A 56282-nucleotide genomic window follows, 5' to 3' on the forward strand; every position below is an offset into this window, starting at 1 on the left:
GGAGTTGATCACGGTGCCGCCGTCCAGGGTGAGTTGGCCGGCGCCGAAGAACATGTAGCCGAAGTGCCCGGAGTCCACCACCGTGCTGCGCTCGGGGATGGTCCGCAACTCGGCGTCGGACAGGCCGAGTCCGAGCTCGGTGTTGAGCGCGGCGACGGCGTCGTGGGTGCTGTCGCCGTAGTGCACGACGGCGGCCGGCCCGGCGATGATCGTCGCGTAGGAGCCGACGTCGAAGCGGGAGCCGAGGACCCGGACGGTGGCGTCGCCGATGGCGTAGGTGCCGTAGCCGTAGTCGCCGGTGTTGCCGACGTGGCTGTTGATCGCGGTCAGCTTCAGGCCGCTGCCGCCGCCCTCGACCGACAGCGCGCCCCAGGTCTCGGAGAACACGGTCGAGTCGAGGTAGGTGGCGATGCTGTTCCTGCCGATCAGGTTGGTGGCACGGACGTTGCCGTCCAGCCCCAGCATCCAGGGCACCGACTCCATGTACGGGGTCTCGACGGTGGCCTGGTAGTCGGCGGGCAGGACGCCGTTGCGGGCGCGCAGCAAGGAGTCCCTGACGAGGACGTTGGCGCCGCCGTCGGCGATGACGGTGGTGCGGACGACGCCCCTGTTGCTGATCCGGGCGCCGTCCACGACCAGCTTGGTCGCGGAGCCGTCGGAGACCACGGCCGCGCCGTACCCGGCGAAGTCGGAGCGTCCGTTGCCGTCGAGGGTGATGGTGGGGCTCTGGAGGGTGTAGCTGCCGCTGTCGACGTAGACGCCGTTGAAGCACTCGCCGGTGGAGGCGATGGAGATGTTGCGGGCGGCGGTGCCGGTGACCTTGCCGCCGCGGACGGCGGACAGCACGGACTTCGCGGAGTCGACCCCGCCGGAGCCGACGTACAGCGCCTGCCGGAACGGGAAGGTCAGCGTCTCGTAGGTGACGTCGTTGGACTCGGCGACGGTGAGGACGACGTCACCGCGGTAGGTGCCGGCCTGGATGAGGGTCCCGGTGGCGCCGGTCGCGGTGAGCAGCTGGCCGGTCTCCACGCCGTCGACGGTGAGGCTGATGTCGTACCCGTCCGGGGCGACGATCCTGCCGCCGTCGCCGATGGTCAAACGGCTCACCCGGGTGGTCGCGGCGAGTCGGTAGGTCTCCCCCGCGGCGACGGAGATCGTCCTGCCCGCCGCCTTGGGCGCGGCGGTGGCGGTACCGGAGGCGACCGGAACGAGCACGGCCGCTGCCGTGGCGGAACCGGCGATCAGGAACGAGCGTCGGGATGTCAGCGTCATTGCAGGCCTTTCCACGGATGGATTGCGCGGTGCGTCATCGCGCAGAGTCACGAGTCGCCCGTCGAAACCAAGGCGACGAAGGCACCTGAGGTGCGCAGGTGGGAGTGAATCAGCCCTGGGTAACCCGGGACAGACATCGCACAGACGCATCCCGGAACCCGATGCCTTCGATCGGGCGGCCTGCTTCATGGCGATCACACAGAGTCGCCACAGTCCCCGGCAGCGGCCACGCACGACGGCGAGGTGGACGGCCCGTGTGCCGTCCACCTCGCCGTGTCCCTGCAGGTGAGCTACGCCGGGGCGATCATCCCCGCCGACAGGTCGATGTCCGCCCCGCACAGTCCGGGCATCGCCAGCATGGCGACGAGCGCCCGCGCGACCTCGTCCTCCTCGACCAGCCGGCCGAGCGCGGCCCGGGAGACGAAGTCCCGTTCCGCCTCCTCGACGGTTCGGCCGGTGAGTTCGGCGGTGAGCCGGAAGTTGCGGTCCATGCGGGGTCCCCGGACCGGGCCCGGGGAGAGGGAGTTGACCGCGACACCGTGCGGGCCCACCTCGCCCGCCAAGGTGCGGGTGAGGCCGATCAGCGCCATCTTGGAGGCGGTGTACGGCGTCCGGTTGAGCAGCGGGCGTTTGCCGCTGACCGAGGCGACGTTGACGATGTCGCCCCGTCCGGCGGCCAGCATGGGCGGCAGGAAGGCCCGGCACATGAGGTAGACGCCGCGCACGTTGGCGGCGAACACGTCGTCCCACTCGTCGGGTTCGATGTCGACCAGGGGCCGGACCGGCCCCGCTCCGCCGGCGTTGTTGACGAGCAACGAGACGTCCTCGCCGGCGAGCCGGTCGGCCAGTGCGCGCACGGATGCAGGGTCGGAGACGTCGCACACCGCCGTACGGGCCGCTTCGCCGACCTTGGCCGCGGCCTGGGCGAGGGCCTGCTCGTTCCGCCCGACGAGGACCACCCGGGCCCCCGCGTCGGCGAGCGCCAGCGCGAAGGCCCGGCCGAGCGGGCCGCCGCCACCGGTGACCAGGGCCGTACGGCCGACCAGGCTCACGCTTCGTTCCACGGCAGCGCGTCGCCGGCGGCCTTCGCGGCGCGTACGTCACCCGAGCGGGCGTGGCCCTCGAACAGCTCGATGCGGGAGGCGCGCCCGCACAACCGCCCGAGCAGGGCCTGCGAGGCGGGGTCGGTGACCTCCTGGTAGGTGACCGTCTTGAGATACTTCCCCACCCACAGACCGCCGGTGTAGCGGGCGGCACCACGTGTGGGCAGCACATGGTTCGTGCCGATGACCTTGTCGCCGAACGACACACAGGTGCCCTCGCCGAGGAACAGGGCGCCGTACTGGGTCATCTTCTCCAGGGCGAGGCGCGGCTCGGCGGTCAGCACCTCGACGTGTTCGAAGGCGAACGCGTCGGCGAGTTCGTACAGTTCGTCGACCGAGCCGACGACGTGCACCTGTCCGTGGTTGCGCCAGGCGGGCTCCGCGTAGTCGCGGGTGGGCAGGGAGGGCAGGATGCGCTCGACCTCGGCGAGGGTCCGCTCCGCGACCCGGCGGGAGGTGGTGACCAGGACGGCCGGGGAGTCCGGGCCGTGCTCGGCCTGCGAGAGCAGGTCGACCGCGCAGACGAACGGGTCGGCCTCGTCGTCGGCGAGGACCAGGATCTCGGTGGGTCCGGCGAACAGGTCGATGCCGATCTCGCCGAAGAGCTGGCGCTTGGCCTCGGCGACGTAGGCGTTGCCGGGACCTGCGATCAGGTTGACCGGCTCCATCGTGTCGGTGCCCACGGCCATCGCGGCCACCGCCTGAACGCCGCCGAGCAGCCAGATCTCGTCGGCGCCCGCGAGGTGCATGGCCGCGACGGTGGCGGCGGGGATCTCGCCGTGGATGGGAGGGGTGCAGGCGACCACCCGGGGCACACCGGCCACCTTGGCGGTGACGATGGTCATGTGCGCGGAGGCGGTGAGCGGGTAGCGGCCGCCGGGGATGTAGGCGCCGGCCGCCTGCACCGGGATGTGCTTCTGCCCGAGCTTCACGCCGGGCAGCGTCTCCACCTCGAACTCGCCCATGGAGTCGAGCTGGTGGCGGGCGAATCGACGGACCTGCTCCTGCACGAACGTGATGTCGTCGATGACCTGCCGGGGCACCGAGGCGACGATCTTCTCGACCTCCTCCGTGCTCAGCCGGAAGGAGTCGGGGCTCCACTTGTCGAACTTCTCGGAGTAAGCGCGGACGGCCGCGTCACCGCGCTCGCGGATGTCCGCGATGACGCCGGTCACCGTCACGCGCACCTGGTCGAGGGAGGCGGCCACCTCGGCCCGGGGCACGGCGTGCTTCAGGATCTCTGCCACAACTGCGGCCTTTCTGGGAAGGATCGGGGTCAGACCGGGGGCGCTTCGAAGAGCACGTCGGGGTCGTTGAACTGCTCCTTGGCGACCGACTCGCTCATCGGGTCGGCGGTGCCCCACTGGTCCTGGGTGATCGGGTCGTCCACGTCGTGCCGGCCGGGGTGCCACAGGTCCTCTTCGAGGACGGCCAGTTCGGTGGTGTACTCGACGGTGTTGCCGTGCGGGTCGTGGAAGTAGGAGAAGGTGTTGTCGCCCGCCAGGTGCCGTCCCGGCCCCCAGGTGAGCCGGGTGCCGGCGCGCAGGGCACGTCCGGTGCCGCGCATGTACTCCTCCACCCCCCGCATCTCGAACGAGGCGTGGTGCAGCGACACATGGGGTCCGCGCGCGATGGCGAAGGAGTGGTGCAGCGGGCTGCACCGCAGGAAGTACATGAGGTCACCCATGTGCGTGGAGTACAGGGTGTCGGTGAGCCGGAACCCGAGGTGCTGGATGTAGAAGTCCCTAAGCCCCTGCGGGTCCTGGGAGTTGACCACACAGTGCGAGAGCCGCACCGGGACGGCCTCCCGCTCCTCGATCTTGCGGTGGGTGCGGGTCGTGACGTCCGCGGAGACCTCGACGACCCGCCCGTCCGGGTCGAAGAAGCGCAGCCCGTAGCCGCCGCCCGGGGTGTCCAGCGCCCGGGGCTCGTGGACGATCTGCACCCCGGCCCGCCCCAGCCGCACCGCGAGCTCGTCGACGGCCGCCGGTGACACCGCGCCGAAGGCGACGAGGTCCATCCGCTTCCGCTCGTCCTCGCGGATGCGGACGACGTACTGCTCGGGGCTGCCCTCGGCGGCGAAGAACGCGATGCCGCTGTCGTTCGCGACCTCGGTCAGACCCCAGGTGGTGCCGTAGAAGGCGCGCTGGGTGGCGAAGTCCGGTACGGCCAGGTCGACATGGCGCAGGTGGGTGAGGGGCTGGAAGCTCATGCGTGACTCCTGACGGTGTTGCGCTGGTGGCCGAGGCCGGTGATCTCCGCGTCGATCACGTCTCCGGGCGTGAGGAAGACCCCCCAGTGCGCGCCGTTGCCGGCCGGGGAGCCGGTGAGCAGCAGGTCGCCGGGGCGCAGGGTGGTGGTCGTGGAGGCGTAGGCGATCAGCCGGGGAATGTCGAAGATCATGTCCTTGGTGGACTCGTCCTGCCGGACCACCCCGTTGTGCCGCAGCGTGATCCGCAGGTCGGCCGGGTCCCCGACGAAGTCCGCGGGGACCAGGAAGGGCCCGGTCGGCAGGAAGGTGTCGGCGTTCTTGGCGGTGAACCAGTCGGTGCCGATGGCCTTCAGGTCGGGCCGGTACAGCCGGTCCCGGGTGGTGAGGTCGTTGCTGATCGTGTAGCCGGCGACGTACGACATGGCCTCGGCGGCCGGGATGTTCTTTCCCTGCTTGCCGATGACCAGGGCGAGTTCGAGCTCCCAGTCGTGCTGTTCACCGAGCGCGGGCAGCACGACGTCGTCGTACGGCCCGCACAGCGCCCGCGGTGAGCCGAGGAAGAGGTAGGGGACGCCGTCGCGGATCCGCTCGTCCATCATCTTCTCGGCGTCGGCGCGGGCTTCCTCCGGGGTGGCGCCGTGCACGCTCTCCTTCTCGGCGGCGACCAGGTCGACCACGTGCTTGCGGTAGTTGGCGCCGCTCTGCAGGATCTGGCCCGGTTCGAGCGGTGTCCCAACCCGCAGGTCCGCCAGGTCGTGCCAGTCGCCGTCGGTGGCGGCGGCCAGCTCGTGCAGCCGGGGCAGCCAGGTGTCCCAGTCCTCGACCAGCGCGCGTACCGACGCCACCGGGCCGGAGAGGTCGCGGACCCGCGTACCGGCCACCAGGCCGGGGAAGGCGGCTGCGCCGTCGCTGAAGGTGCCGAGCGCGAAGGGGCCGGCGTGGGAGGGGGAAGGTTCGGGCACGGGCGGCTCTCCTCGTACGGGTGGGTGCTCGCCTTCGACGCTAGGCATCGCGTCCGGTCGGCGGAAATGGCCGTTCACGATGGCTGCCATCGCCTGCGCACCCGTCCCCGCGTCCGTCGGTGCACGGCTGCGGCCTGCGTCGATGTGCGGCGGCGCTGCGGGGGAGCGCCATCGCCGTCGGGGATGGATGACGTCCCCCTTGTCGATGCCTCGATCCGTTGACCCTGCACCTACCGCCGATCAGGCTCGATGCCACCCCGAACCGAGGAGCACACCGTGGTAGTCGAGCACGCCGAGCTGACCGTCGAGGAAGGCCGGGAAGCGGAATTCGAGGAGGTCTTCGGCACGGCCCGCGAGGTGCTCGCCGAGGCGGACGGGTTCCGCTGGGCGGAGTTGCTGCGCGGCGAGGAACGGCCGCGGACGTTTCTGCTGCTCGTCGGCTGGGAGTCGGTCGAGGCGCACGCGGCCGGGTTCCGGGAGTCGGAGCGGTTCGCGCGCTGGCGGGCCCTGGTCGGCCCGTTCTTCGCCGCCCCGCCGGCCGTCGAGCACTTCCACGAGCTGGGCCCCCGCTTCACCGGCTGAATGCCGCGGCCCCCACCACCTGTCCTTCTACCTTCGCAAGGATCGCCCATGCCCGTGAACAAGGTGCTCGTCGTCGGTGGCGGCATCACCGGAAGCGTGCTGTCTCTCGCCCTCGCCCAGCGCGGGGTCGAGGTGGAGCTCGTCGAGGTCTCGCCCCAGTGGTTCGGGGTGGGCCATGGCATCACCATCCAGGGCAACGCGCTCAAGGCGCTGCGTTCGGTGGGCGTACTGGACCGGGTGCTGGCCCGGGCGGTGCCGTTCGACCTCATGCGGCTGCGCCGGGCGGACGGCGGTCTGATCACCGAGCTGGAGACCCCGCACACCGGTGGCGCCGACCTGCCGTCCACGGCGGGCGCGCTCCGCTCCGACCTGCAGAACGCGCTGTGCGACGCGGTGTACGCGCACGGCGTCACGGTCCGCCTGGGCCTGAGCGTGCGCGGCCTCGACCAGTCCGCCGGCCCTGTGGACGTGACGTTCACCGACGGCTCCGCCGGCCGCTACGACCTGGTGGTGGGCGCGGACGGCATCAACTCGGCGATGCGGGCGCTCATCGGGATCCCGGCGAGGCCGCGCCCCGTGGGCATGTCGATCTTCCGGGTGGTGGCGCGGCGCCCCGCCGGGATGGACTGTGCCGAGGTGTACTACGGCGGTCCCCGCTACAAGGCGGGTTACAGCCCGATCTCCGACGACCGGTGCTACGCCTACCTCCTCGACGAGAACCTGGACGCCTCCCTGATCGGCCCGCGTGCCTCGCTGGACCTGCTGCGCGAGCGCGGCGACGGGTACGGGGGCACCTGGGGGAGGATCCTCGCCGCGCTGCCGGACGACACGGCGGTGGACTACCGCTGGATCGAGGCGGTGCTGGTCGACGAGGACTGGCACCGGGGCCGGGCCGTGGTGATCGGCGACGCGGCGCACGCCTGCCCGCCGCTGATCGCGCAGGGTGCCGCGATGTGCATGGAGGACGCGGTGCTGCTGGCCGAGCTGGTCACCGCCGACGAGCCGGTGGACAGGGCCCTGGATCGGTTCATGGCCAGGCGGCTGCCCCGGGTCCGCATGGTGCTGGACAACTCCCTCCGGCTCGCCGAGTGGGAGATCCACCCGGACACCCCGGGCGCCGACCCGGCCCGGATCATGTCGGAGACCCTCGCTTCCCTGACGGTGGCCGCATGAGCACGCCCGTCGTCGACTTCCACGGGCATCTCGCGGTCCCCGGGGCCGACGCCCTGGTGACCGGCACCGCAGGCTTCGCGGCCGAGCTGGCCGCCGAGCAGCGCGCCCACTCCCCGGAGTCGCTGACCGCCAACCGGGCCCAACTCCGGCGCCTGGCGGCGAGGCTGACGGACGTGGACGCCCGGCTCGCCGACCTGGACGCGATGGGCGTCGACCTCCAGGTGGTCGGCCCGATGCCCATGCACCACTACTGGGCCGGTCCCGGCCTCGCGGTGCGGCTGGCCCGTACCGTCAACGAGGCGGTGGCCGCGCACTGCGCCGCCGCGCCCGGCCGGCTGTACGGCCTCGGCACGGTACCGCTCCAGCACCCGGACCTCGCGGTCGCCCTGCTCGACAAGGCGGTCAACGAGCTGGGCCTGTACGGCATCAGCGTCTCCACCGGCGTCGAGGGCGGCGAACTGGCCGACCCCGCGCACGACGACGTCTGGCTGAAGGCCGAAGAGCTGGGCGCGGTCGTCTTCGTCCATCCCTGGGGCTGCTCGCTCGGCGAGCGGCTCGCCTCGAACTACCTCGGCAACACGGTCGGCCAGCCCGCCGAGACCACGGTCGCGCTCTCCCACCTGATCTTCACCGGGGTCCTGGACCGCTTCCCGCGCCTGAAGCTGGTGGCCGCGCACGGCGGCGGCTACCTGCCGACGTACATCGGCCGCTCCGACCACGCCTGGCGGGTGCGGCCGGACGCGCGCGGCTGCGCCGAGCCGCCCAGCGCCTATCTGCGCCGGATGTGGTTCGACGCCCTGGTCTACACGCCCCGCGCCCTGCGCCATCTGGTCGAGGAGGTGGGCGCGGACCGGGTGGTGCTCGGCACCGACCACCCCTTCGACATGGGCGTGACCGACCCGGTGGCCCGCCTGGACGCGGCCGGCCTCGACCGGGCCGCGCGGGACGCGATCGCCGGGGGCAACGCGCTTGATCTGCTGCTGAAAGGAGACACCCGATGACCCTGGGGCCCGTCGAGGAAGAGCTGGCCAAGGCCCGCGCCGCCTACCGCAACCGGGGCCGCTGGGGCGAGGACGACGCGCTGGGCACGCTCAACTTCGCCGACGACGCGATCCGCGCGCACGCCGCGAGTCTGGTCCGGCGCGGCCGCTCGTTCTCGCTGGCCCGAGGACTCGACGAGTCCGGCCCCCAGGCCGGAACACGATGGCACGGGCTGACCGGCGCCGGCCACCTGCGCGGTGCCTGCACCGGCCGCGGGGTGCTGCTCGACGTCGGCCGGGCGGTCGGCGACGGGCGGGGTGAGCTCCCCGACGGTTTCCCGATCCTGGAGGAGCACCTGCGGGACACCGTCGAGGCGCAGGGTGCCACCTCCAGTGTCCGCCGGGGTGACATCGTCCTCGTCCGCACCGGGCAGCTGGGCCGGGTACGGCGGCTCGGCACCTGGGGCGCGTACGGCGCCGGGGACGCGCCCGGGCTGTCCTTCACCACCCTCGGCTGGCTGCACCGCACGGAGATCGCGGCCGTCGCCACCGACACATGGGGCGTCGAAGTACGGCCGTACGAATTCGCCGAGCCCGTGCCGTCGCCGCCCCTGCACCGGATCGCGGTCTCCCACATGGGCCTGCCGCTGGGCGAGACGTGGGACCTGGAGGCCCTCGCGGCCGACTGCGCCGCCGACGGTGTCTTCGAGTTCCTGCTGGTCGCGGCACCCTTGCCGGTGACCGGCGCGGCCGGTGCCCCCGTCAACCCCATCGCCGTCAAGTGAGCCGCCCCATGCCTGCAGTCGATCGGGGGACGACCCCCGAACCCCCGTACCAGAACCGCTTCTCCGGCACCCTCCACCTCCCCGGCGACGAGGACTTCGAGGAGGCCGTGTACGGCAGGGTCTTCAACGCCCGCCGTCCCGCCGACCGCACTCCCGCCGCCGTCCTCAGGGCGGTCACCGAACAGGATGTCGTCGAAGGCGTACGGCTCGCCCTGGAGCGGGGCTGGCAGGTCGCGGTCCGCTCCGGTGGGCACAGCTGGGCCGCCTGGTCGGTGCGCCGGGACGCGCTGCTGATCGACCTCGGCGGCTGTCGCGAGATGGCGTACGACGAGACGACCGGGATCGTGACGGCCACCCCCAGCGTCAAGGGCGGCGACGAACTCAACCCGTATCTGGCCGGGTTCGGGCGCTTCTTCAACGGCGGGCACTGTCCGTCCGTCGGCATCGGCGGCTTCCTGCTCCAGGGCGGCCAGGGCTGGAACGCGCGCGGCTGGGGCTGGGCGGCCGAGAACATCGTGGCGATCGACGTCGTCACGGCCGACGGCGAGCTGGTCCGGGCCGAAGAGAGCGAGAACAGCGACCTGTTCTGGGCGGCGCGCGGCGCGGGCCCCGGCTTCTTCGGCGTCGTCACCCGCTTCCACCTGCGCACCCGCCCGCTGCCCGGGCATCTCGCGCACACCGTGCACGCCTATCCGCTCGACCTCTTCGACGAGGTCATGACCTGGCTGCACGACATCCACCACACGGTCTCCGACCTCGTCGAGATCGTGGCCCTCACCCAGACCCCGCCCGACCTCGACGGACCGGTGCTGCTGGTCACGGGTGTCTCGATGACGGACAGCCCGGCGGAGGCGGCCGAGGCGCTCGCGCCGCTGCACGCCAATCCGTACGCGGACCGGGCGCTGTTCCGCATCGAGGCGCAACTCACCACCATCACCGAGCAGTTGACCGGCCAACGGACCGCCAACCCCGAGGGCCACCGCTATCTCGTGGACAACGCGTGGCTGACCGGCAGCGCCGAGGACGTCGTCCCGGCGATCCGCAAGGCGTTCACCGAGCACCCGACCCGGCAGACCTTCACCATCTGGCTCTCCATGGCACCGCTGCGCCGCCTCCCGGACATGGCCTTCTCGTTGCAGTCGGAGATCTACTGCGCGAGCTATGTCGTGTACGACGACCCCGGCCGGGACGCGGAGCTGCGCGGCTGGCTGGACGGGGCGATGGCGGCGATGCAGCCGGTGACCGCGGGCCAGTACCTCGGCGACTCCGACTTCACCGTGCGGCAGCTGAGGTTCATGGGTGACGAGCAGTGGCGGCGGCTGAACGCGATCCGGGCCGTCCGTGACCCCGAGGGCGTGTTCGCCGGCCATCTGAGCGCCGGGACCGTCACCAACACCAACCACTGGGAGAGTTGAGCAGCGATGCGTTTCGCGACATACGAGCACGAGGGCGAGGAGCGCGCCGGTGTGGTGCGGGACGGAGTGATCCACCCGCTGCCCGACGGGGTGAGCGTCCTGACCCTGGTCGAGGCGGGCGTGCTGTCCGCGGCCGGCGCCGAAGCCCTGGACGCACCGGGTGGGCCGACGGTGGACCAGGTGCGGTTGCTGTCGCCGCTGAAGCCGCCGTCCATCCGCGACTTCGTCGGGTTCGAGGCGCACATCGAGGGCGTGTCGAAGTCGCTGGACGGCCTGGAGCACGTCCCGGAGGAGTGGTACCGGGCGCCGAACTTCTACTTCACCAACCCGCACGCCGCCTACGGTGCCCGCGACGACGTGCCGGTCCCGGCAGGCTGCTCGGTGCTGGACTTCGAACTGGAGGTCGGGGCGGTGATCGGCAGCAGCGGCCGGGACCTCACCCCCGAGCAGGCGAAGGACCACATCGTCGGCTACCTGGTCTTCAACGACTGGTCGGCCCGCGATCTGCAGAAACCGGAGAAGAGCCTCGGCCTGGGCTTCTCCAAGGGCAAGGACTTCGCCAACACGCTCGGCCCCTGCCTGGTCACCGCCGACGAGGTGGAGGACCGGCGCGACGCGGACGGGTTCCTGGACCTGGAGATGACGATCACCCTGAACGGGGAGCTGATCGGCCGGGACACCCTCGCCAACGCCTCCTGGACCTTCGAGGAGATGATCGCCTACGCCAGCCGGGACGCCTGGGTGCGCCCCGGTGACATCCTCGGCTCGGGCACCTGCGGCTGGGGCTCGCTGGCGGAGTTCTGGGGCCGGGCCGGGCACCGCACGCCGCCCCCGTTGCGCCCCGGCGACGAGGTGACGCTGACCGTCGAGGGCCTGGGCACGGTGTCCAACCGGATCGTGCCCGGGCGGGCGGACGCGTACCTTCCGCGGGCCCGCAAGAGGGGCCGCACTCCGCGCCCGTAGCACCCGGAGCTGTGCGGGGCCTGTGGTGCGCGCACGCCCCCCACCTGGGGGTATCCGGGGCCGGGATGGCTGGCATCGCATCTTCCTGAGAGTCGCCCCGGCCCCCTTCCTCGACGGCCGTCCGCTGGTTAACCTCGCGTTTCACCGAAGCTTCAAGGACGTGGCCGGCCGGAAGGGGACACTCGTGGGTCTCGGAGCGATCGATCTCAATCTTCTGGTGGCACTGGAAGCGCTCCTGGAGGAGAAGAACGTCACCCACGCCGGGGTACGGCTGTCCACCAGCCAGTCCGCGATGAGCGGCTCGCTGGCCCGGCTGCGCCGGCACTTCAACGACGAGCTGCTGATCCGGGTGGGCCGCGAGTACGAGCTGACGCCACTCGCGGAGCGGCTGCTGCCGGTCGTCCAGGGCTCGCTGCAGAAGGCCGAGGAGGCGCTGTCGCTGACCCGGCACTTCGATCCGGCCCGCAGCCGCCAGCGATTCTCCGTGGTCATGTCGGACTACGTGATGACGGTGTTCGTGGAGCCGCTGCTGCGGGTCATCGCCGCCGAGGCGCCGGGCGTGCGGATCGACTTCCACCCGATCGTGGACGGGCAGCTGGAGACGGAGACGCACCTTCGCTGCCACGACCTGATGATCGTGCCGCTCGGCTACCAGCTTCCCGGGGTCAGCGAGGCCGTGATGCACGACCGGTTCGTGTGCATCGTCGACCCGGGCAACCCGCGCCTGGTGGACGGCCGGCTCACCCTCCGCGACCTCGCCGAGATGCCGCACGCGGCCTGCGCCATCGGCAAGAGCCACACACCCGCCGAGCGCCAGCTGGAGACCCTCGGGATCATCCCGAAGGTGCAGGTCAGCACGCCCGGCTTCAGTGTGCTGCCGTTCCTGGTGAGCGGTACGGACCTGGTGGCCATGGTCCCGGAGCGGCTGGCCCGCCGCTACGAGGGCTTCGCGCGCTGTGCGGTCGTACCGGCGCCGTTCCCGGACGTGCCGCTGGTGGAGGCCATGTACTGGCACCACAACCGGCACGCGGACCCGGCGCACCGGTGGCTGCGGGAGACGGTCCGCAGGGTCGGGACGGCGCTGGGCGAGGAGGCGCCGCCGGAGATCGCCGAGGCGGATGCCACCCATCCCGAGAGCGCGTTTCCGGAGCTGTCCGCGGCTTCCTAGCGTGGACGGGAGGACATCTCCGCACGCCCCTGGGAGGAAACACCGTGGAAGCCGTGAGCCGCACGCGCCTGGCGGGCCGTACCGTCGTCGTCACCGGAGCCGCACAGGGCCAGGGGGCCGCGGAGGCGGCCGCGGCCGCCCGGGAGGGCGCGACGGTGATCGTGAGCGACGTGCTGGACGAGGTCGGCGAGAAGCTCGCCGTGTCGCTGCGCGCCGACGGCCTCGACGTCCGGTACGTCCACCTGGACGTGACCTCGCCGGACGACTGGGCGGCCCTGGCGGCCTCCCTGGACGTGGTGCACGGCCTGGTGAACAACGCGGGCATCCCGATGCGGGCCCGGCTCGGCCAGGTGGAGCTCGCCGACTGGAACCGGGCGTTCGCCGTGAACACCACCGGCGCCCTGCTCGGCATCCAGGCCCTGGCCCCGCTGATGCCGGCCGGTTCCTCGATCGTGAACGTCGGTTCGGTCGCGGGGCTCACCGCGCACCACGCGGTGGCGTACACGGCGAGCAAGTGGGCGCTGCGGGGCCTTTCCAAGGTGGCGGCCCTGGAGCTGGCCCCGCGCGGCATCCGGACGAACATCGTCCACCCCGGGTACATCGAGACCCCGCTGATGGCCACCGCCAACCCGGTGTTCGTCGCCGCCCACCTCGCCATGACGCCCCAGGGCCGTCCGGGCACGGTCGACGAGGTGGCGCCGCTGGTCGTCTATCTCCTCTCCGACGAGGCCTCGTACGTCAACGGCGCGGAGATCACCGTCGACGGCGGTTACGCGGCGCACGGCCCGGTGAAGGCGATCACCGACGCCCTCGACCAGGACCGGGCCGTCAGTCCTTGAGCTGCTCCAGCGTGGACTTGGTGTCGGTCTTCAGCCAGCCGGTCACGTCGTCGAGGGACGGCGGGTCGGTGTCGCTGTCGTACGAGGAGAAGTACGCGCTGTAGTACATGGTGAACGTCATCCAGCCGTCCCGCACCGCCAGCGTGGCGTACCGCGAGCCGCTGGTGGTCGAGCCGTTGCTGGTGTCCTGGGTGACCAGGTAGGCCTCCTCGCCGATGCCCTGGACCGGCGTCACGTCGTAGTCGCTGTGGCTGTCGCCGTAGTTCTTCCAGGTGGCCGTGAACTCCGGTGCCGGGTCGGTCTTCTTGTGCAGGTCGACCTCCAGGGAGAGGTAGGCGTCCCCATAGCTCGAACTGGTCTTCTTGAGACTGAGACTGCAGTAGCTCTGGTCCAGCGCGGGGTCCTTCATCACGTTCTTCGTCGGGGCCGAGTCGTCCACGGGGTACTCGTCCTTGAACGACGAGTAGTCCGCGCTGGAGCAGAGGTTCGCGGGTGCCCGGTAGCCGCGCAGGTCCGCACTGCTCCCGAAGCCTCCGGTCAGGAAGAGACCGCCCGCCCAGGCCGCAGAGGCGACCACCGCGCCCACGACGGCCCACAGCACGGCTCTCCCGGCCGCGTTACCGCCGCTCGCGGGCGGCGCGGCCGGCGGCGGGTAGCCGTAACCGGGTTGTGTGGCATAGGGGTTGGCCTGCTGCGGCGCGGGCTGGCCGACGACGGCGGGCTGGGCGTAGGGGTTCTGCGCAGGCGGCGACTGCGGGTTCGGGTACGGGTACGCGGTCGGCTGGGGCTGTGGGGGCCCCGGCGGTGCCGCCGGGGGCTGGTCCGGCTGCGGCGGGGGCGGCGAGGACTGCTGCGGGGCCGACGACGACGGCGGCTGCGAGGAGGACGGCGGCTCCTGCGGTGGCGTGGACATGTCGTGAAGATACGGCATAACCGGACGTCAAGTACCCGTCAGCACCGGGATCGTTATGGTCCGGGCCCAACCGTTACCGGCCAAGCCCCGCTTCTTACCGGCCAGTTGGGCAAGGACGCCGAGAAGGCCGGGGCGATCGCCCTGGCCTTCTCGTCACGTCGGCGGTCAGGCGGACGCCGGCTGCACCGGCGCCTGGGCCACCGCTCGGGCGGTGTTCTTGCGGACCAGCAGCAAGGTGACCAGCGCGCCGAGCAGCGACGCGCAACCGCAGATCACCACGCCGAGGGCCATGCCGTGCGCGAGGGCGTCCTGCGCGGCGGCCCTGGCGCCGCCGCTGCCGGCGTTGACCACCGCGAGCGGACCGGCCGCGGCCTCCATGCCGGCGTCGGCGCCGCTCAGCTTGCCGACCAGCGCGGAGGAGGCCGCGCTCATCGCGATGGTGCTGATCACGGCGGGGCCGAGGCCCTGGCCGAACTCGCGGACCAGGCTGGTCGCGCCGCTCGCCATGCCCGTCATCTCGATCGGCACGGCGTTGACGGCGGCCGAGGTCAGCGAGGAGACCACGCAGATGAAGCCGATGCCGAGCAGCAGTACCGGGCCGATGAAGGCCGCGAGCGAGGTGGTGGTGATGGGCAGCGCGGCGATCCAGAACTGGCCGGCGGCCATCGGCAGCAGACCGCCCATCAGCAGCCGGCGCGGCTCGACGCGGGTGAGCATCTTGCTGAGCACCGGCGCGAGGAGCAGCGGGATCAGCTGGAGGATGACGAACGGCATGCCGGCGCGCAGGGCGCTGAGGTGCATCACCGCGCCGAGCCGGATGGAGACGCAGTAGGCGGTGCCGATGAAGCCGAACATGCCGGTCAGCGCGACCACCGCGGCCGCCGCGAACGACGGGATCCTCAGCAGCTCCAGGTTGAACATCGGGGAGGCGGCGCGCCGCTCCGCCATCACGAAACCGACCAGGGCCACGGCGGCGAGGACGAGCGCGAAGACGATGGCGGGACTGCTCCAGCCGCGGTCGCCGCCCTCGATGATGCCCCACAGCAGGGCGGTGAGGCCGACGGCGATGCTGATCTGGCCGGGCCAGTCCAGGGCGCGGCCCTCGGGCGCCCTGGAGTCGGTGACCAGGGCCCAGCAGGAGATGCCGACCGCGACGCCGAGGACGACCGGCGGCACGAACGCCCAGCGGAAGTCGGCGACCGTGGCCAGGACGCCGGAGGAGAGGGGGCCCACGGCGGAGGCGAGGGAGATGCTCAGCGCCCAGGTCGAGACCGCCTTGGCGCGGTCCTTCTCCTCGGGGGTCGCGGCCGCGATGACGGCGAGGGAGCTGGGGAAGAGGGCGGCGGCGCCGACACCGGCGAGGGCCTGGCCGATCCAGAGCATGGTGATGTTCTGGGAGGTGGCGTTGAGGAGTTCACCGATCGCCAGCACGAATCCGCCGATGACCAGCAGCCGCTTACGGCCGAACAGGTCGCCCACCACGCCGAAATTCAGTTCCAGGATCGCGGTGGGCAGAATGAATGCCGAGGTGACCCAGGCGACCTGCGATCCCGAGGCTCCGAATGCGCTCTGGATTTCCCCGTTGATGGGCGAGGGGACGGTAATGCACAGCTGCGCGGCGGCAACTGCCAGACAACAGGCTACGAGTGTGCCCACGTCCAGTCTTTTCACAGCGTTGGTCATTCCCTGCTCCATCTCACGGGTTAACGGTGGTGCCGCGTTCTATGAGTTCGATGAGATTTCCCTCGGGGTCCTTGACCCAGGCCATCCGAATCCCGGGTTCGGGGGACGGTCCGGGTTTCAGTACCTCGCCGGCTCCGTGGGCCACCAATGCGGCATACACGGGGTCGAGTTCGGGGGTGGTGACCGCGAAGTGCCCGTACCCCTCGGTGAGGACGGCGGTCATCGGGTCCGGTGCCCTCAGGCCGGGCGCGGACCCGGGCCTGGCGAGCAGTTCGAGCCGCCAGCCGTGCGGGTGTTCCAGGACGACTCCGGTCAGTCCGGGGCCGTCGAGACGGAACTCGAAGACGGTCTCCAGGCCGAAGGCCGTCCTGTACCAGCCGAGTTGGGCGGGCAGGTCGCGTACGTTGACGCCGACGTGGTCGAGACGTGCGTGCATCCGTGCTCAGCCCGCCATCGCGCTGTCGCCGCCGTCGACCATGAGGTTGGCGCCGTTGACGAAGGCCGCCTCGTCGGAGCAGAGGAAGGCCGCCGCACGGGCGATGTCCTCGGGCTGCCCGACCCGGCCGGCCGGGATCCGCGCCTCCAGCTGGGCCTTCGGGCCGTTCGGGTCGTCGAGGAAGGGCGCCGTGGCCGAGGTGCGGGTCATGCCGGGGGCGATGGTGTTGACGCGGATGCGGTGCGGCGCGCCGGCCGCGCACAGGTGCTTGCTCATCGCGAGGACGCCGCCCTTGGCGGCGCCGTGCGGCACCATCGGCATGAACGGCGCGCCGCGCACGGCGGCGACGGAGGCGACGTTCAGGACGGCCCCGCCGCCGCGTGCGACCAGGTGCGGCCAGGCCGCCCGGGTGCAGAAGTACGGGATGTCCAGCTCGTTCCTGATGGTGAAGTACCAGTCTTCGGCGGGCATCGTCTCGAAGGGGCCGTTGCGCAGGGCGGAGGCGTTGTTGTAGAGGATGTCGATCGCGCCGAATTCCGCGATGCCGGTCTCGATCCACTCCCGCGCCCCGGCCTCGGTGGAAAGGTCGACCGGCGCCAGGGAACGCATGACACCGCCGGCCTTCCCGACGAGTTCCACGGTTTCCGCGGCGCTCTTCCCGTCGATGTCGCAGCCGAATACGGTGGCGCCCTCCGCCGCGAACACCTGTGCCGCGGCCCGGCCGATTCCGGCCCCCGTTCCACTGATGAAAGCGATTTTTCCGGCCAGTCGCCCCATGATTGCCAAGTCCCTTGTCCATGCCGCCGAAGTGCGGTGGTGGCAGCGTAGGTAGGGCCTATGGCCAGAACAAGAAATGCGTCAGCGAAACGTCATCGGGGGTTCGTATGGCTGGTATGCGCCTCAGCCGCGGGGCCGGGGGCCCGGCCGAACCGGGAGGGCGCGCACGCTGTTGCCGACGAAGCTGGACTGCCGGACCAGGCCGTCCTCGGGGACGGCGAGGTCCAGAGCCGGGAAGCGGCCGAAGAGCCGTTCCAGGGCGACCGTGGCCTCCAGGCGGGCCAGCGGGGCGCCCAGGCAGTAGTGGGCGCCGTGGCCGAGGGAGAGGTGGCGGACGGCGTCGGGGCGGCCGGGCCGGGTGACGTCGAACCGGTCGGCGTCCGGGCCGTGCGCGGCGGGGTCGCGACCGGCGGCCGAGTAGCCGGCCAGCACGGGGGTGCCCGCGGGGATCACCGTCCCGTCGACGGTGAGGTCCCGCACCGGGTAGCGGAAGGGGAAGTAGCTGACCGGCGCGTCCCAGCGCAGCGTCTCCTCCACCACGTCCGCCCAGCTCGCACGGCCCTTGCGGACGAGTTCGAGCTGGTCGCGGTGGCCGCACAGGGCACGCACCGCGTTGGTGATCAGGTTGAGGGTGGTCTCGTGCCCGGCGATGATCATCAGCACCAGGGTGCCGATCAGCTCCTCCTGACCGAGCCGGTCGCCGTCCTCGTCGCGGGCAGCGATCAGGGCGCTGGTGAGATCGTCGCCGGGGTGTTCGGCACGGGCGGCAGCGACGGCGGCGAGGACGGCGACCAGCTCCCGGTTGGCGGCGACCGCCTCGGCGGGTCCGATGTCGGTGGCCACGACCTGGTTGGTCAGGTGGTGCAGCCGGTCGCGGAACCCGGCCTCCACGCCGAGAAGTTCACCGATCACGCCCATGGGCAGCGGCAGCGCGAAGTGGCGGCGCAGATCGGCGGTGCCACCGCCGTCGGCCGCGGCCTGCTCCAGGTCGTCGAGCAGGGTGCCGGCCAATTCCTCGATCCAGGGGCGGAGTTCCTCGACCCGCCGCGGGGTGAAGGCACGGCTGACCAGTCCGCGCAGTCTGCGGTGGTCGGCGCCGTCGGCGGTGGTCATGCCCCGCACGGTGGCGAAGGTCAGCAGCGGCCAGCCCGCGGGAATGCGGCCGTCCCGCAGCCGGGTGAAGTGCTGGGCGTCCTTGGCGACTTCGGGATGCTGGAGGAACTCCCTGAGCGCCTCGTGCCCGAGCACGGCCATGCCCTCGACGCCGCCGGGCAGCACGACCGGGGCCACGGCACCGCGCGCCAGCAGCCCGGCGTTGTCGGCGTGCGGGCAGCCCCCGGCGGGGTCCAGGCGGTGCGGCACGGGCGGGGTCTCCACCAGCAGCTCCTGACAGCGGTACGACGGGGACACGGCCGATCGTAGGCGCCCGCGGGCCTGCGGGAAGGAGCTTTTCCCAGCCAGTGGGCCCCGGCACGGATCGGTCGGCTGCGGCTGCGGCTGCGGCTGCGGCTGCGGCTGCGGCTGCGGCTGCGGCGGGAATACCGGTGACCGGTGCCATGTTGACGACGCCGGAACCGCGGGTATAGTGCGATCAGCACGTGTGAGCGCCCTTCGATCGGGCGCCGAGTGCCGGTTCCACTCCTCCAGCCGCATCGCCCGTCGCTTCGCGACCGGCCCGCCGGCTTCCCAGCACCACCTCGTGACCAGGGCCTTTCCGCCGTTCCCGAGGTGTCGTTCCCCGCCGCACGGAGGCTTGCGCACCCGCCCTCCCGCTCGCGGCCCACTCCCCCTTCACCCCTGTCTTCCGTCCTCGAAAGGACCACCTCTCATGACCACCACACTCGAACCCCCGGTACAGCAGCAGGACCGGCCGGACACCCGGCCCGTCACCGGCGTCCTCGACATCGACGCGAGCGGGAAGGGGCAGCTGCGGGCCCCGAGCTGCCTGCCCTCCCCCGCCGACCCGCAGGTCTCCCCGGCGCTGATCCGCCGTCACGGCCTGCGCAGGGGCGACCTCGTCGAGGGCGTCCGCGGCGACCGGCGCACGCTGACCGGGATCACGCGCGTCAACGGCCGTACGCCCGAGGAGCTGCGCGGCCGCCGCCACTTCCGCGACCTCACCCCGCTCCACCCGCACGAGCGGATCCGCCTCGAACACCCGGCCGCCGGGCCGGCCGGACGGGTCACCGACCTGTTCGCGCCCGTCGGCAAGGGACAGCGCGGGCTGATCGTGGCCCCGCCGAAGACCGGCAAGACCGTGCTGCTCCAGCAGTTCGCGGCCGCCGTCGCCGGCAACCACCCGGAGTGCCACCTCATGGTGCTGCTGCTCGACGAGCGCCCGGAGGAAGTCACCGACATGCGGCGCTCGGTGCGCGGCGAGGTGTACGCCTCCACCTTCGACCGGCCCGCCAAGGAGCACATCGCCCTCGCCGAACTCGTGGTCGAGCGCGCCAAGCGGCTCGTCGAGGACGGCCGGGACGTCGTCATCCTCCTGGACTCCCTGACCCGGCTGTGCCGGGCCCACAACAACGCGGCCGCCTCCAACGGCCGTACCCTCAGCGGCGGTGTCGACGCCGGCGCGCTGCTCGGACCGAAGCGGTTCTTCGGCGCCGCGCGCAAGGCCGAGGAGGGCGGCTCGCTCACCATCCTGGCCACCGTCCTGGTGGACACCGGCTCCCGGGCCGACGGCTACTTCTTCGAGGAGCTGAAGAGCACCGGCAACATGGAGCTGCGCCTGGACCGCGAGCTGGCCTCCCGGCGGGTCTTCCCGGCCCTGGACATCGCCCCCTCCGGCACCCGCCGGGAGGAACTGCTGCTCACCCCGGCCGAGTTGGCCACCGTACGCGGACTGCGCCGGGCCCTGCACAGCCGGGAGGGCACCCCAGGCGGCCTGGAGACGCTCCTGGAGCGGCTGCGGGAGACCCCGGACAACGCGACCTTCCTGCGCCGTGTGCAGCCGACGCTGCCTGCGGGCTGAACCCCCTCCCGGCAGGCTCACGCGAGGCCGGGCGTGCGGCATCCGGGTTGCTCAGGGCCTCCGACCGGCCCTGGCAGCGCGCTGGAAACCGCCACCGTTCCTACGTTGATCATATGACGATCGGATTCCATGGCCGATTCCCTCGGCGAGCGGCGGTGACGACCTGCTCCGTCTGCCTCGCGGGCCTGCTGGCGCTGACGCCCGGCACGGCCGCCGCCGGCACCCGGGAGCCGGCCCCGCCTCCGAGGGCGGTGGTGCCCGGGCCGTCGCTGCTCTACCACGCCGGCCCGCAGGTGCGGCCGCACCCCGGCGCCCCGGCGCTCCCGGACCTCTCCGCGCTCTCCTGGCTGGTCGCCGACGCGGACACCGGCCAGGTGCTGGCGGCCGACCACGCACACCGCAGACTCCCCCCGGCCAGCACCCTGAAGACCCTGTTCGCCCTCACCGTGCTGCCCGTCCTGCCCGCCGGCCTCGAGCACCGGGTGACGCCCGAGGAACTGGCGGACGTCCCCGAGGACAGCAGCGTCGTCGGCGTCGAGGCGGGCCGCACCTACCAGGTCTCCGACCTGTGGCGCGGGGTCTTCCTCAGCTCCGGCAACGACGCCGTGCACGTGCTCGCCGCGCTCGACGGGGGCTGGGAGCGCACCGCCACCCGGATGCAGGCCAACGCCCGTGCCCTGGGCGCCCTCGACACGCACGTCGAGTCCCCCGACGGCTACGACGCACCGGGGCAGGTCTCCTCTGCGTTCGACCTGGCGGTGTTCGGCCGGGAGGGGCTGCGCAACCCCGACTTCGCGCGGTACTGCTCCACCGCCGAGGCCCGCTTCCCCGACGGCGCCGGCTGGTCGTTCGGCATCGAGAACACCAACCGGCTGCTGACCGGCGCGGACGGTGTGGGACGGTATCCCGGCCTGATCGGGATCAAGAACGGCTACACCAGCAACGCCGGCAACACCCTCGTCGCCGCCGCCCGGCGCGGCGGGCACACCCTCCTCGTGACGGTGATGAACCCACAGGACGGCGGCGTGTACGACGAGGCCCGTCAGCTGCTCGACTGGGGTTTCGAGGCGGCCGGACGGGTCGACCCGGTGGGCTCGCTGGACGGTCTGCGCGCCAAGCCGCGGCCCCGGCCGGGCCCGAGCACCGTACCGATGGCGGCGGCCACGGCACCCGAGGACGGCTCCGACTGGTGGGAGACCGCCGTCGTCGCGGGGTTCGCCGTCCTCGGCGCGGGCGCCGTCACCCTGGCGACGCGGCTCAGGGGCGAGCGCTCCGGGCGGGACTGACCGACCGGCAGGCCCAGCAGCAGGCCCAGCGTGATCCAGGTGTAGAGGTTGCTGCCGAGGAACCCGTCGACACCGGACGCGTCGTCGAACCACAGCCACACCACGCTGGTGCACATCACCGCGTAGAGGGCGCCCGCGGCCCGCGGGTGCCCGGCACGCGCCAGCAGCACGAACGACGGCAGCACCCACACCAGGTGGTGCACCCAGGTGATCGGGCTGACCAGGCAGGCGGCGAGACCGGTGAGCGCGAAGGCGGCCGTCCAGTCGCCGGCCGCCACGGCCTTGCGGGTCCGCCACGCCCACACGGCCAGCGTGAGCAGCACCACGATCGCCCACAGCGGCTTGTCCGGATGGCCGAGCCGGGCCAGCACGCCCTGCAGCGACTGGTTGGAGACGTAGTCGAGCCGTCCGACCCTGCCGGTGTCCCAGAGCGCCTGGGTCCAGTAGAAACGGGACGCCCTCGGGTCGGCCCAGGCCGCGAGCCCGGTCGCGGCGAGCGCCATGGCCGTGGCGACCCCGACCGCCCGCCACTTGCGGCCGATGAGCAGCATGAAGATGAACAGCGCCGGCGTGAGCTTGATCGCGGCGGCGAGCCCGATGCCGGCCCCGGCCCAGCGGCCCCGCCCGCTGCGCAGCAGACAGCAGTCCGCCAGCACCAGGGCCAGCAGCAGGAGGTTCACCTGGCCGAAGCTGAAGGTGTCCCGCAGCGGCTCGAACAGCGCCAGCCCGCACAGGGCCAGCGCCCACCGGTACCAGCCCCAGCGCCGCCAGCCCGGCCCGGCCAGGATGCGCAGCACGAACGCCAGCGCGGCCAGGTTCAGCAGCAGCGAGGCCGCGATGGCCAGGTGCAGCCCCACCAGCGCCATGGGCAGCATGCCGACGGCGGCGAACGGCGGATAGGTGAACCCGTACGTGGTGCCGGGCACCCGGTAGTCGTAGATCCGGCCGCCGTGGTGCACCCACGTGTGCACGGTGCCGTAGTACACGCGCAGGTCGAACCAGTCGCGCAGCAGTGGCACGGTGGCCGTGAAGACGGTCACGGCGGCGACGAGGACCAGGACGAGCAGCATCCTCCCCCGGTCGGTCCGCGGTCGCAGCGGGCCCGTCATGCCGTACGTCCCACGGCCGGGGCCTGCGCGGCCTGGTGGGCCTGCCAGAGGACGACCACGCCGAGCACCCCGCCGGAGACGGCGAGGACCAGCTGGCCGAGGTCGGCGGGGCCGCCGCTGGGCAGCACGGCGAGGGCGAGCACGCCGGTGACCGCCGCCACCCGGTGGCGTACCGAGGTGCTGGGCGCCGCGGCCGCTATGAGGAAGAGCCCCCAGATGGCGTACCAGGGGCGGATCGCAGGACCGAAGGCGGCGACCGCGGCGAGGCTCAGCCCGAGGGCGTAGACCGGGCGCGGCCGCAGCCGGACCCATATCAGCAGCACGGTCACCGCGGTGAGCGCGAGCCCGAGCAGGTGCCAGGCCGGGACGGCGAGCGGCGCCAGATCGCTGCCGAAGTGTTCGAGGACCCGGCCCGTGGCCCGGCCGAGCAGGCTGCTGAGCGCCCAGTTGTGCGGGGAGACGGGCGTGTCGAGCGCCCTTATCCACCCGTACCCGGTCCCGGCGACGGTGGTCGCGACCACCGTCGTCGCCCCGGAGGCGAGCGCCGTCGTCAGGGTGGCCGGCACGGGACCGCGGCCCCTGCGCGCCTGTACGACGATCACCGCGAGCAACCCCAGCGCCGCGGGTGCCTTGACCAGCGCGGCGAGCGTGACGAGCACGGCACCGAGGACCGGCCAGCGGCCGAGGGCCGCGACCAGGCCGAGGCCGAGCAGACCGAGCATGATGGCGTCGTTGTGGGCGCCGGCGACCAGGTGCAGCAGCACCAGCGGGTTGAGGGCGCCGAGCCAGAGCGCGGCGGCCGGGTCGGCGCCGCTGTGCCGGGCGAGCCGGGGCAGCGCGGCCGCCATCAGGCCGACGCCGAGCAGGGCGACCAGCCGCATCCCGAAGAGCCCGGCCGGGAGTTCGCCGCGGGTCAGCCCGGCCAGCAGCGAGGCCACGCCCATGAAGGCGGGGCCGTAGGGGGCGGCGGTGTTCTGCCACACCGGGGCGACCTCGTCGGCGAGCGGGCCGCCGAGCTGGGCGGGTCCCGACGTGTAGACGTCCATGTGCGCGTCGACCATGGCGCCCTGCGCGAGGTAGCTGTACACGTCCCGGCTGAACAGCGGGGGCGCCAGCAGCAGCGGGACCGCCCAGACAGCGAGGACCAGCAACAGCTGGCGCGGGGTGGGCGGTTCGGAGCCGCGCACGAGGCGGCCCAGCAGCAGCCAGGCCGCGATCAGCAGCACCACGCCGAAGTAGACGCCGACCAGGCCGAACGCCGCCTGCACGGAGCTGGGTGCGAGCAGGTCCTCCACGGGGAGGGCACCGGCTGTCTCACCTCCCAGGGCAAGGAAGGCGGTGCCGGCCAGGCCGAGTACCTGGCAGCGGCGTAGATCGACGGGAAAAGCCATGGCCAACACTGGGTCAGCGTGTCAAGGGTGGGTGGCCGGAAGGCGACGGCGTGTTTTCTTGGGGGCGGCCTGGTTGTTACCTGTGAGTGGTGCGTTGTCGGGTGCCGGTCGGTTGTGGCTGGTCGCGCAGTTCCTCCCCCGCCCTTCGGCCGGGGGTGCCCCCAGCGCCCCTTACGGGGCGCCACAGTCCCGGTCTAGAAAACGGATAGGCCCGTCAAAGTGGTAAATCTGTCCAACGCCGCCACTCCCGCCACCGAGTTGCCCCGCTCGTCCAGACCCGGACTCCACACGCACAGCGTGCAGCGCCCCGGTACGACGGCGATGATGCCGCCCCCGACCCCGCTCTTGCCCGGCAGGCCGACCCGGTAGGCGAAGTCGCCCGCCGCGTCGTACGTGCCGCAGGTCAGCATCACCGCGTTGACCTGCTTCGCCTGGCTTCTGGTCAGCAGGCGGGTGCCGTCGGCGCGGATGCCGTGGCGGGCCAGGAAGGTGGTCGCGAGGGCCAGGTCGGCGCAGGATGCGGCGACGGAGCACTGCCGGAAGTACTGGTCGAGGAGGACCGGGATGTCGTTGTCGATGTTGCCGTAGGAGGCCATGAAGTGGGCCAGCGCCGCGTTGCGGTCGCCGTGCTGGGACTCGGAGGCGGCGACCTCCTTGTCGAAGTCCAGGGAGGGGTTGCCGCTCTCGGCCCGCAGGAAGCCCAGGAGTTCCCCGGCCGCGTCACCGGTACGGGTCTGGAGGCGGTCGGTGACGACGAGGGCGCCCGCGTTGATGAAGGGGTTGCGTGGGATGCCGTTCTCGTACTCCAGCTGGACCAGGGAGTTGAAGGGGTTGCCGGAGGGTTCGCGGCCGACGTGTTCCCAGAGTTCGTCGCCCTCGCGGGCCAGGTCGAGGGCGAGGGTGAAGACCTTGGTGATGGACTGCGTGGAGAACGGCTGCCGCCAGTCGCCGACGCCGTAGACCGTGCCGTCCAGCTCGGCCACGGCCATCCCGAAGCTGCGGGGGTCGCAGGCGGCGAGGGCCGGGATGTAGTCGGCGGGGCGGCCGCGGCCCGGTGTGCGGCCTATTTCCTCGGCGATGCGCTCCAGGACCGGCAGGAAGGCTCGGGACGACGTCATTGTCATGATCACCATTGTGCCTCCGGGCCGGTCCTGGCGCGCAGCCGCAGGTCAGGCGAGGGGTGAGCCGCTGCCGGCGACGACCTCGGGACGCAGCAGGGCGGCCAGCCGCTCGGCGGGCAACAGGCCCTTCTCCAGGACGAGTTCGGCCACGCCCCGGCCGGTGACGAGGGCCTCCTTGGCGATGTCGGTGGCCGCCGTGTAGCCGATGTACGGGTTGAGGGCGGTGACCAGGCCGATGGAGTTCTCGACCGTCGCCCGCAGTACCTCGGTGTTGGCGGTGATGCCGTCGACGCACCGTTCGGCGAGCGTGAGGCAGGCGTTGCGCAGGTGCGTGATGCTCTCCGACAGGGAGTGCAGGATGACCGGCTCGAAGGCGTTCAGCTGGAGCTGGCCGGCCTCGGCCGCCATGGTGATGGCGACGTCGTTGCCGATGACCTCGAAGGCGACCTGGTTGACGACCTCGGGGATCACCGGGTTGACCTTCCCCGGCATGATCGAAGAACCGGCCTGCACCGGCGGCAGGTTGATCTCGCCGAGCCCGGCACGGGGCCCGGACGACAGCAGCCGCAGGTCGTTGCAGCTCTTGGAGAGCTTGACCGCGATCCGCTTGAGCACACCGGACATCTGGACGAACGCCCCGCAGTCCTGGGTCGCCTCCACCAGGTTGGCGGCGGTGACCAGGGGCAGCCCGGTGATCTCGGCGAGGTGCCGGCGCGCAGACTCGGCGTACCCGGCGGGCGCGTTGAGCCCGGTCCCGATCGCGGTGGCGCCCAGGTTGATCTCGTGGATCAGCTCGACGGCCTCGGCGAGCCGGCTGCGGTCCTCGTCCAGCATGACGGCGAAGGTGGAGAACTCCTGCCCGAGCGTCATGGGGACCGCGTCCTGCAACTGCGTGCGGCCCATCTTCAGCACGTCCCGGAACTCGACGGCCTTGCGCCCGAAGGAGTCCTGGAGCACGGCCATCGCCTTGAGCAGGCCGCGCACCGCGAAGACCGTCGCGATCTTGACGGCGGTCGGATAGACGTCGTTGGTCGACTGACCGAGGTTGACGTCCTCGTTGGGGTGCAGGTACCGGTACTCCCCCTTGCGGTGCCCCATCAGCTCCAGCGCCCGGTTGGCGACGACCTCGTTGGCGTTCATGTTCGTCGACGTACCGGCACCGCCCTGGATGACGTCGACGACGAACTGGTCGTGCAGCTTGCCGCCCCGTATCTCCCGGCAGGCGGCGACGATCGCGGCGGCCTTCTCCGGCGCCAGCAGCCCGAGCTCCTCGTTGGCGAGGGCAGCGGCCTCCTTGACGGCGGCCAGGGCGTCGATCAGATGCGGGTAGGCGGAGATCGTCATGCCGGTGATCGGAAAGTTCTCGATCGCACGGAGGGTGTGCACACCCCAGTAGGCGTCGACGGGCACATCCCGGTCACCGAGCAGATCGTGTTCGCTACGAGTAGTCATGGGTCCTGTTTCGAAAGAGTGAGGGTGAAGCGCCCCGTCAGGGGCGCTCGGGGCACCCCCGGCCGAAGGCTGGGGGAGGAACTGCGCGACCAGGCACAACCGGCCCGCAGCCGCCGCACGACAAGTCCACGCAGACGGCTAGGCGCACGCCGAAACAGCAACCGGCTCCAGCGAACGGACGGGCCGCACGCGCCCGACCTCCCGCCCACCACCGAGCAGCGCCTGACCCGCGAACTCGGTCAGCAGCCCGGGATCAACCCCGGCCCTGGCCAGCGCGGCCGCAGCGACCGGCACCCGCGCCCGGTCCGCCCCGTCGGAGATCTTCACGGCCACGGCCCGGCCGTCCGGCAGCGCGGCCACCTCGACGCCCTCGAAGCCGTCCTTGGCCAGCAGCCCCGGCACGGCCGCCATCAGCGCGGCCACGTCGCGCCCGGCACCGGACGCCATCTCGGCGTGCGCCAGCATCGCGTCGGCGACCCGGGCCTCGGGCGTACCCGGCGCGGCGGTGACGATCCGCGACACCGCGCGCGCCAGCCCGTGCAGGGAGACGGAGAACAGCGGCGCCCCGCAACCGTCCACGGTCGTCGCCGCCACCCGCTGCCCGGTCAGGTCCTCGACGATCTCGGCGACGGCCTGCTGGAGCGGGTGCGCCGGATCGAGGTAGTCGTCCAGCGACCACCCGTTCAGCTTCGCGGTCCACAGCATCGCCGCATGCTTGCCGGAGCAGTTCTGGGCGAGGCGGGACGGCTGCCGTCCCTCGCGGATCCAGGTGTCGCGCACGGCGGGGCCGTACGGCATGTCCGGCACGTTGCGCAGGTCGGCTTCCGTGAGCCCGGCGAGGTCGAGGATCCGCCGGGTCCCGGCGAGGTGCCGTTCCTCCCCGGAGTGGCTCGCGGCGGCCAGTGAGAGCAGGTCGCCGTCGAGCGGCAGCCCCGCCCGCAGCATGGCGACGGCCTGGACGGGCTTGAGGGCCGAGCGCGGGTAGAACGCGGCCTCGATGTCGCCGAGCTGGAACTGGACCTGCCCGTCGGCGCCGAGGACGACGACGGAGCCGTAGTGGATGCCCTCGACGACCCTGCCGCGGACGAGGTGGGCGACGGGGGCGTGGAGGGGTTCACGGACGACGGGTGCGGCCGCGGGGGAACTGCTGTACATCACTGCCTGGTCTCGGGTGAGGTGGGACGGACCGGTACGCGGGTCACGCGTCGGATCCGGTGGACGGGCGCGCGAGGCGGCCGCGGATGGCGTACCAGCCGGCGACCAGCGCGGCGACGATCAGCGGCAGGCACAGCACGGTGGTGCGTCCGGCGCCGCCGTCGGCGTACATGAGGACCAGGACGGAGGCGAGGAACGCCAGCGTCACGATCTCGGTCCAGGGGGAGCCCGGCAGCCGGTAGCCGGGGCGGGTGAGTTCGCCGTTCTGGGTCTTCCGCCAGAACAGCAGGTGACAGAGCATGATCATGCCCCAGGTGGCGAGGATGCCGATCGCCGCGAAGTTCAGGACGATCTCGAACGCGTCGGCGGGGACCACGAAGTTGAGGCCGACGCCGAGGACACAGATACCGCTGGTGAGCAGGATGCCGCCGTACGGGACCTGGCTGCGGCTCATCTTCGCGGTGAACTTCGGGGCGGAGCCGTTGACGGCCATGGAGCGCAGGATGCGGCCGGTGGAGTACAGGCCGGAGTTGAGCGAGGACATGGCCGCGGTGAGGACGACGAGGTTCATCACGCCGCCGGCCGCCGGGACGCCGATGTGCGAGAGCACGGTGACGAAGGGGCTCTGGCCGGCCGAGTACTTGTTCCAGGGCAGCAGCATCGAGAGGAGGACCACGGAGCCGACGTAGAAGAGGCCCACGCGCCACATGATCGAGTTGATCGCCTTCGGCATGATCTTCTCGGGGTTCTCGGTCTCACCGGCGGCGACACCGACCAGCTCCACCGACGCGTAGGCGAAGACCACGCCCTGGATGATCAGCAGCATCGGCAGCAGGCCGTTCGGGAAGACGCCTCCGTTGTCGGTGATCAGGGACGGGCCGGGGGTCGCGCCGTCCACCGGGTGCTGGGTGACCAGCAGGAAGATGCCGATGACCATGAAGACGACCAGGGCGCTGACCTTGACGATCGCGAACCAGAACTCCAGTTCGCCGAAGACCTTGACCGAGATCAGGTTCACGGTGAGGACGACGGCCAGGGCTATGAGGGCGATCACCCACTGGGGGATGTCGGAGAACATGCCCCAGTAGTGGGTGTAGGTGGCGACCGCGGTGATGTCGGCGATGCCGGTGGTCGCCCAGTTCAGGAAGTACATCCAGCCCGCGGTGTAGGCGCCCTTCTCGCCGAGGAACTCCCGGGCGTAGGAGACGAAGGCACCGGAGGACGGGCGGTACAGGACGAGTTCGCCGAGGGCACGCACGACGAGGAAGGCGAAGACCCCGCAGACCGCGTACGCGACGAAGAGGGAGGGGCCGGCGTCGGCGAGGCGGCCGCCGGCGCCGAGGAAGAGGCCGGTGCCGATGGCGCCGCCGATGGCGATCATGTTGACGTGCCGGTGCTTCAGCGACTTGCTGTAGCCGTGGTCCCCGGCGTCGACGTGACGGGACGAGGGGCGCGTCTCGTCTTTGAGGTGCTGTTCGCTCACGCCTCGGTTCCGCCTTCCTGGTGCTGGTCCGTGCGCGCGGGGCGCACGATGTGGGTGAGGGTGGTCTCGACGCGGTCGAGGTGGTGGCTCATGGCGTCCACGGCGTCGAGCTCGGAACCGTCGATCAGCGCTTCGACGATGGCCCGGTGCTCCCGGTTGGACTGCTCCCGGCGGCCGCCCAGCTCGTTCAGGAAGGCCGACTGACGCGCCAGTGCGTCGCGGATCTCCTCGATGACCCGGCGGAAGACCGGGTTCTGAGCGGCCTCGGCCACGGCGAGATGGAAGAGGGTGTCCATCGCGACCCACGCGGTGGTGTCCGTCTCCCGCTCCATGCGGTCGAGCAGATGGGACAGGTGGTCCAGGTTCTCCGGGGTGCGGCGCAGCGCCGCGTACCCGGCGACCGGGATCTCGATGTGCCGGCGCACCTCGAGCAGGTCGCTGGCCGCGTAGTCGCCGAAGGTGGGGTCCTCGACGGCGTTCGCGACCACGAAGGTGCCCTTGCCGGTCTTGGAGACGGTCAGGCCCATCGTCTGCAGGGCCCGCAGGGCCTCGCGCAGGACGGGTCGGCTGATCTCCAGGGTGCGGCAGAGCTCCGCCTCGGAGGGGAGCTTGTCGCCCACGGCGTACTCGCCGCGCTCGATGGCGCCGCGCAGATGCGCCAGTACCGCCTCCATGGCGCTCACGCGCCGCGGGGGCTGTCCGGCTGTCGGGCTGTCTGACAGGTTCACGGGTGAGATGTTCCGGGTTGCGGGACGAGGCTGTCAAGGTGTCGAGAAAGGAAACATTCACGGGGTGCGACGCCTGAATGCAGGCATCGCACCCCGTGTCGGAGCGTCGACTCGTCGAACAGGGGCCGGTCAGGCGTTGATGGTGCCCGTGGCGAGCAGGCCGAAGACCGCGAGGCCGATCACGATCCGGTAGATCACGAAGGCGTTGAAGGAGTGCTTGGCGACGAACTTCAGCAGCCAGGCGATGGAGGCGTAGGCGACCACGAAGGAGACGATCGTACCGACCGCCAGCGGCGCGGCGCCCACGCCCGCGCCGAGCGCGTCCTTGAGCTCGTAGATGCCGGCGCCGGTCAGGGCCGGGATGCCGAGGAAGAAGGAGAGGCGGGTGGCGGCGACGCGGTCGAGGTCCAGGATGAGCGCGGTGGACATGGTGGCGCCGGAGCGGGAGAAGCCGGGGAAGAGCAGGGCGAGGATCTGCGAGCAGCCGACCAGCATCGCGTCCTTGAAGGAGGTGTCGTCCTCACCGCGCTTGTGGCGGCCCATCTGGTCCGCGCACCACATCACACCGGAGCCCACGATCAGCGAGCCGGCCACCACCCAGAGGGAGGCGAGCGGGCCGTCGATCAGCGGCTTGGCGGCGAGGCCCACCAGGACGATCGGGATGGTCGCGTAGATGACCCACCAGGCGAACTTGTAGTCGTGGTGGTAGCGCTCGTTCTTGTTGGCGAGCCCCCGGCCCCAGGCGGAGACGATCCGCTTGATGTCCTTGAAGAAGTAGACCAGCACGGCGGCGATGGCGCCCACCTGGATGACGGCGGAGAACCCGACGACGGACTGGTCGTCGACGGGGATGTTCATGAGCCCCTCGGTGATCTTGAGGTGACCGGTGGAGGACACGGGAAGGAACTCGGTCACCCCCTCGACTACCCCGAGGACGGCGGCCTGACCGACGGAGATGGCGCTCATGGGATCCAGTTCTGCAGAGTTTGGTCGACAGTGCTGTAGACAGTCTTACAACGGGCGGGCGTGAAGCAAGTCCTAGGCCCACACCGATTGGGCGATCGCCGCCCCGGCGAAGGCCGCCCCGAGCCCCGCCACGAGACTCGCGACGACGTTGGCGGCAGCGTAGAGCCCGGCGCCGGTCTCGGTCAGCCGGAGGGTCTCGTAGGAGAACGTCGAGTACGTCGTCAGTGCCCCGCACAGCCCGGTGCCGAGGAGCAGCTGGAGGTGCGGACCCGCGGCGCCCGCCGAGACGGCGCCGGTCAGGAGGCCCAGAATGAGGCAACCCATGACATTGACCACGAAGGTGCCCCAGGGGAAGACGGAGTCGTGCCTGGCCTGGACGGCGCGGTCGGTGAGGTAGCGGAGCGGAGCACCGACCATGGCACCGAGGACCACCAACAGCCAGTTCACAACGACTTCTTACCCTTCGTGTCCGATGTGCCGGATTCCTCCGCCCGGCCGGCATACCGGATGACCTCACAGTCGTCCAAGGTCACGAGCCCTTCGGTCACCAGTTCGTCGAGCTGCGGCAGGAACGCCCGGATGCGCTCCTCCGTGTCCACGACGACGACCGCCACCGGCAGGTCCTCGCTCAGCGACAGGAGCCTCGAGGTGTGGATGCGGGAGGAGGCGCCGAAGCCCTCGATGCCCCGGAAGACGCTGGCGCCCGCGAGTCCGGCCGCGTGGGCGCGGTGCACGATCTCCGTGTAGAGGGGCTTGTGGTGCCAGACGTCGTCCTCGCCGATGTAGACGGTCAGGCGCAGGGCGCGGCCGGTCAGTCTCGTCATCGCTGCCTCCGGGTGAGGACCCGGCGGGTCGCGGTGGCCGCGCACCACACCGCCGCGAGGGCCGCGCACAGGGTCGCGGCGAGATAGGCGAGCCCGGTGGCGGCCCGGCCGTGGTCGACCAGTTTCTGGATGTCGACGGCGTAGGTGGAGAAGGTGGTGAAGCCGCCGAGGACGCCGGTGCCGAAGAAGGGGCGGACCAGGCGGTGCGCGGGGAGTCCTTCGGTGATCAGGACCAGGAACGCGCCGATCACCGCGCAGCCGATGACGTTCGTCCAGAAGGTCGCCCAGGGGAATCCGCCGGCGGCCGTGGGCAGGGCCAGGGCGAGGGCGTAGCGGGCCACGGCGCCGATCGCGCCGCCGACGGCGACCACCGCGACGACCGGCGCCTGGGCACGCCACTCGGGCCGCCGCCGGGGGCTCGGCTGGACTCGGAGGCTCTCGGCTTCCGGGGCTGTCATGGTCGTACGTCTCCTGTTCGGCACCGCCCCTGACGGGTGCCTCAGGGTACCGCCGGGCGTACCCGGCGGTCACTTCGCGACGGGGGCCGCGCAGATCGCGACGCCGGGTTCCCAGACGCTGCCGAGCACCAGATGGCGGCCGGTCCGGCAGACGCTGGTGACCATGCGGAAGCCTGAGTTCCGGCGGGCCAGGTGGTGGACGACCCGGCCGTGGTCGTCGAGCGCGAGGACGGCGACCGTGCCGACGGGGCGGTAGGGGGCGTGCACGGCGGCCCGGGCGGCCGCCCGGCGGACGGCGAGGGGGCTGTGGTGGAAGACGTCGAGCGGGGGGTTGCGCGGGCCGGCGAGGGCGACCCAGACGAGGTCTCCGTCGCGCCAGATGTTGTCGGGCATGCCGGGGAGTTCGGCGAAGAACTCGGCGCGGCCCGCGCGCGGGCCGGTGAGCCAGTAGCGGGTGAGGCGGTATGCGCCGGTCTCGGCGACGATCAGGAAGGTGCCGTCGCCGCTCACGGTCAGCCCGTTGGCGAACTGGAAGCCGTCCCAGGCCACTTCGGCGGTACGCGCACCCGGTGCGAGGCGCAGCAGGCGGCCGGTGCCGCTGTGCTCGACGATGTCGCCGATCCACTGGTCGAGGGGGAACCGGCGGCTGGAGGCGGTGAAGTACACGGTGCCGTCGGGCAGGGCGACCACGTTGCTCGCGAACCGCAGCGGCTCCCCCTCGACCGTGTCGGCGAGGACGCGGACGGCGCCGTCGTCGAGGCCGACGCGCAGCAGGCCGCGCTCCGCGTCGCAGACCAGCAGGTCGCCATCGGGGAGGAGGTCGAGCCCGAGCGGGCGGCCGCCGGTCCGGGCGAGGGTCCGGACCCGGGCGGTGTCCGGGTCGCCGAGCCCGTCCAGGCGCAGGATACGGCCGTCCTCGACGCCGGTCAGGACCCGGCCGTCCGGATCCGTCACCACGTCCTCCGGGCCCCGGCCGCCGACGGCGACGTAGTGAAGGGGGACGAGGCGCGTGGGTCGGTCCATGAGACCCATGGTGGCAGGGGTAACCGCTCTCACCAGCCCTTCTCGAACATCCGGGCCACTTCGGCCATCCGGATCTCGTCGCGCCGGTAGTAGACCCGGTGCCGGATGCGCTTGGTGCGGAGCAGGCCGAGCCGGGCCAGCAGGTCCAGATGGGCGCCGGCGACCTTGCGGGAGACCCCGAGCTTGGCGGCGACGGCCCGGACGGTGACGCCGTCCTCGGCGAGGTCGGCGTGGCGCTGGGGCGGGAAGTGGGCCGCCGGATCCTTGAGCCAGTCCAGGATCTCCAGGCGGCTTGCGCGCGTGGCGTTCCTCAGCATCCGACCGGCCTCCGTCCCTGCCTCCTCGCAGTGTGTGTTCCCACTGTCCCGCAGCCGAAGCGCCCACGCGCAGGAGTCCGTTGCGATGTCCGAGATCGAACGGCCGTACGGGATCGGCCGGTCGTGGCCTTGCCCGCGCTCCGGATCCCGGGCAGGGCGGAGGGGCCCGGCCGTCCCCTTACGGCCGGGCCCCCGTCAGCGGTGGCTCAGCGGTGGCTGAACCACGCCATGGAGGACAGCGCCTTGTCGTCGTAGCCGAACAGGGCCTGGTTCTCCCAGCCGTTGCCGGACGTGGCGTCGGTCGGGTCCCAGCCGTTGCCGGTGACGGCGGTCCAGGTCGCCTCCCAGTAGAAGACGCCGAGGCCACGGCCGTTCGGGACCGCCTCGACGATGCTCGCGACGGCGTTCATCCAGGCCAGCTGCCCCGCGGCGGTGGCCGGGTAGCCGGTGACCAGCTCGCTGCTGGTGTCGATCTGGTTCTCCAGCGAGTCGTCCTGGGCCAGGGTGAACGGGTAGGCGGTCTCGGCGACGAAGACCGGCTTGGAGTAGCGGGAGGCCACGTCGTCCAGGGTGGTCTGGGCGGCTGCCAGCGAGCCGTGCCAGTAGCCGTAGTACGACAGCCCGATCACGTCGTAGTTGATGCCGTAGGTCCTGGCGTTGTCGAACCACCAGCGGACGGTGGCGTCGTCGCCCGCGTTGGCCAGGTGCAGGGCGACCCTGGTGGCGGAGGAGACGGCCTTGGCGGCGCTGTAGCCGGAGTTGATCAGGCCGGCGAGCTGGGACCAGTTGTCGGTGGAGCCCTCGGACCAGAGCATGCCGCCGTTGATCTCGTTGCCGATCTGGACCATGTCGGCGGTGGTGCCCTGGGACTTCAGGGCGTTGAGGACGTCGTACGTGTGGTTGTACACGTCGGTCTTCAGCTGGCTGTAGGAGTCGCCCGCCCAGGCGGCGGGCTTGGTCTGCTTGCCCGGGTCGGCCCAGGTGTCCGAGTAGTGGAAGTCGACGAGGAGCTTCATGCCGGCCGCCTTGATCCGCTTGGCCATGGCCAGTACGTGCGCCTTGTCGCTGTAGCCGTCGGCCGGGTTGACCCAGACCTTCAGGCGCGCGTAGTTCATGCCGGCGTTCTTCAGGATGGTGACCGCGTCCCCGGTGGCGCCGGAGCTGGCCCGGTAGACCCCGCCCTTGGCCTCGCTCTTGGCCAGTGAGGAGATGTCCGCGCCCTTGACGGACAGGCCCGTCGAACCGGGCGCGAAGGTCAGGTCGTCGACGTTGATCCAGTTGCCCGCGTTGGCGTCCGAGTAGATGCTCACGGTGCACTGGTTGTTGGTGACCGCGACCGACGTGACGATCCGCACCCAGCTGCCGGCGGAGACCGGCAGGTCGGTCCTCTGCTCCGAACTGCCGCAGTTCTTCAGGGATATGTACGCGGAGTTCTGACCGCCGCTGGAGCGGACCCAGGCGGTGAGGGTGTAGTTCCCGTTGGTCAGGCCCGACAGGTACTGGTAGGTCTCCACCTTGTAGGCGGAGGCCGAGTAGTGGCTGAGGCGGTAACTGCCGCTGTGGCCGCCGGACTCGGTGTACGAGGCGCCCGTGTCGCCGTACTCCGACCAGCCGGTGGGCGTGGCCACGCCCGCACCGTCCGACTCGAAGCCGCCGTTGGTGAGGGTGCTCGCCGCCTGGGCGGTCTGCGCCGGGAGGGCGGTGAGGGCGAGCCCGGCCAGGAGCGGCAGCAGCAGGGCCCTGAGGGTGCGTCTGGGATGGAACATCATCGTCCGTCGTCCCTTCGACGTGACTGGGGTGGGGTGTCCTCCGGCGGGGCCGGAGGAGGCCCCCTCCGCCCGCGGCTCTCGTGGCACTCGCGGACGGAGGGGAGTCGGTGCGGGGCCGGGCCGGCGGCGCTGCCCGGCCGGGCGGGCTCAGCCGTCGAGTCGCACGACCCGCACGGTGCCCGCGGGAACCGCGAGGCGGCCCGCGGCGCGCTCGCCCGTCAGCAGCTCGGTGCCGTGCGACTCGAGGGGCACCTTGGCGTCGGTGGCGGTGTGGTTGATCGCGAACAGGAAGGAGCCGGACTCGCCGGCGCGGCGCACCACCTCCACGTCGCGGGGCAGTTCGGCGCGCGGCGCGATCCGGGCGTCCTCGGCGGCCCGGCCGAGCAGGGCGTCCAGGCCGTGCGCGTCCAGGCGCGTCGACACGTACCAGGCGGTGCCCTCCCCCAGCCGGTGCCGGGTGACCGCGGGCCGGCCGGCGGTGAGACCGTCGGCGTAGCTCCAGACGGTCTCGGCGGTGCCCGGGACGACGAACTCGGTCCAGACGTCTCCGATGAGCTCGGGTACGTCGGGGCCGTCGGGGCCGGTGAGCCTGACCCGCTGGTCCTTCAGGAGCGGGGAGAACTCCTCGACCGTGAGGCCCAGGGTCTCGCGGAGGGTGCCCGGGTAGGCGCCCTCGTGCACCGCGTCGTGCTCGTCGACGATCCCCGAGAAGTACGAGACGACCAGCGTGCCGCCGTTCTCGACGTACTCGCGGAGGTTGTTCCCGGCCGCCTCCGTCATCAGGTACAGGGCCGGTACGACGACAAGGGGATAGGCCGACAAGTCGCTTTCCGGGTGGGCGAAGTCGACGGTGAGGTGGCGGTCGTAGAGGGCCTCGTAGAAGGCGTCGGCGCGTTCGCGCGGGTCGTGGTCCTCGCTGGGGCGCCACTGGAGGTTCTGCGCCCACCAGGACTGCCAGTCCCACAGGACGGCGACGTCGGCCCGGGTCCGGGTGCCCCTGATCTGGGTCAGCGAGTCGATGGCGGCGCCGAGTTCCACGACCTCGCGCCACACGCGGGTCTCGGTGCCGCCGTGCGGGAGCATCGCGGAGTGGAACTTCTCGGCGCCGCGCCGGGACTGCCGCCACTGGAAGAACATGGCGCCGTCGGAGCCGCGGGCCACGTGCGCGAGGGAGTTGCGGGCCATCTGGCCGGGGCCCTTCGCGGGGTTGCGGGGCTGCCAGTTGACGCCCGAGGTGGAGTGTTCGAGGAGCAGCCAGGGGGCGCCGCCGGCCACCGAGCGGGTGAGGTCGGCGGCCATGGCGAGGTTGACGTGGGTGCGGCGGCCGTCGGTGATCAGGTAGTGGTCGTTGGTGACCAGGTCGACCTCGCGGCCCCAGGCCCAGTAGTCGATGGAGTCGCACTGGCTGAGGGCGGTCATGAAGTTGGTGGTGACCGGGACGCCGGGCGAGAGGCGGTGCAGGATGTCCCGCTCCATGCGGAAGTTCTCGCGGATGGTGGCGTCGGCGAACCGCTTGTAGTCGAGGGCCTGGCCTGGGTTGACCACGGTCGGGGTGACGCGCGGCGGGTTGATCTGGGCCAGGTCGGTGTAGTGCTGGCCCCAGAAGGCCGTGCCCCAGGCCTCGTTGACGGCGTCGACGGTGCCGTGGGCACCCGCGAGCCAGCGGCGGAAGTGGGCGGCGCAGGAGTCGCAGTAGCAGGCCGAGACCGGGACGCCGTACTCGTTGTGGACATGCCACAGCGCGAGGGCCGGGTGGTGGCCGTAGCGCTCGGCGAGGCGGGTGGTGATGTTCGCGGCGGCGGCACGGTAGTCGGCGTTGGAGTGGCAGATGGCGCCGCGCGAGCCGAACTCGTGGCGCACGCCCTCCGCGGTCACCGGCAGGGCCTCGGGGTGGGCGCGGTAGAACCAGGCGGGCGGTGCCACGGTGGGGGTGCCGAGGTCGACGCGGATGCCGTTCTCGTGGAGCAGGTCGAGGACCCGGTCGAGCCAGCCGAAGTCGTACTCCCCCGGCGCCGGCTCCAGCAGGGCCCAGGAGAAGATCCCGACGCTCACCATCGCGACCCCGGCCTCGCGCATCAGCCGGACGTCCTCGTGCCAGACGCTCTCCGGCCACTGCTCGGGGTTGTAGTCCCCACCGAAGGCGAGCCTGGTCAGGCCCCTGGGGGTGGTGTCCGGCATGGATCTCTCCCGTTTAATCGATCATTTGGGAACGTTCACACACATCGATCGTGGCGTGAGCCCAACATAACCGCACAGCAACAACCATTGACAAGTGTCCGGGATGTTTCTCTACTGTGAACGCTCACAGAGCATGACACGGACTCGCGACGGGCGATGATCCGGGTCTGAGAACGCTCACACACCATCTGCAGGGCAGGTTCCCGCGACGTGCGGGGGCCCAGGTCAGGGGAGAGATCCATGCCGCACACGAAGCGCCGCCGCCTCGTGACAACCGCCGTCGCCGTCTCGCTCGGCGCCACCGCCCTCGCCGCCTGCGGCTCGTCCGACGACAGCAAGGCCGACTCCGGTCCTGTCTCGCTGACGTACTGGGCCTGGGCGCCCGGTATGGACAAGGTCGTGGACCTGTGGAACAAGGGCGAGGGCAAGAAGGAGCAGATCACCGTCACGGTGAAGAAGCAGGCGTCCGGCGACACGCTGGTGACCAAGATCCTCACCGCGCACAAGGCGAAGAACGGCCCCGACCTGGTGCAGGCCGAGTACCAGGCGCTCCCGACTCTGGTCTCCAACGACGCGGTCGCCGACATATCCAAGTCGGTCGGCGACGCGAAGTCGAAGTTCGCCGACGGCGTCTGGCAGCAGGTCACGCTGGGCACGGACGCGGTGTACGCGGTGCCGCAGGACATCGGCCCGATGATGTTCTACTACCGCGCGGACCTCTTGTTCTCCGCCAACGACTCGGGCCTCTTCGCAGGTCTCGCCCAGCAGGCCGGCGCCAAGTGGTGGACCACCTCCGGCGACAAGTGGAAGGTCGCCATCGACGACGCGGCCACCCAGAAGGTCGCCAGGTTCTGGGGCGGTCTGGTCAAGGAGGGCGTCATCGACAACCAGCCGATGTACACCCCGGCCTGGAACAAGGCGCTCGACACCGGCAAGCAGATCGCCTGGGTCTCGGCCGTGTGGGCGCCGGGCACGCTGACCACGGCCGCGCCCGACACCAAGGGCAAGTGGGCGATGGCCCCGCTCCCCCAGTGGTCCGCGTCCGAGAACGTCACCGGCAGCTGGGGCGGCTCCTCGACCGCCGTCACCACCGACTCCAAGCACCATGCGGCCGCCGCCAAGTTCGCGGCCTGGCTGAACACCGACGGCGAGGCGCTCAACGCGCTGGCCAAGGAGGGCGGCATCTACCCGGCCGCGACGAACGCCCAGACCAGCGGCGCCTTCGCCACCTCGCCCGACTACTTCTCGAACCAGTCGGACTTCTACGCCAAGGCCGCCGAGATCGCGAAGACCACGGCGCCCTCCGCCTGGGGCCCGAACGTGAACGTCGCCTACACGTCCTTCAACGACGCGTTCGGCGCCGCCGCGAAGAGCAAGTCGGACTTCACCGCCGCCCTGAAGAAGATGCAGGACGACACGGTCGCCGACATGAAGAAGCAGGGCTTCGAGGTCTCTCAGTGACCAGCCCCACCGTCCGGAAGCCGTACGGGGTCAAGGGGGCCCCGTACCGCCACCCGTCTCCCACCACCACCCTCAGACGAGCGCGGAGCGCCCCCTACTTTTTCCTCGTCCCCGCCGCGGTCCTCTTCGCCCTGTTCTTCGCGCTGCCCATCGGGTACGCGCTCTGGCTCAGCTTCCGCAAGGTGCACGTGTCCGGGCTCGGCCTGGGCGCGGGTGCCCGCACGGAGGTCTGGGCCGGCCTGGAGAACTACCGGGACGCCCTCACCGACAACGAGTTCTACGAGGGTGCGCTGCGCGTTCTCGGCTACGGCTGCATCGTCGTCCCGGTGATGCTGGGCCTCGCCCTCCTGTTCGCCCTGATGCTCGACTCCGAGCGGGTCCGCCTCGCCCCGTTCACCCGGCTCGCGATCTTCCTGCCGTACGCCATCCCCGGTGTGGTGGCCGCGCTGCTGTGGGGCTTCCTGTACCTGCCGGACGTCAGCCCCTTCTACTACGTGCTCGCGAAGCTGCACCTGCCGCAGCCGAACCTGCTGGACGGCGGGCCGCTGTACCTGGCCCTGTCCAACATCGCGGTGTGGGGCGGCACCGGCTTCAACATGATCGTCATCTACACCTCGCTCAGGTCCATCCCGGCCGAGGTCCACGAGGCGGCGAAGCTCGACGGCGCCACCCCGCTGCAGACCGCCCTGCGGATCAAGATCCCGATGGTGGCGCCCTCGCTGGTGCTCACCTTCTTCTTCTCGATCATCGCGACGCTGCAGGTGTTCAACGAGCCGATGACCCTGAAGCCCCTGACCAACTCGGTCAGCACGACCTGGAGCCCGCTGATGAAGGTGTATGTCGACGCCTTCGCCAAGGGGGACATCTACTCGGCGGCGGCCGAGGCGACGCTGATCGCCCTCGCCACGCTCGCGCTGTCCTTCGCGTTCCTGCGGGCCGCGAACCGCCGAAACAAGCGGGACGCCAGTCAAGGAGGTGCACCGTGAGTTCTCTTGCCGTCCGCAAGGCCGCCCCGGCCGCCGGCACGACGCCCGGCACCGCCCAGGGGCCGCCGCTGCGCCGCCGTGTCGCCCTGATCCCGACGGCCGTCCTCGTGCTGGGCGCGGTGTACACGCTGCTGCCGGTCGCCTGGGTGGTGATCGCCTCCACCAAGTCCGGCAGTGAGCTGTTCTCCACGTTCACGTTCCTGCCCGGTACCGGCTTCGCCCAGAACCTCAAGGACCTCAGCGCCTACCGGGACGGCATCTACTGGCAGTGGATGGCCAACTCCGCCCTGTACGCCGGTCTCGGTGCCGTGGTCTCGACGTGCGTGTCGGCGGTCAGCGGCTACGCCCTCGCCGTCTACCGGTTCAGGGGCCGGGAGGCGATCTTCAACGTGCTGCTCGCGGGCGTCCTGATGCCCCCGGTCATCCTCGCCATCCCGCAGTACCTGCTGCTCGCCAAGGCGAACCTCACGGACTCCTACCTGTCCGTGCTGCTCCCCCAGATCCTCACCCCCTACGGTGTCTACCTCTCGCGGATCTACGCGGCCGCGGCCGTCCCCGCCGACGTGGTGGAGGCCGGACGGATGGACGGGGCCGGCGAGTGGCGGATCTTCACCCGGATCGCGCTGCCGATGATGATCCCCGGCATGGTGACGGTGTTCCTGTTCCAGTTCGTGGCCATCTGGAACAACTTCCTGCTGCCGTACATCATGCTGAGCAACGACGAGCGGTTCCCGCTCACCCTCGGTCTGTACACGCTCCTGATGCAGGGCGCCAACACCCCGGCCCTGTACACCCTGGTGATCACCGGCGCGTTCCTGGCCGTACTGCCGCTGATCGCGCTCTTCCTGGTCATTCAGCGCTTCTGGAGCCTTGACCTGCTGTCCGGGGCCGTAAAGTCATGACCATGAGCAGTAGTGCGGGGGGCCGGCGCAAACCGCCGACGATCCACGACGTGGCGCGCGAGGCCGGTGTCTCCCGGGGCACCGTCTCGCGGGTGCTCAACGGCGGGCACTACGTCAGCCCCGCCGCCGCGGAGGCGGTCAACGACGCCATCCGCAGGACGGGGTACGTCGTGAACCGGCACGCCCGCTCGCTGATCACCGGACGCTCGGACTCGGTCGGCTTCCTGCTGACCGAGCCGCAGGAGCGGTTCTTCGAGGACCCGAACTTCAACGTCCTGCTGAGTGGCTGCACGCAGGCGCTGGCGAGCCACGACATCCCGGTGCTGCTGATGCTGGCGGGCACGAAGGACGAACGGCGGCGGATCACCCGGTACATCACCGCGGGGCACGTCGACGGGGTGCTGCTGGTGTCGAGTCACTCCGGTGACCCGGTCGCGGAGGAACTGCGCGAGGCGGGCGTACCGCTGGTGGCCTGCGGCAAGCCGATCGGGCTCGGCTCGAAGGTCAGCTATGTGGCCGCCGACGACCGGGACGGCGCCCGGGACATGGTCCGGCACCTGCTGGACGTGGGGCGCCGCCGGATCGGCATGATCACCGGGCCGCTGGACACCCCGGGCGGTGTGGAGCGGCTCGCCGGGTACAAGGAGGTGCTCACCGAGGCGGGCATCGCGGTCGACGAGGCGCTCGTCGTGCCCGGGGACTACAGCAGGGCGAGCGGCGAGGCGGGGGCGGAGCGGCTGCTCGCGCAGGCCCCTGACCTGGACGCCGTGTTCGTGGCCTCCGACCTGATGGCGCAGGGCGTGCTGGCGGTGTTCCAGCGGGCCGGCCGGCGGGTGCCGGATGACATCGCTGTCGGCGGTTTCGACGACTCCCCGGCGGCCACCGCGGTGACGCCGCGGCTCACCACCATCCGCCAGCCCTGGGACCGGATCAGCAACGAGATGGTCCGGGTGCTGCTCGCCCAGATAGGGGGCGAGGACCCGGCGGCGGTGATCCTTCCGACGGAGCTGGTGCGACGCGACTCTGCGTAGGCCGGGCGCGGTCCGGGGTGCCGGGGCGCGTCGTCGGGCGGGTGCGGTCCGGGCAGGGGCCGGCCGCGCAGTTCCTCCCCCAGCCGAAGGCTGGGGGTACCCCCAGCGCCCCTTCGGGGCGCTTCCGCAAGCGGTCAGGATTGGAGAAGCCGCGGTGGGCGGGCCCGTCCTAGCGTTAGATCACCGGCCGGAAAGCGCCGGTTCCCTTATCGCGAGGAGTGAGAGCGCCATGAGCGAAGGCGTGCAGACGATCATCTACCCCGTCAAGGACGCGGCGCGGGCCAAGGCACTGTTCGGTGCGTTGCTGGGTGTCGAGCCGTATGCCGACGAGCCGTACTACATCGGGTTCAAGGCCGCCGGGCAGGATGTCGGCCTCGACCCGAACGGGCACGCCCAGGGCCTGACCGGGCCGACGCCGTTCTGGCACGTCACCGATCTGCGGGAGCGGCTCGCGGCGCTGCTGGCGGCGGGCGCCGAACTGGTCCAGGACGCGCGGGACGTGGGCAACGGGCGGCTGGTCGCCTCGGTGAAGGACGCCGACGGCAACATGGTGGGGCTGCTCCAGGGCCCGGTGGCCTGAGACTGCTTGCACCCGCACTAGTTGCGCACTCAACAATAGGCTCCATCGGTGTTACGGTGCGGGTATGGCAGTGAAGACGGCCGAGGCCCGGCTCGAGGAACAGTGGCGGGACATCCTGTCGGTGCACGCGCGCACCATGTGCGAGATCGACCGGGTGCTGCATCCGCACGGGCTGGGCGCGAGCGACTTCGAGGTGCTCGACCTGCTCGCCACCGAGACCCCGGCCGAGGGTGACCACTGCCGGGTGCAGAACCTGGTGGGCCGGGTCCACCTGAGCCAGAGCGCCCTCTCCCGGCTGATCGGACGGCTGGAGAAGGACGGCCTGGTGGAGCGTTCGGTCTGTGTCGAGGACCGGCGGGGCGTATGGGTCGCGCTCACCCCGAAGGGCCGCGCCCTGCACGCCGAGGTACGGCCGCTGCAGCGGGCGGTGCTGGGGCGGATGCTCGCAGGCGCGGGCGACTAGAGCGCGAACTCGATCCCGTCGGGGAGGACCTCGACGCCCTCCGCGGCGACCTGGGCGCGGGCCCTGGAGGCCGGGTCCACCAGGGGGTTGGTGTTGTTGAGGTGGGTGTAGATCCGGCGGGTGCGGGGATGGCGCGCGAGGGCGGCGAGGCTGCCGTGCGCGCCGAAAACCGGGAGATGGCCCATCGCCGCCTGCCGGCGGGGACCGGAGCGGACCGTGGTGCCCATCTCGCGGGCGGTGAAGAAGGTGCCGTCCAGCAGGACGCAGTCGGCCTCCGCGCAGAGCTCGTCCAGGACGTCGCTCCAGGAGCCGACGCAGGGCGCGTAGAGCAGCACTCCCCCGGTGGCCAGGTCCTCGATGCGGTACGCCGTGACCCAGCGGCCGTCGGCCTCGGCGAACGCGGCCGGGACGTACGCCGGGACCTTGGCGCCGACCGGGTGGGCGGTGACGACCAGGCCGCCGGCCAGTACGAAGCCCCCGTCGGCCAGGCTGTCGGCCCACTCCCAGGGGGCGTAGCGGTCCAGGGCGCCCCGGGCCGGGGCCAGCACCGTCCGCACCGGCGGGGCCGCGTACACCTTGAGGTCCGGGGCGCCGCGCAGCACGGTCAGGCCGGTGACGTGGTCGGCCTCCGCGTCGGTGAGCAGCACGCCGCGCACCGGGGTGTCCCGGGGGCCCGGCCCCGGCCACAGCGCGGCCGTGGCGGTGAGCTGGCCGCGGATGTCCGGGGAGGCGTTGAGCAGCCACCAGTCCCGGCCGTTGCCGGTCAGCGCGACGCACTCCTGGGTCCGGGAGGGCAGCTTGCCGTCCCGGGCGGCGGCGCACAGCGCGCACGCGCAGTTCCACTGTGGGAACCCGCCCCCGGCGGCGGTACCCAGCAGGACGACCCTCACGACGATCCGCCCCTCTCGCTCTCCCCGGCCCCTGCTGGGATCTTCCCTCAGGATGCGCCGCGCTACCCGCGGACGGGGGGAACTTCCGGCCGTCCTCCGGGCGGCTGCCGGTCCATTGGGCGCAACGGCGGGATGGGCTGCGACGGGAAGTCGCGGGAGCCGGTCCACAGCGCCGGTACGGCGTCGCAGCGGCGGCACAGCTCGTAGGCGACCGCCTCGTAGTTGACGCGCCAGCCGTGGAAGTGCGGCCAGGCCTCCGCGGTGCCGCGTTCGGCCCGGAAACCGGTCTTCTCCAGCATGGTCACGGCCTCCTCGAACTCCGCGTAGGTGAGCTCGATGGGGGCGTCGGGGGCCGGGTCGGTGTCGAAGGTCGCCCGCACGGAGGCGGCGATGTCACGCAGCGCGGTGAACCCGGCGCGCAGCACCAGCCGGGCCTCCGGCGGGGCGGAGCGCGGGGCGAGCGCGAGCTGCATGGCCGCCGCGTCCATGACGGCGATCAGGCCGACCAGCCAGCTGCGGTAGGGGCGCGGCGAGCGGAACGCCAGCAGCACGGGATAGGTGGCGTGGCTCTCCCCCATGTCCGCGGCCAGCCGCTCCCAGGAGCGGTACAGCTCGGGCAGCGCGGTCTCGGTGTCGACGAGCCACTGCCGGGCGAGGATCTCCGGTCCCCAGGCGGGCTCGCCGGCCCGGGACTGCAGGAGGGTGACCTCCAGTTCGCGGCGGTTGTAGGCGGCGTACAGCGTGGGCAGGTAGGCGATCTGGAGCGCGATGACGACCGGCCCGCAGGCGGCGGCGACGAAGTCGAGCGCGGACAGCCGAAGCCGGGCGCCGCTGGCGAAACCCAGGGTGAACAGGCTGGAGCCCGCCTCCCGGAACGCGATGCTCCAGGACAGCGGGGAGAACGCGTACAGCAGCAGCCCGAAGCCGAGGAACGCCCCGCCGAGCCAGGCGGCGAGCATGCCGACCAGCATGAGCGGGGCGAGCCAGGTCTGGGCGCGGTCGATGGCCCGGTAGCCGCCGCGGTGCGCGGTGAAGCAGAGCAGGCGGCGCAGGCCCCACCACAGCCGGTACACCAGCACGGAGTACAGGCCCCGGGGGACCACGAGCGTGCGCAGGATGCTGCGCAGGACCAGGATCAGTACCAGCCCCCCGGCCACCCCGGAGATCCATTCCATGGGGCCATTCTGGCCCGCACGGCGGCCTCCCGGTGACCGGAGCGCCTTGTTCAGCCCGCCGGCCGGGCCAGCAGGGTGCGTACGCCCTCCGAGGTGAGCGTCAGGGCGTGCGCCGAGCTGCCGTCTATGGCGAGCGAGAGGTTGTCCTCGGGCCACTGCGAGGCGAGCGCGCCGAGCGGGACCACGCGGTAGCGCGAGACCGTCGGCAGCAGGCCGGTCAGCTCCCCTTCCGAGGTGAACACGGGGACGACGGGGTCGCCGTCGGGGCGCTCCAGGACGGGCAGGGCGATCATCGCGGGGTCGGCCGCCTCGGCGGCGTCGTCCGGGACCGGGACCAGCACGTCGCTCTGTGCGAGCGTGTCCAGGGCGGTGGTGTCCTCGGCGTTCACGGCCAGCGTGTCGAGCGCCCGCTGGGCCGGCGTCGGGAAGTCGTCGTGTGCGGGTGTCTCCATGGCAGATCCCCAGGTAGCGGTGGTGGTACCGGCCGCGGGTCCGGCGGGCACCGGGCGGCCACGGCACGCGTACCCGGTCGGGGCCGGGGCATGCACCGGTGGCCGCCCGGGCTCTCGCCGCCCTCCGGGAACAGCGCGCCCGGATCCGCAACGGCAACGGCTCGCGCCGGTGACGGTCGGCACCCGGACCGTCACCCGTGCGGCACGGGAGAGGGACAGCGGCGTCACCGGCGTGCTCGCCGGCAGGCCCGGACCCGGCCGCGACCCGGGGCGAGTGCGGGGAGGAAGCCGGGCGCCAGGGCGGCCAGGACACCCAGGTCGGCGTACGCCCAGGCAGCCCTGTCAGGTCGGCCGGCTCCCGGCGGGGTCGGTGACCAGGCCCCAGCCGAGGGCCGTCGCTGCGAGCGCGAGGAGCAGGGGCAGTAGAGGGACGTCGCCGTCACCCGCTGACCTGCGGCTCCGTCAACCGGGCGAGTGCGCAACCCGGTTGGGCCCGCCCGATTTGACACCGGCGACGGCCACCTCCAATCTGTGGTTATGAAATCCATTTTCAAAAGGAGGGCCGACTAGCGATGCGCGTTGCTTTCGTCGGCAAGGGCGGCAGCGGCAAGACGACGCTGTCCGCCCTCTTCACCCGTCACCTGGCACGGTCCGGCGCGCCGGTCGTCGCGATCGACGGTGACATCAACCAGCACCTGGCCCACGCCCTCGGCCTCGACGGGGACGAGCTCTTCGCGGCGCCGCCGCTGAGCGCGCGGACCGGTGAGATCAAGGACTACCTGCGGGGCACCAACCCCCGGATCGCGTCCCGGGAGGCCATGGTCAAGACGACGCCGCCGGGGCACGGCTCACGGCTGCTGCGGCTGCTGGGCGACGACGAGGTGCACTCCCGGCACGTCCAGGAGGTCGACGGGGTGCCGCTGATGGTCACCGGGGCCTTCGCCGGGAGCGACCTCGGGGTGGCCTGCTACCACTCCAAGCTGGGTGCGGTGGAGCTCTACCTCAACCATCTGGTGGACGGCCCCGGCGAGTACGTGGTCGTCGACATGACGGCGGGCGCCGACGCCTTCGCCTCCGGCCTGTTCACCCGCTTCGACATGACCTTCCTGGTGGTCGAGCCGACCCGCAAGAGCCTTTCCGTGTACCGCCAGTACCGGGACCACGCCGCCGGGTTCGGGATCCCGGTCGCCGTGGTCGGCAACAAGGTCACCGGCGCGGACGACCTCGCCTTCCTGCGCGAGGGGGTGGGCGACGACCTGCTGGGCCACTGCGAGCTGTCGCCGTACGTCCGCGCCCGGGAACAGGGGCGTGGCAGCGGTGCGCTGGAGCAGCACAACTCCCGGGCCCTGGAACGGCTGCGGGCCGCGGTGGACGCGCGGGTCAAGGACTGGGAGGCCTTCCAGCGGCATGCCGTGGAGTTCCATCTGCGCAACGCCGCCGCCTGGGCCGACGCGGCGACGGGCCAGGACCTGGCCGCCCAGGTCGATCCGGACTTCCGCCACGGACCGGCGGCGCTGCCCGCCTTCGCCTGACGGCCCCCGATCCCCTGCGGGCCCGGCCCGCCTTCGAACACGCCTTTCTCACCACCACTTCGAAAAGAACAGGACACCGTCACATGTCGCTCGACGTCTCCCCGCAGCTGCTCGCCGAAGCCGAGAACGGCACGGTGCGGGAGGAGGACTTCGTGGAAACCGTCCGTACCTCGCTGCCGTACGCGTACGGCCTCGTCGCCGGGCTGGCCGCCGAACTGCGCGCCGGCACTCTGGAGTTCGCCGACAACCAGACCCCGCCGCCCTCCGAGAAGGAACGCGGGCAGCTGCTGCGGGCGCTGTCCTCCGACGCGATCCGGGGCAGCCTGGAGCGGCACTTCGGGGTCGCCCTCGCCTTCCAGAACTGCCACCGGGTCGCGGTGTTCCCGCCGGAGGCACGGGGATGCGAGACGCACACCCGCTTCACCTCGACGCGCGCCCAGATCCTCAACCAGTCGCCGGAGTTCCGCGACTGCTGAGCTCCCGGTCGCCCGCAGGATCCGGGAGACCGCGTGGCGGCGGTCCGGCGGCCCGCCGGGGACAGGCCCCCGCGGAGGCGGTACTCGATCTCCGGCCCGCCTGGCAGGAACGTGCCGCCCACTGAGCGCCGCTGCGGGCGGCGGCATCCCGTCGGGGTGCCGCCGCTCTCCTCCGGTTCAGCCGGCGACGATCTCGGCGAACCGCTCCGCGCCGACGTTGCCCCCGGACAGGACGACCCCGATCCGGCGCGGCAGCGGCGCCACCCGGTGGGCGAGCAGCGCGGCCAGACCGCTGGCCCCGCTCGGCTCCAGGACGGTCTTCAGCCGCTCGAAGGCGAACCGCATCGCGTCCCGGATCTGGCCGTCGGTGACCAGGGAGATGTCGTCCACCAGGCGCTGGTTGACGGAGAAGGTCAGCTCGCCGGGGATGTCGGCCGCCTGCCCGTCGGCGATGGTCCTCGGCACCGGGATGGACACCCGGTGCCCCGCCGCCAGGGACCGCCTGGTGTCGTCGCCGGCCTCCGGCTCGACCCCGGCGACCCGGATCCCGGGCAGCAGGCCCTTGGCCGCGGTGGCACTGCCCGCGATCAGCCCGCCACCCCCGACGGGCACCACCAGGAGATCCAACTCGCCGACCTCCTCGATGAGTTCGAGGGCGGCCGTGCCCTGCCCGGCGATGACGTGCGGGTGCTCGTACGGCGGGATGAGCGCCAGCCCGCGTTCGGCGGCGAGGGCCTCGCCGATCGCGACCCGGTCGCCGGTGTAGCGGTCGTACGTCACGATCTCCGCGCCGTATCCGGCGGTCGCCTCCAGCTTGGCGCGCGGGGTGTCCTCGGGCATCACGATGACGGCGGTGGTGCCGAGTTCACGGGCGGCGAGGGCGACGGCCTGGGCGTGGTTGCCGGAGGAGTAGGCGGCGATCCCCTTGGCCAGCTGCCCGGCGGAGAGCCGGGAGGCGGCGTTGTAGGCGCCCCGGAACTTGAACGCTCCGATGCGCTGGAGGTTCTCGCACTTCAGGAAGACCTCGGCGCCGACCAGCTCGTCCAGGGTGCGCGAGCGCAGCACGGGGGTGCGGTGGGCAACCCCCTTGATCCGCGCGGCCGCGTCGTGCACGTCCTGGAGGGTCACGGGCGGGGTGTCGGGCATCTTCGTCCTCCGTTCCGGGCGCCGGCGGGCGCCGGATGAGTGTCGACGGTCTGGAATTATTGTCTATCGTCTGGACAGGAAGTCCAGACCCGATCCCGGCGGGGGCACCGATGACAGACGGACCGGCAGCAGCGAGCGGCGCGGACGCGACCCGGACCGAGCAGGACGCGATCATCGCGGCGCTGTCCCCGGTCGCCGACGGGATCGTGGCGACCTTCGGCTCCTTCTGCGAGGTCGTCGTCCACGACTTCCGCCGCCCGGAACGCTCCGTCGTGGCCCTCGCCGGTACGGTCACCGGCCGGGGTGCGGGCGGGGCGATGAGCGAGATCGGCATGAAGCTGCTGGCGGCCGGCGACGACGCGCGCGACGAGCTGAACTACCTGACCCGCACCCGGGACGGGAAGCTGGTCAAGTCGTCCACGATGGTGCTGCGCGACTCGTCGGGCACGGTGTTCGGGGCGCTGTGCGTGAACCTCGACGTCACCGCCGTACACCAGGTGCACGCGCTGGTCGGCGGCCTCGCCGGGGTCACCGCCGCCCCGGAGGCACCGCCGACCACCACGTTCGGCGACGACATCGCCGCCGTACTGGACTCGATCGTCGACGCCCGCCAGCTCCGCCGGCCCAAGCCGTGGCCCCAGCTCGGCCGCGAGGAACGGCTGGAGCTGTTCCGGGACCTCGACCGGCAGGGCGTCTTCGCGGTGCGCGGCGCGGTCCAGCAGGTCGCGGGGCGCCTCGGCATCTCCCGAGCCTCCGCCTACACCTACCTGGCCGCGGCACGGGCCGACTGAGCGGCCGGGCCGTCAACCGATCGGTTGAATGCGGGTTCCACCGCCCGCGCGCGGCCCGATCCGTCCGGCCGACGCGGAGGTCCGGCCGGGGCGAGGAGAGTCGGCAGGGTCACTCACCCCAGGCAGAGAGGTCTCCGCACCGTGTCCAGCCTCAGCAGACGACGTGTCCTCACCACCGGAGCCGGAGCAGGTGCCGCCCTCGCCCTCGGCGGACTCACCACCGACGCCACCGCGGCGACGGCCGCCGGCCCGGGCGCGGGAGCCGAAGAGACCCGGACGCTCGACGAGTTGTACCGGGCCGCGCTCGCCGAGGGCGGCAAGCTCGTCGTCTACGCCGGCGGCGACACCCCGACCCAGCAGGACGCCACCAAGGCGGCGTTCCTGAAGCGCTTCCCGGAGATCGACCTGACGATCGTCGTCGACTACAGCAAGTACCACGACGTCCGCATCGACAACCAGCTCGCCACCGGCACCCTCGTCCCGGACGTCGTACAGCTGCAGACCCTGCAGGACTTCGTCCGCTGGAAGGAACGGGGCGAACTGCTGCCCTACAAGCCTGCCGGTTTCGCCGCTGTCCACGACGGGTTCAAGGATCCGCAGGGCGCCTGGGTCGCGGTCGCGGCCATCGCGTTCGGGTTCATGTACCGCGCGGACGCGGTCGGTCCGGACGCCCCGCGCACCCCGCTGGACCTGCTCGACGCCAGGTGGAAGGGCAGCATCGCGTCGTCGTACCCCCATGACGACGACGCCGTCCTCTACCTCTACGCGTTGTACGCCCAGACGTACGGCTGGGAGTGGGTGGCGCGGCTCGCCGCGCAGGACGTACGGTTCGCCCGCGGCAGCAACTCCCCCGGCGACGCCGTCGGTTCGGGACTGAAGCCGATCGGGGTCGGCGGCGCCGGCGCCCCGCTCGGGACCGGTCCGGTCCGCTGGGTGCTGCCCGAGAAGGCGCCGTTCATGGCCTGGGGCCAGCGCGCCGCGATCCTCCGGCGGGCCGCCCGGCCGGCCGCCGCCAAGCTCTACCTCAACTGGCAGCTCTCCCGGGCCCAGCAGCAGGCCTCCTTCAACGGCTGGTCGGTGCGCACCGACGTCACGCCGCCGGCGGGTCTCAAGCCGATCTGGGAGTACCCCAACGCCCACGTCGACGGCTTCCCCCGCTTCATGGCCGACCGGGCGGCGGTCGAGCGCTGGAAGCAGACCTTCGCCCTGTACTTCGGCGAGGTGACGGGCGCCGCCACGCCCGGGTTCCTGGGGCTGCGTCCGGGCGCCTGACCGCGGCAGCCCTTCACACCGGTCATACAGGCCACGGATAGACTCGATCACCCAGTCCGAGGAGATCCGTGGGGGATCCGCCGTGCCCGACCCACTTCCCTCCGGGCCGCGCGGTTTCCGGCTCCGGCTCGAACACGCCCCGCACCTGATGTTCTTCGTCATCCTCGGCACCGCCGTCGGCCGGCTGCTGGAGCTGCGCAGCGCGCTCTGCGTGGACGTGGTCCTCGTCAGCGCGCTGCTGGCACTGGTGTACTCGGCGGGCCTCGCGGTGTGGCACCGGCTGGGCCGGGCCGGACGGCACGGCTGGGTGGTGGCGCTGCTCGGCCTGTGGGCGGTGCTGGTGCTGCTCACCCCGCAGCCCCTGACCGCGGCGTACGCCTGGTGCGGTGTGCCGCTGGCGCTGGCCGCGCTGCGGGCCCTCGGGCAGCGCTCGGCGGTCGCCGCGGTGGCCGTCATCACCGTCGTGCTGGGCGGGCGGCTCGTCGGGACGGCCCACCGGTTCGACCCGGAGATGGGGCTGATCCCGGTGGCGGCCGTGTGGGGCACGGTGGCCCTCTACCGGACCCAGCAGCGCGACTCGGCCGAACGGCGGCGGCTGATCGAGGAGTTGCGGGGTACGCGGGCGGTGCTGGCCCGGCAGCAGCGGCAGGCCGGGGTGCTGGCGGAGCGCACCCGGATCGCCCGCGACCTGCACGACACACTGGCCCAGGAGCTGGCGGGCGCTCTGATGCTGCTCCAGGCGGCCGAGCGGGACTGGGAGAGCCGGCCGGCCACCGCCCGTACCCGGGTCCGGACGGTGGCCGACGCCCTGGGCGCCCATCTCGCGGAGACGCGCCGCATCATCCACGGCCTCACGCCGAGCTCGGTCGCGGAGAGCGGGCTGGCGGAGTCGCTGCGGCGGCTGTGCGAGCGGGCCGAGGCCGAGGGGACCGCGGCACGGGTGCGGTTCCGGCACACCGGTCGCGGGCCGGTCGACGAGCACACGGCCACCGCGCTGCTGCGGGTCGCGCAGAGCGCGCTGGCGAACGTGCGCGAGCATGCGCACGCGGTGCATGTGCGGGTGGTCCTGCGGCAGCTGGCCGACCGGGTGGAACTCGAAGTCACCGACGACGGCACGGGGTTCGTCGTCGGCACGCCACAGGCGGCGGACCGGCCGACCCGTGGGCTGGGGCTTCCGGCGGCCCGGGCGCGGCTGCGCGAGCACGGCGGCGGACTGTACGTCACCAGCGCACCGGGCGGTGGCACCCGGATACACGCCGTCGTCCCCCTCCGTTCCCTCAGCCCCGCGCCCCCGGCCGGCGTCCGGTGAGCGGGCTGCGTCTGCTGATCGCCGACGACCACGCCGTGGTACGGGCCGGGCTGCGCGCCCTGCTGGAGGGCGAACCGGACCTGGTGGTGGTCGCGGAGGCCGGCAGCGCGGAGGAGGGGATCCGGCTGGCCGTGGAGCTGCGGCCGGACGTCGTTCTGATGGACCTGCGGTTCGCGACGGCCGCCGCGGGCGGGCTGGACGGCATCGAGGCGGCCCGCCGGCTGGGCACGGCGGCACCGGGGGTGCCGGTGCTGATGCTCACCAGCTACTCGGGCCGCGCCGACGTCCTGCGCGCGCTGGCGGCCGGCGCCCGCGGCTACGTCCTCAAGGCCGGTCCGCCCGAGGAACTGTTCCGGGCGGTGCGCGGCGCGGCCCAGGGCACGGTCGCCCTCGCACCCGAGGTGGTCGGCAGCCTCGTGGATCAAGTGGTCAGCCCCGAACCTCAGTTGACGGACCGCGAGGTGGAGGTGGTGACCCTGCTGGCGCGGGGGCTGGGCAACCGGGCCATCGCGCAGTCGCTCTTCCTCGGCGAGGCGACCGTCAAGACGCATCTGGTGCGCATCTACCGGAAGCTGGGGGTCGAGAACCGGGCCGCGGCCGTGTCGGAGGCGGTACGACGCGGGCTGCTCGAAGTCGGCCGCCCGCACTAGCCGATCTCGACCACCCGCGCCCAGGCGGGCGGCGCGTCCGGTACGTAGTCGCAGTCGTCGTCCTGCCAGGACGTGCCGCCGTACTGCCGGGGGAACAGGCCCACCACCGTCCGGCAGGCGGGCTGCGTCTTCGGCCAGGGGGTCTGCCCGTCGGTGAGCGCCACCACGACGTCGGGCGCCGGCCGGGCCCGCAGCGCCTTGGCGAAGCCCGCGCGCAGGTCCGTACCGCCACCGCCGACGAGTGCGATGCCCTCCGCACGGCACAGCGGCTGCACGGTCCGGGCGGCCGCGTCGCAGGACAGCACGGAGACCAGGTCCCGGCGGCCGCCGACGGCGCGGGCGATCGCGGCCACCTCCAGCAGGGCGCTGCCCAGTTCGGCGTCGCTGACCGAGCCGGAGGTGTCGATGACGACCGAGACCCGGGGCGGGCGGCGGCGCAGGCTCGGGAGGACGACGCCGGGCAGGCCGGCCGATCGGCGCGACGGGCGGCCGTAGCTGTAGTCGTCGCCGGCGCCCGCGGCCGAGGCCGCCGAGCGGACCGCCGCACCCAGCAACTCCCGCCAGGGCTGCGGCGGATGGAAGGCGTCCTCGGCCCAGCGCCGCCAGCCGTCCGGGGTGCTGCCCGGGCGGCCGGTGATGGCCTGCGCCACCCGGAACCGGACCCCGTCCCGCTCCTGCTCGCTGAGACCGTGCGCGCCGTCCGGCCCCAGGTCCCACTCCCGGTCCCGGCCGTCGGCCCCGCTGCCGCAGTCCAGCCACGTGAGATCCTGCGTCAGCGGCCCGAGCCGGAACTCGCGCAGGTAGTCCTCCATCAACTGGCCCTCGGTCAGCCTCAGCATGTACGGCCGGACGGCGCCCCGGGGCTGCGCCAGCCCGTCGCCGTACGCGTCGTCGTTGATCTCCAGGTCGGCCGCGATGTTCATCCGCAGCCGCTCACCGGCCCCGCTCAGCCCGCGTTCCCGCGCCACCCGGTCGCTGCGCGCGTGGTGGTCGCGCAGCAGGTGCGACACCTCGTGCACCCACACCCCGGCCAGGTCCTCCTCCGGCATCCGGTCCACGAACGCGGGCGAGACGTAGCACCGCCAGTGCCTGTCGACGGCCATGGTCGGCACCCGCCGGTCCGCCACGACGTGCAGGGCGAACAGCGCCGTGGCGAGATAGGGCCGGGCCCGGGCGGCCTGGAGCCGGGCGGCGTAGAGCTTGTCCAGGTCCAGTGCCCCGGCCGGAACGGCACCCGGTACCGCGTCCGGTCCTGCGGTCGATCCGGTGCTCGCTTCGGCGCCCGGCCCGGCGTCCGGTCCGGTGTTCATCGGCCCGCCTTCGCCGCGACGCGTTCGGCGGCCCGGTCGGCCCGGCGGGAGACGCCCACCACTCCCGCGAGCCGTTCGATCGCCGCCGGGACGTCCCAGTCGTCCCGGCGCAGCGAGGCCAGGGTGGTGGCGGGGACGACGACGAGGTCGGGGGCTCCGGTGTCCAGGGCCCGCACCAGCAGGGCCCAGGCCGCGTCCCAGCGGGCCCGCTCCGGCCGTTCGCGGACCGCGGCGACCACGCCGTCGAGCACGGCCTGGCGCAGGTCACCGCGCTCGGGCAGGTCGGCCGCGGCCGGGTCGGCGAGCAGCGTCTCGGGGTCCGGGAGCTCCATCCGGTCGACGCTCGCGAGCAGTTCGAGTCCCGGGCCGTCCCCGACCGTTCCCCTGACGAGGAGGGAGAGCACGTCCCGGGAGGAGCCGGCGGCGTGCGCGAAGGCGACCAGGCGCAGGGTCATGTCCCAGCTGCGGGGTGACGGCCAGGCGCCGCCCCGGCGGATCTCGCCGTTCGGCAGCCGGTGCACGAGCGTGGGGCGGGTGGCGAGCAGGCCGCAGACCGCGCGGCGCGCGAAGTCCACGGCGGCGGGCAGCCGGTCCGGGTCGAGCCGGGGCAGGGTGGCCCGGGGCCAGGTGCCGCCGAGACCACGGACGACGACCTCGTGGTCGTGGGCCCACTGGAGGTGCACGAACCGGTTGGCCAGCGGCGGGCTCAGCTCCCAGCCGTCGGCGGCCGAGGACCGCGGGTTGGCGGCGGCCACGATCCGTACCCCGGGCGGGAGCCGGAGAGCGCCCACGCGACGCTCCAGGACCAGCCGGAGCAGGGCGGCCTGTACGGCGGGGGGTGCGGTGGACAGTTCGTCGAGGAACAGCAGGCCCCGGCCGGCCTGCACCAGCCGTACCGCCCAGTCCGGTGGGGCCATCGGGACGCCCTGGACGGCCGGGTCGTCACCCACGACGGGCAGACCGGAGAAGTCGGACGGCTCGTGGACGCTGGCGATCACCGTGGTCAGCGGCAGGTCGAGCGCCTCCGCCAGCCGGTTCAGGGCGGCGGTCTTGCCGATGCCGGGCTCGCCCCACAGGAGGACGGGCAGGTCGGCGGCGACGGCGAGGGTGAGCGCCTCCAGCTGCGCGTCGGGCCGGGGTTCGGTGGTGGAGTCGCCGAGCAACGCCGACAGGGCGTCCGCGACGGCGAGCTGGTCGGGGGCATGAGAGGTCATGAGTGATCACCTGGGGATGTGAGAGGGCACGTGGGTGGGTGTCAGCGCCGGTTGGCGAGGCGTGGGCCCAGCCGCGGGTCGCGGACGGACTGGCGGCGCCGCGCCCGGACGGGCCCGGTGCGGGAACCGGCGAGGCCCGCCCGGTAGAGGCCGTAGGCGATCCGGCGTTGCGCGGCCGCCTCCAGCTCGTCCTTCAACGGGCCGTCGCGCAGCACGGCTTCGGGGCCCAGCAGTCCTTCGACGACGGCCAGCGCCCCGGCGGTGTCCCCGTGGTCGAGGCGCTCACGGACGCCGGTGAGGCAGTCGGGGCGGCGGTGCGCCTCGTCGATGACCCGCAGGCAGGGCAGTGGCGGACCGCCGAGCGCCACCAGGAGTTCCTCGCGCCGCAGTTCGTCCGGGGAGTGGTCCAGCGGGGAGAGCACCCCGTCGACCAGGCCGATGCGGTGCCGGGCGCCCCGGCACTCCACGAGGTCCGGGGGCCGGTCCGGGCCGGGGTACGGGTCCCGTCCGGCCGGGGAGTGCCCGGGGGCGAGTGCCGCGGCGACCAGCGGATGCAGTCGGCCGGCGTCGACCAGCCCGGCGCGCAGCAGCTCCAGATCGGGGAGGATCCAGGTCGCCGCGTCGGGCAGGACGGGTCGTGCACCGGTACCGGCGTCCCGGGCGGCGGTGTCCCGGCCGGCGGTCACGGTTCCGTCGGCCGCGAGGTGCAACGCGAGCCGCTGCCGGCCGCCCAGGCGTACGACGACGGTCCCGCTGTCCCGCCCCTCGGCGCCCAGCACGATCCGCGCCTCGTCCGCCCACCGCTCCGTGGCACACAACTCCGCTTCATGGGCGGGAAGTTGCGTTACGAACGAGTGCCGTTCCCCGCCCGCCGACCGGTCGGCGCCCGACCGGGTCCGCAGCTCGTCGGCGGCATCCGCGTCCCACAGGTGCCGGTGCAGGTCGAAGCGGAACCGTCGGCTGGGTCGCGGATGCGGATGCCCCCGGGCCGCGGGCTCGCTCAGCGTGCCGTCCCAGAGCGCGAGGCCGATCCGCTGCCCGGCGTCCGCCCAGGCGGGCGGTGTCCGGACCACGAGGCACAGGGAGGCTTCCCCGGCGTCGTAGCGGGCGAGCGGCATCGTCAGCCCCGGCCGCAGCAAACC

The 56282-nt window shown here is 72.3% G+C and carries 53 protein-coding genes and 2 pseudogenes (2 of these 55 running past the window's edge); 22 read left to right on the forward strand and 33 right to left on the reverse strand.

The annotated features are described in order from the left end of the window. The 5 genes from JF597_RS13235 to JF597_RS13255 form a co-directional block, all read right to left on the reverse strand. Positions 1-1272, reverse strand: partial view of a hypothetical protein gene (locus JF597_RS13235; RefSeq protein ID WP_293993446.1) — the 5' portion only. The gene continues 639 nt to the left of window position 1, outside the view; the window shows 1272 of its 1911 coding nt (coding positions 1-1272); it begins with the start codon at positions 1270-1272; the stop codon falls past the left edge of the window. 290 nt (positions 1273-1562) lie between these two features. Then, the gene (locus JF597_RS13240; protein ID WP_293993448.1) at positions 1563-2324 is read right to left on the reverse strand and encodes an SDR family NAD(P)-dependent oxidoreductase; all 762 of its coding nucleotides are present in this window, start codon (positions 2322-2324) and stop codon (positions 1563-1565) included. Then, positions 2321-3622, reverse strand: coding sequence for a histidinol dehydrogenase (gene hisD, locus JF597_RS13245; RefSeq protein WP_293993450.1), 1302 nt, complete (start codon positions 3620-3622; stop codon positions 2321-2323). The genes JF597_RS13240 and hisD overlap by 4 nt, the downstream gene beginning before the upstream one ends. A 29-nt stretch (positions 3623-3651) precedes the next feature. Next, on the reverse strand, positions 3652-4587 hold the full coding sequence (locus JF597_RS13250; RefSeq protein ID WP_293993452.1) for a VOC family protein: 936 nt from the start codon (positions 4585-4587) through the stop codon (positions 3652-3654). Then, entirely contained in the window at positions 4584-5549 is a 966-nt protein-coding gene (locus JF597_RS13255) for a fumarylacetoacetate hydrolase family protein (RefSeq protein ID WP_293993454.1), read from the reverse strand. Before JF597_RS13255 ends, JF597_RS13250 begins: the two co-directional genes overlap by 4 nt. Before the next feature lie 276 nt (positions 5550-5825). On the opposite strand from JF597_RS13255, the gene JF597_RS13260 reads away from it, so the two are divergent. The 8 genes from JF597_RS13260 to JF597_RS13295 all read left to right on the forward strand — a co-directional run bounded on the left by JF597_RS13260 (position 5826) and on the right by JF597_RS13295 (position 13454). Continuing rightward, on the forward strand, positions 5826-6131 hold the full coding sequence (locus JF597_RS13260) for an antibiotic biosynthesis monooxygenase (RefSeq protein WP_293993456.1): 306 nt from the start codon (positions 5826-5828) through the stop codon (positions 6129-6131). Between the two features lie 48 nt (positions 6132-6179). Continuing rightward, a complete protein-coding gene (locus tag JF597_RS13265; protein WP_293993458.1) occupies positions 6180-7304 on the forward strand; it encodes an FAD-dependent monooxygenase in 1125 nt (374 codons plus the stop codon). Then, positions 7301-8305 carry an amidohydrolase family protein gene (locus JF597_RS13270; protein WP_293993459.1) on the forward strand — a complete coding sequence of 335 codons (1005 nt, stop codon included), beginning with the start codon at positions 7301-7303 and terminating at the stop codon, positions 8303-8305. Before JF597_RS13265 ends, JF597_RS13270 begins: the two co-directional genes overlap by 4 nt. Continuing rightward, positions 8302-9069, forward strand: coding sequence for a cyclase family protein (locus JF597_RS13275; RefSeq protein ID WP_293993461.1), 768 nt, complete (start codon positions 8302-8304; stop codon positions 9067-9069). Before JF597_RS13270 ends, JF597_RS13275 begins: the two co-directional genes overlap by 4 nt. Positions 9070-9077: 8 nt before the next feature. Then, the gene (locus JF597_RS13280; protein WP_293993463.1) at positions 9078-10484 is read left to right on the forward strand and encodes an FAD-binding oxidoreductase; all 1407 of its coding nucleotides are present in this window, start codon (positions 9078-9080) and stop codon (positions 10482-10484) included. A gap of 6 nt (positions 10485-10490) precedes the next feature. Then, positions 10491-11447, forward strand: a complete 957-nt coding sequence (locus JF597_RS13285; protein WP_293993465.1) for a fumarylacetoacetate hydrolase family protein — start codon at positions 10491-10493, stop codon at positions 11445-11447. A 184-nt stretch (positions 11448-11631) separates the two neighbouring features. Then, a complete protein-coding gene (locus tag JF597_RS13290; protein ID WP_293993467.1) occupies positions 11632-12615 on the forward strand; it encodes a LysR family transcriptional regulator in 984 nt (327 codons plus the stop codon). Between the two features lie 53 nt (positions 12616-12668). Next, positions 12669-13454 carry an SDR family oxidoreductase gene (locus tag JF597_RS13295; RefSeq protein WP_293993469.1) on the forward strand — a complete coding sequence of 262 codons (786 nt, stop codon included), beginning with the start codon at positions 12669-12671 and terminating at the stop codon, positions 13452-13454. Here the strand turns inward: JF597_RS13295 and JF597_RS13300 are convergent. From JF597_RS13300 to JF597_RS13320, 5 genes are all read right to left on the reverse strand, one after another. Then, positions 13444-14367 (reverse strand): hypothetical protein, encoded by a 924-nt coding sequence (locus JF597_RS13300; protein WP_293993471.1) that lies wholly within the window; start codon positions 14365-14367, stop codon positions 13444-13446. The two genes, JF597_RS13295 and JF597_RS13300, sit on opposite strands and share 11 nt — an antisense overlap. Positions 14368-14532: 165 nt before the next feature. Continuing rightward, positions 14533-16050, reverse strand: coding sequence for an MFS transporter (locus tag JF597_RS13305; protein ID WP_293993472.1), 1518 nt, complete (start codon positions 16048-16050; stop codon positions 14533-14535). A gap of 13 nt (positions 16051-16063) precedes the next feature. Next, a complete protein-coding gene (locus tag JF597_RS13310) occupies positions 16064-16486 on the reverse strand; it encodes a VOC family protein (protein ID WP_293993474.1) in 423 nt (140 codons plus the stop codon). A 6-nt stretch (positions 16487-16492) separates the two neighbouring features. Further along, positions 16493-17263: an SDR family NAD(P)-dependent oxidoreductase gene (locus tag JF597_RS13315; RefSeq protein WP_293993476.1), complete on the reverse strand. Its 771-nt coding sequence runs from the start codon at positions 17261-17263 to the stop codon at positions 16493-16495. A 123-nt stretch (positions 17264-17386) separates the two neighbouring features. Then, positions 17387-18640, reverse strand: coding sequence for a cytochrome P450 (locus JF597_RS13320; protein WP_293993478.1), 1254 nt, complete (start codon positions 18638-18640; stop codon positions 17387-17389). Between the two features lie 451 nt (positions 18641-19091). Here JF597_RS13320 and rho point away from each other — a divergent pair, with 451 nt between their 5' ends. Next, positions 19092-20240 (forward strand): transcription termination factor Rho, encoded by a 1149-nt coding sequence (rho, locus tag JF597_RS13325; protein ID WP_293993479.1) that lies wholly within the window; start codon positions 19092-19094, stop codon positions 20238-20240. Between the two features lie 113 nt (positions 20241-20353). Then, a pseudogene (locus JF597_RS13330) lies at positions 20354-21193 on the forward strand (serine hydrolase); the annotation flags it as partial. An 89-nt stretch (positions 21194-21282) separates the two neighbouring features. Here JF597_RS13330 and JF597_RS55530 read toward each other — a convergent pair. The 15 genes from JF597_RS55530 to JF597_RS13405 form a co-directional block, all read right to left on the reverse strand. Beyond that, positions 21283-22635: a glycosyltransferase 87 family protein gene (locus JF597_RS55530; protein WP_366916399.1), complete on the reverse strand. Its 1353-nt coding sequence runs from the start codon at positions 22633-22635 to the stop codon at positions 21283-21285. Further along, positions 22632-24026, reverse strand: a complete 1395-nt coding sequence (gene mptB / locus JF597_RS13340) for a polyprenol phosphomannose-dependent alpha 1,6 mannosyltransferase MptB (RefSeq protein ID WP_293993483.1) — start codon at positions 24024-24026, stop codon at positions 22632-22634. The genes JF597_RS55530 and mptB overlap by 4 nt, the downstream gene beginning before the upstream one ends. A gap of 194 nt (positions 24027-24220) precedes the next feature. Beyond that, positions 24221-25159 (reverse strand): glutaminase, encoded by a 939-nt coding sequence (locus tag JF597_RS13345; RefSeq protein WP_293993484.1) that lies wholly within the window; start codon positions 25157-25159, stop codon positions 24221-24223. Positions 25160-25195: 36 nt separating this feature from the next. Beyond that, positions 25196-26599 (reverse strand): aspartate ammonia-lyase, encoded by a 1404-nt coding sequence (gene aspA / locus JF597_RS13350; protein WP_293993485.1) that lies wholly within the window; start codon positions 26597-26599, stop codon positions 25196-25198. Between the two features lie 138 nt (positions 26600-26737). After that, entirely contained in the window at positions 26738-27754 is a 1017-nt protein-coding gene (locus tag JF597_RS13355) for an asparaginase (protein WP_293993487.1), read from the reverse strand. A 43-nt stretch (positions 27755-27797) separates the two neighbouring features. Further along, positions 27798-29237 carry an amino acid permease gene (locus tag JF597_RS13360; RefSeq protein WP_293993488.1) on the reverse strand — a complete coding sequence of 480 codons (1440 nt, stop codon included), beginning with the start codon at positions 29235-29237 and terminating at the stop codon, positions 27798-27800. Then, on the reverse strand, positions 29234-29911 hold the full coding sequence (locus tag JF597_RS13365) for a FadR/GntR family transcriptional regulator (protein WP_293993539.1): 678 nt from the start codon (positions 29909-29911) through the stop codon (positions 29234-29236). Before JF597_RS13365 ends, JF597_RS13360 begins: the two co-directional genes overlap by 4 nt. Positions 29912-30094: 183 nt before the next feature. Next, the gene (locus JF597_RS13370; protein WP_293993490.1) at positions 30095-30931 is read right to left on the reverse strand and encodes an undecaprenyl-diphosphate phosphatase; all 837 of its coding nucleotides are present in this window, start codon (positions 30929-30931) and stop codon (positions 30095-30097) included. 72 nt (positions 30932-31003) lie between these two features. Further along, the gene (crcB, locus tag JF597_RS13375) at positions 31004-31378 is read right to left on the reverse strand and encodes a fluoride efflux transporter CrcB (protein WP_293993492.1); all 375 of its coding nucleotides are present in this window, start codon (positions 31376-31378) and stop codon (positions 31004-31006) included. Beyond that, positions 31375-31755 carry a DUF190 domain-containing protein gene (locus JF597_RS13380; RefSeq protein WP_293993493.1) on the reverse strand — a complete coding sequence of 127 codons (381 nt, stop codon included), beginning with the start codon at positions 31753-31755 and terminating at the stop codon, positions 31375-31377. The genes crcB (JF597_RS13375) and JF597_RS13380 overlap by 4 nt, the downstream gene beginning before the upstream one ends. Then, the gene (gene crcB / locus JF597_RS13385) at positions 31752-32213 is read right to left on the reverse strand and encodes a fluoride efflux transporter CrcB (protein ID WP_293993495.1); all 462 of its coding nucleotides are present in this window, start codon (positions 32211-32213) and stop codon (positions 31752-31754) included. The genes JF597_RS13380 and crcB (JF597_RS13385) overlap by 4 nt, the downstream gene beginning before the upstream one ends. A gap of 69 nt (positions 32214-32282) precedes the next feature. Next, positions 32283-33236, reverse strand: a complete 954-nt coding sequence (locus tag JF597_RS13390; RefSeq protein ID WP_293993497.1) for an SMP-30/gluconolactonase/LRE family protein — start codon at positions 33234-33236, stop codon at positions 32283-32285. 29 nt (positions 33237-33265) lie between these two features. Then, entirely contained in the window at positions 33266-33553 is a 288-nt protein-coding gene (locus tag JF597_RS13395; protein ID WP_293993499.1) for a helix-turn-helix domain-containing protein, read from the reverse strand. A 206-nt stretch (positions 33554-33759) separates the two neighbouring features. Beyond that, the gene (locus tag JF597_RS13400; protein WP_293993541.1) at positions 33760-35319 is read right to left on the reverse strand and encodes a glycosyl hydrolase 53 family protein; all 1560 of its coding nucleotides are present in this window, start codon (positions 35317-35319) and stop codon (positions 33760-33762) included. Between the two features lie 150 nt (positions 35320-35469). Further along, a complete protein-coding gene (locus tag JF597_RS13405) occupies positions 35470-37500 on the reverse strand; it encodes a beta-galactosidase (RefSeq protein ID WP_293993501.1) in 2031 nt (676 codons plus the stop codon). 240 nt (positions 37501-37740) lie between these two features. Here JF597_RS13405 and JF597_RS13410 point away from each other — a divergent pair, with 240 nt between their 5' ends. The 6 genes from JF597_RS13410 to JF597_RS13435 all read left to right on the forward strand — a co-directional run bounded on the left by JF597_RS13410 (position 37741) and on the right by JF597_RS13435 (position 42923). Then, complete coding sequence (locus JF597_RS13410) at positions 37741-38961, forward strand: sugar ABC transporter substrate-binding protein (protein ID WP_293993502.1); 1221 nt, start codon at positions 37741-37743, stop codon at positions 38959-38961. Positions 38962-39092: 131 nt separating this feature from the next. Further along, positions 39093-39947 carry a carbohydrate ABC transporter permease gene (locus tag JF597_RS13415; protein WP_293993543.1) on the forward strand — a complete coding sequence of 285 codons (855 nt, stop codon included), beginning with the start codon at positions 39093-39095 and terminating at the stop codon, positions 39945-39947. Next, positions 39944-40849 (forward strand): carbohydrate ABC transporter permease, encoded by a 906-nt coding sequence (locus JF597_RS13420; protein ID WP_293993504.1) that lies wholly within the window; start codon positions 39944-39946, stop codon positions 40847-40849. Before JF597_RS13415 ends, JF597_RS13420 begins: the two co-directional genes overlap by 4 nt. Next, the gene (locus JF597_RS13425; protein ID WP_293993506.1) at positions 40846-41880 is read left to right on the forward strand and encodes a LacI family DNA-binding transcriptional regulator; all 1035 of its coding nucleotides are present in this window, start codon (positions 40846-40848) and stop codon (positions 41878-41880) included. The genes JF597_RS13420 and JF597_RS13425 overlap by 4 nt, the downstream gene beginning before the upstream one ends. A 229-nt stretch (positions 41881-42109) precedes the next feature. Then, positions 42110-42460 carry a VOC family protein gene (locus JF597_RS13430; protein WP_293993508.1) on the forward strand — a complete coding sequence of 117 codons (351 nt, stop codon included), beginning with the start codon at positions 42110-42112 and terminating at the stop codon, positions 42458-42460. A 64-nt stretch (positions 42461-42524) separates the two neighbouring features. Continuing rightward, positions 42525-42923, forward strand: a complete 399-nt coding sequence (locus JF597_RS13435) for a MarR family transcriptional regulator (RefSeq protein ID WP_293993510.1) — start codon at positions 42525-42527, stop codon at positions 42921-42923. Here JF597_RS13435 and pqqB read toward each other — a convergent pair. The 4 genes and pseudogenes from pqqB to JF597_RS13455 form a co-directional block, all read right to left on the reverse strand. Continuing rightward, complete coding sequence (gene pqqB / locus JF597_RS13440) at positions 42920-43813, reverse strand: pyrroloquinoline quinone biosynthesis protein PqqB (protein WP_293993511.1); 894 nt, start codon at positions 43811-43813, stop codon at positions 42920-42922. The genes JF597_RS13435 and pqqB overlap by 4 nt on opposite strands. A 62-nt stretch (positions 43814-43875) precedes the next feature. Then, a complete protein-coding gene (locus JF597_RS13445) occupies positions 43876-44988 on the reverse strand; it encodes a hypothetical protein (protein WP_293993513.1) in 1113 nt (370 codons plus the stop codon). Positions 44989-45038: 50 nt separating this feature from the next. Then, a complete protein-coding gene (locus JF597_RS13450; protein WP_293993515.1) occupies positions 45039-45440 on the reverse strand; it encodes an SseB family protein in 402 nt (133 codons plus the stop codon). A gap of 224 nt (positions 45441-45664) precedes the next feature. Continuing rightward, positions 45665-45878: pseudogene (locus tag JF597_RS13455) on the reverse strand (allantoin permease); the annotation flags it as partial. Positions 45879-46012: 134 nt separating this feature from the next. Here JF597_RS13455 and JF597_RS13460 point away from each other — a divergent pair. Together JF597_RS13460 and JF597_RS13465 are read left to right on the forward strand one after the other, a co-directional pair. Further along, positions 46013-46972 carry an ATP-binding protein gene (locus JF597_RS13460; RefSeq protein WP_293993517.1) on the forward strand — a complete coding sequence of 320 codons (960 nt, stop codon included), beginning with the start codon at positions 46013-46015 and terminating at the stop codon, positions 46970-46972. Positions 46973-47055: 83 nt separating this feature from the next. Beyond that, positions 47056-47448: an SCO5389 family protein gene (locus JF597_RS13465; protein ID WP_293993519.1), complete on the forward strand. Its 393-nt coding sequence runs from the start codon at positions 47056-47058 to the stop codon at positions 47446-47448. 177 nt (positions 47449-47625) lie between these two features. Here JF597_RS13465 and JF597_RS13470 read toward each other — a convergent pair whose 3' ends face one another. Further along, entirely contained in the window at positions 47626-48594 is a 969-nt protein-coding gene (locus JF597_RS13470) for a pyridoxal-phosphate dependent enzyme (protein ID WP_293993521.1), read from the reverse strand. A gap of 110 nt (positions 48595-48704) precedes the next feature. Here JF597_RS13470 and JF597_RS13475 point away from each other — a divergent pair, with 110 nt between their 5' ends. The 4 genes from JF597_RS13475 to JF597_RS13490 all read left to right on the forward strand — a co-directional run bounded on the left by JF597_RS13475 (position 48705) and on the right by JF597_RS13490 (position 52616). Further along, positions 48705-49385 carry a PAS domain-containing protein gene (locus tag JF597_RS13475; protein WP_293993523.1) on the forward strand — a complete coding sequence of 227 codons (681 nt, stop codon included), beginning with the start codon at positions 48705-48707 and terminating at the stop codon, positions 49383-49385. 141 nt (positions 49386-49526) lie between these two features. Further along, on the forward strand, positions 49527-50657 hold the full coding sequence (locus tag JF597_RS13480) for an extracellular solute-binding protein (protein WP_293993525.1): 1131 nt from the start codon (positions 49527-49529) through the stop codon (positions 50655-50657). Between the two features lie 82 nt (positions 50658-50739). Further along, positions 50740-51966 carry a sensor histidine kinase gene (locus tag JF597_RS13485; protein ID WP_293993527.1) on the forward strand — a complete coding sequence of 409 codons (1227 nt, stop codon included), beginning with the start codon at positions 50740-50742 and terminating at the stop codon, positions 51964-51966. Continuing rightward, on the forward strand, positions 51963-52616 hold the full coding sequence (locus JF597_RS13490; protein WP_293993528.1) for a response regulator transcription factor: 654 nt from the start codon (positions 51963-51965) through the stop codon (positions 52614-52616). Before JF597_RS13485 ends, JF597_RS13490 begins: the two co-directional genes overlap by 4 nt. Here JF597_RS13490 and JF597_RS13495 read toward each other — a convergent pair. The 3 genes in view from JF597_RS13495 to JF597_RS13505 are tightly spaced (at most 41 nt apart) and all read right to left on the reverse strand, a layout consistent with a single transcriptional unit that may run on beyond the window. Next, on the reverse strand, positions 52613-53926 hold the full coding sequence (locus JF597_RS13495; RefSeq protein WP_293993530.1) for a VWA-like domain-containing protein: 1314 nt from the start codon (positions 53924-53926) through the stop codon (positions 52613-52615). The two genes, JF597_RS13490 and JF597_RS13495, sit on opposite strands and share 4 nt — an antisense overlap. Then, complete coding sequence (locus JF597_RS13500; RefSeq protein ID WP_293993531.1) at positions 53923-55140, reverse strand: MoxR family ATPase; 1218 nt, start codon at positions 55138-55140, stop codon at positions 53923-53925. The genes JF597_RS13495 and JF597_RS13500 overlap by 4 nt, the downstream gene beginning before the upstream one ends. Before the next feature lie 41 nt (positions 55141-55181). Further along, on the reverse strand, positions 55182-56282 hold the 3' portion of the coding sequence (locus JF597_RS13505) for a hypothetical protein (RefSeq protein ID WP_293993532.1). Its footprint extends 276 nt past the window's final position; the window shows 1101 of its 1377 coding nt (coding positions 277-1377); the start codon falls outside the window, past its right edge; it ends in the stop codon at positions 55182-55184.

This window comes from Streptomyces sp., from assembly GCF_019510245.1.
In the GTDB taxonomy this organism is placed as follows: Bacteria; Actinomycetota; Actinomycetes; order Streptomycetales; family Streptomycetaceae; genus Streptomyces.

Excerpts from the sequence above, each read along its gene's own strand:
- JF597_RS13250 (WP_293993452.1), bottom strand. The coding sequence starts at position 4,587 with ATGAGCTTCCAGCCCCTCACCCACCTGCGCCATGTCGACCTGGCCGTA.
- JF597_RS13265 (WP_293993458.1), top strand. The coding sequence starts at position 6,180 with ATGCCCGTGAACAAGGTGCTCGTCGTCGGTGGCGGCATCACCGGAAGC.
- JF597_RS13270 (WP_293993459.1), top strand. The coding sequence starts at position 7,301 with ATGAGCACGCCCGTCGTCGACTTCCACGGGCATCTCGCGGTCCCCGGG.
- JF597_RS13275 (WP_293993461.1), top strand. The coding sequence starts at position 8,302 with ATGACCCTGGGGCCCGTCGAGGAAGAGCTGGCCAAGGCCCGCGCCGCC.
- JF597_RS13280 (WP_293993463.1), top strand. The coding sequence starts at position 9,078 with ATGCCTGCAGTCGATCGGGGGACGACCCCCGAACCCCCGTACCAGAAC.
- JF597_RS13285 (WP_293993465.1), top strand. The coding sequence starts at position 10,491 with ATGCGTTTCGCGACATACGAGCACGAGGGCGAGGAGCGCGCCGGTGTG.
- JF597_RS13300 (WP_293993471.1), bottom strand. The coding sequence starts at position 14,367 with ATGTCCACGCCACCGCAGGAGCCGCCGTCCTCCTCGCAGCCGCCGTCG.
- JF597_RS13305 (WP_293993472.1), bottom strand. The coding sequence starts at position 16,050 with ATGACCAACGCTGTGAAAAGACTGGACGTGGGCACACTCGTAGCCTGT.
- JF597_RS13310 (WP_293993474.1), bottom strand. The coding sequence starts at position 16,486 with ATGCACGCACGTCTCGACCACGTCGGCGTCAACGTACGCGACCTGCCC.
- JF597_RS13315 (WP_293993476.1), bottom strand. The coding sequence starts at position 17,263 with ATGGGGCGACTGGCCGGAAAAATCGCTTTCATCAGTGGAACGGGGGCC.
- rho (WP_293993479.1), top strand. The coding sequence starts at position 19,092 with ATGACCACCACACTCGAACCCCCGGTACAGCAGCAGGACCGGCCGGAC.
- JF597_RS55530 (WP_366916399.1), bottom strand. The coding sequence starts at position 22,635 with ATGACGGGCCCGCTGCGACCGCGGACCGACCGGGGGAGGATGCTGCTC.
- mptB (WP_293993483.1), bottom strand. The coding sequence starts at position 24,026 with ATGGCTTTTCCCGTCGATCTACGCCGCTGCCAGGTACTCGGCCTGGCC.
- JF597_RS13345 (WP_293993484.1), bottom strand. The coding sequence starts at position 25,159 with ATGGTGATCATGACAATGACGTCGTCCCGAGCCTTCCTGCCGGTCCTG.
- aspA (WP_293993485.1), bottom strand. The coding sequence starts at position 26,599 with ATGACTACTCGTAGCGAACACGATCTGCTCGGTGACCGGGATGTGCCC.
- JF597_RS13355 (WP_293993487.1), bottom strand. The coding sequence starts at position 27,754 with ATGTACAGCAGTTCCCCCGCGGCCGCACCCGTCGTCCGTGAACCCCTC.
- JF597_RS13365 (WP_293993539.1), bottom strand. The coding sequence starts at position 29,911 with ATGGAGGCGGTACTGGCGCATCTGCGCGGCGCCATCGAGCGCGGCGAG.
- JF597_RS13370 (WP_293993490.1), bottom strand. The coding sequence starts at position 30,931 with ATGAGCGCCATCTCCGTCGGTCAGGCCGCCGTCCTCGGGGTAGTCGAG.
- JF597_RS13380 (WP_293993493.1), bottom strand. The coding sequence starts at position 31,755 with ATGACGAGACTGACCGGCCGCGCCCTGCGCCTGACCGTCTACATCGGC.
- crcB (WP_293993495.1), bottom strand. The coding sequence starts at position 32,213 with ATGACAGCCCCGGAAGCCGAGAGCCTCCGAGTCCAGCCGAGCCCCCGG.
- JF597_RS13390 (WP_293993497.1), bottom strand. The coding sequence starts at position 33,236 with ATGGACCGACCCACGCGCCTCGTCCCCCTTCACTACGTCGCCGTCGGC.
- JF597_RS13395 (WP_293993499.1), bottom strand. The coding sequence starts at position 33,553 with ATGCTGAGGAACGCCACGCGCGCAAGCCGCCTGGAGATCCTGGACTGG.
- JF597_RS13400 (WP_293993541.1), bottom strand. The coding sequence starts at position 35,319 with ATGTTCCATCCCAGACGCACCCTCAGGGCCCTGCTGCTGCCGCTCCTG.
- JF597_RS13405 (WP_293993501.1), bottom strand. The coding sequence starts at position 37,500 with ATGCCGGACACCACCCCCAGGGGCCTGACCAGGCTCGCCTTCGGTGGG.
- JF597_RS13410 (WP_293993502.1), top strand. The coding sequence starts at position 37,741 with ATGCCGCACACGAAGCGCCGCCGCCTCGTGACAACCGCCGTCGCCGTC.
- JF597_RS13425 (WP_293993506.1), top strand. The coding sequence starts at position 40,846 with ATGACCATGAGCAGTAGTGCGGGGGGCCGGCGCAAACCGCCGACGATC.
- JF597_RS13430 (WP_293993508.1), top strand. The coding sequence starts at position 42,110 with ATGAGCGAAGGCGTGCAGACGATCATCTACCCCGTCAAGGACGCGGCG.
- JF597_RS13435 (WP_293993510.1), top strand. The coding sequence starts at position 42,525 with ATGGCAGTGAAGACGGCCGAGGCCCGGCTCGAGGAACAGTGGCGGGAC.
- JF597_RS13445 (WP_293993513.1), bottom strand. The coding sequence starts at position 44,988 with ATGGAATGGATCTCCGGGGTGGCCGGGGGGCTGGTACTGATCCTGGTC.
- JF597_RS13450 (WP_293993515.1), bottom strand. The coding sequence starts at position 45,440 with ATGGAGACACCCGCACACGACGACTTCCCGACGCCGGCCCAGCGGGCG.
- JF597_RS13460 (WP_293993517.1), top strand. The coding sequence starts at position 46,013 with ATGCGCGTTGCTTTCGTCGGCAAGGGCGGCAGCGGCAAGACGACGCTG.
- JF597_RS13465 (WP_293993519.1), top strand. The coding sequence starts at position 47,056 with ATGTCGCTCGACGTCTCCCCGCAGCTGCTCGCCGAAGCCGAGAACGGC.
- JF597_RS13470 (WP_293993521.1), bottom strand. The coding sequence starts at position 48,594 with ATGCCCGACACCCCGCCCGTGACCCTCCAGGACGTGCACGACGCGGCC.
- JF597_RS13475 (WP_293993523.1), top strand. The coding sequence starts at position 48,705 with ATGACAGACGGACCGGCAGCAGCGAGCGGCGCGGACGCGACCCGGACC.
- JF597_RS13495 (WP_293993530.1), bottom strand. The coding sequence starts at position 53,926 with ATGAACACCGGACCGGACGCCGGGCCGGGCGCCGAAGCGAGCACCGGA.
- JF597_RS13500 (WP_293993531.1), bottom strand. The coding sequence starts at position 55,140 with ATGACCTCTCATGCCCCCGACCAGCTCGCCGTCGCGGACGCCCTGTCG.